This window comes from Pseudoalteromonas sp. XMcav2-N (assembly GCF_024124545.1).
GTDB lineage: Bacteria > Pseudomonadota > Gammaproteobacteria > Enterobacterales > Alteromonadaceae > Pseudoalteromonas.
This window is the reverse complement of sequence record NZ_JAMXSF010000025.1, coordinates 1-57,519: the sequence shown is the minus strand read 5'-3', so window position 1 is coordinate 57,519 and position 57,519 is coordinate 1. Positions and strand designations below refer to the sequence as shown.

The window sequence follows — 57,519 nt, the reverse complement described above, 5'->3', positions numbered from 1 at the left end:
CGCTTCACATTTAAAGTCAACTAGAAAATTTAATTTTTTCTTAATTAAGCTTTCCGTTTGGCTTTTCCTTCACTTGGCTCGTTGCTTTTCAGCGTTGTGCACCGTGTCGGTGGATGCGCATTATAGGGAAATCGAAAAACGATGCAACCCCTTTTTTCATTTTTTTGGATCTTTTTGATCATTTATCTTTAAACCCTCAATACTGACGGTAAATCCATCGAGAAGGTGCAATCTTTTCAACAGGTTCTATATTTAATTATTGCGATATTTGATTAAGTCGTTAATATAGCAACCTTTCTTGTTAAATTAATGTGTATTCAACGTTTTTTGGTAGATCCTTATGAATATTCTCGATCGTAAGACACTGTTTACTGTACTTCTCCTGGCAATATTGAGTTATGCGCTTGGCCATTTTGTACTACTAAACAGTCAAATTGATCCCGCCTTATTGTTGGCGCTAGGTATCATCATCGGAGGCATAGCATCAGCTTTCGCTTCCTCAACAGGAAATACGGGCAGTGACGTCAGTGGAACAGTAGAAACAACCACACTGTATGTCGGTAATTTACCTTACAGAGCAAATGAACAGGTCGTCAGAGATTTGTTTGAAGAAAAAGGGCAAGTTTTTTCGGTTCGTTTGCTTAAAGATAAGAATACAGGTAAACGCCGCGGGTTCGGATTTGTTGAAATGCCACAGCCCGATGCACTAAGGGCCATCAACGAGCTCAATGAATCTGAGTTTCAGCAACGCACGTTAAAAGTCAGAGAAGCGAAACAAAAACAAGAATCGCTGACTACTAATGATCAAGACTGATCTTTAATTTTATAACAGCTCGTTGTACACACTAACAGGGGGTAGTACCAGTCAGGTTACTACCCCTTTTTTATTGCCACATTTTTTGCTTCTCCTGAATTTGAGCATGCTGAAATGCGCCCTCCAACCAACTGCTTCAATTATTCCTGATCAAGATTGATCAGTTTGATTTCAGGCCGCCCAACCAGGCGTGCTTGTTGTGCTGTTGCATACCAGTTCATTGTGCCGTGCTTTATTCTTAAACACTCAGCCTGAACTTCACCTTCCTCAACGGCACTATCTTTTGCAAGTAATGTATACACCCGCCTCGCAATCGCTGTACCTGAATCAATCAGAGTTATCGACTCCGGAATAGATTCACTCAGGGGTTTCTCAATGATGGGGAAGTGCGTGCAGCCTAGTACCAGATGATCTAACTCAGGTGAGAAGTTAAGCTGGTTGATCTCAGCGACAAGCTGTTTACGATCAATGTCACCGGACCAGTAAAACTGCTCAGCCAGTTCAACCAACTTAGTCGACTGATAAAGGTCAACCCGGCATTCATTGGCAAATTGCTGGATCAACTGCTGCGTATAGATATTCCGAGAGGTTGCTGGAGTCGCCAGTAAACCAATGTGCTTTGCGCGACTGGCTGATGCCGCGGGCTTAATCGCAGGGACTACTCCGACAATCGGAATAGAGGTTAATTGGCGAGTTGCTCCCAACGCATAGGTTGAGGCGGTATTGCATGCAATCACGATAATATCGACAGGGCGCTGCTCACGGTCAATCCACTTAATGAGCGCAGCCAAACGCTGCTGGATCGTCTGCTGGGACCGCAAGCCGTAAGGCAGCAACAGATTGTCCATCACATAACTGTAGTCGGCATGAGGCAAAGCGTTACGAATGTGCGTAAGTACACTGGTTCCGCCAATACCAGAATCAAAGACAAGAATATGTGACACATGCGCTCCTTAATTACAGTTCGCGCGCAGTGTGCCACGGTCAGGGTTTAAAATAAATACTAACGTCAAATCCTAAACTGGGAGAAATTAATCTCCCTTTTATACTTGCTGATCTTGCTTATCAGCCTGACGAGATTCAAGTGCACTAAAGAACCCTTGAGCATAATCAAGAAACTCGTTCAGACGCGCCTGACCTTCGTTTATCCAGGCCATGATATCCGGCAACTGAGCTTCTATGCCCAGTCCTTTCGCTTCATCATGGATCCCTTCAAGACGTTGATCCAGCGGCTGCAGTGCTTTTTCCAAATCTTTCATAGGATTACTCTGTTGATACTGGGCAATCGCAGCGGAAGTTTTGGTCTGACGCAGATCCATAGTGAAATTGACGATTTGCTCACTGTTAATTCCCAGTTCTTGCACTTTGGCAAACGCATCATCATAGTCACCGGCGAAAAAGGTATCGCTCACATCTCGGATGTCTTTCATCATGTCATTAATCGCAGCCTGCTCATCTTCGTTGAGGTCACCATTCACACTGATGGAAAAATTAAGCTCATGACTGCTTTGCTCACCATACGCAAACCCTTCACCATCGCCATTACGCGCATAGCTTGCCGCTTTTGACTGACTCATCGCATCACTGAAAGAAATCACCACTTCGTCGCCTTCAGCTGTGGTGAAGGCATACTCAGCTTGATTAGATAAACTGGCAAACTGTGCAGCACTCACTGATACTTGCTGCGGTTTAGGATCAAACAGCTCTTTTTCAAACTCATCCAACCCTTTAAAAATCCCTTCGCGGGACTTTTCTATCCCTTCCTCAATTTCATCATTAAACAGACCTGTGCCTTTTAAATCTTCAGACGCTTCATCAATTCCCATCTGCACGCCCTTGCGTGCTTGATCAAGCATACTTTTGAGTGTGTCGTCGTCTTCTCCGGCGGCCTTGGCTTTTTTAACTGCCCCCTGGACAAACCCCAGCACATTTTTGACAATTTCTTCAAAATCAAACAGGGGCTTGTCTTTTTCTTCTTTTTTCTCAATGCCCAGTGCTTGTGCGAGTTTATCATCGAGGATCTTTGCCGCTGCCTGAGATTTGTTTCCGTGGTAACTATCCGTATTAATTGACATATTAGGGATAAGCGATTTGGCTTTACCCGCGTTATGCTGCATCGCCGGATTCAACAGCTGATTCAACTGTCCGATTTTCATGTCTGCTCTCCGCTTTACTTGATAGTTGGTTATCGGCCAAAACGCCTTAAGCTTAAGTCTATTGTACAATAAAAGAGCAAAATATTTTGCTCTTTGCTGGACAAATCGAAAGTGCATCCTAAAATAGCGCCTCTTTGCATTAACTATGGTGGTTTTAATATGGCGGTGATCACGATTGACACTTCGACCTACGAGCAACAGTTGACAGAAAAACAACAGCGGATCAGTGCGCAATTTGCCCGCTTCGATGCGCCACAACTGGAAGTGTACGACTCCCCAAAAAGCCACTATCGCCAGCGTTGCGAATTCCGCGTCTGGCATGATGGAGACGATCTGTTCCACATCATGTTCGATCAACAGACCAAAGAAAAGATCCGAGTCGATCAGTTCGATCCGGGCGCCCCTTTGGTCAATGACATGATGCAGGTAATGATGGATAAGCTGCGCCACAACGACACCCTGCGCCGCAAGTTATTCCAGATCGATTATCTGACAACACTCAGTGGCGAAGTGCTGATCAGTCTGCTTTATCACAAAGCTCTGGACGATGCCTGGCAAGAGGCTATGCAGGCTTTACGTCATGAGCTACAACAAAGCTATAAAGTCGACTTTATCGGTCGTGCCAGAAAGCAAAAAGTGGTGTTTGGCGATGACTTTGTGACAGAGCAGCTTGCAGTCAATGGCAAACAGTACACCTATCAGCAGGTTGAAAATAGCTTTACTCAGCCTAACGCGGCAGTGAATGAAAAAATGTTGGCCTGGGCACAAGACCTCTGTGCGCCGCTGCAAAACGATCTGCTCGAACTTTACTGTGGCAATGGCAACTTCTCTATCGCACTGGCTGGTCAGTTTAACCGAGTATTAGCCACGGAGATCTCTAAATCATCTGTCCATTCGGCGCAATACAATATTGCAGCCAATAAGGTGGATAATCTTGATATCATTCGTATGTCGAGCGAGGAATTTACGGCGGCCATGAAGGGTGAAAAACAGTTCTCCCGCCTCAAAGGCATAGACCTGCAAAGTTACAATTGCCAGACCATTTTAGTCGATCCACCTCGCGCAGGCATGGATGAGCTCACCTGTAACTTGGTCAGCCAATACGACAACATCATTTATATTTCCTGTAACCCGGATACGCTGGAACGCGATCTGGAATTACTATGCGATACGCACCAGATCTCACGCATCGCCATTTTCGATCAGTTCCCCTATACCCACCATGTGGAGTCGGGCGTCTTTCTGACCAGAAAATAAAGTGAATTTTAGGCATAAAAAAACCCGCGTTCATCGCGGGTTTTTTCATCTTAAAGATTAGGATTTTTTCGCCAGATAGTTGATCAGAGCGGCAATATCGTCCGGTGAAGTCACGCCAGATTCACGCGACAAGATCAGCTTGTACTTGCCGTTGACAATAAAAGTCGGTACACCTGTCAGCGCGCCTCTGTCTTGCATCTGCTCTTGTGAACGCTTCATTTTCTTCGCTTTAGTGCGTACAGAGAAGCTCTTGTACAGTTTGTCAAATTTCTCTGCAGACACGCCCTGAGCTACAAACAAGTCTTTAATGTCAGCAACCTCGTTGAACTTACCACGCTTGCCGTGCAAATGGGCAAACATCGCCGCAACGATCTTATCTTTTTGCGGTAATACAGACGCTGTCGCCAATGCATTACTCATCATCTGCTGGATATCAGGGTCACGTACACCGACAAAGTCAACGTGGCTTTTTTTGAATTTCACGTCGCCGTCGAGTTTTGGTTTGAACTCACCAATTAAGGATTCAAAGTTGTTACAGGCCGGACAATAAAACGAGAAGTACTCGGTTACTTCAGGCTTTTTGGTGCCCCGCTCTGCGACAACCTCATAATGCTTACCTTCCTGGAAATTGGCAGCGCTTGCCATCAAAGGTAATAATAGCGCCAATGCTGCGGCGCAAATTGATTTAAACATGGTCTGCTCCCATTATTTTTCTAGTAAGTGTTTAACCAGCTCATCCAGCTCAGCCTGACTGCTCAACTCTCTCAGGTTAATTTTGTATTTGTCATTCACAACGAAAGTCGGCACTCCTGTCAGTGCGCCAGCTTTGCTGAAAGTATTCTGCTTTTCAACCATGGCTTTTTCCGCGCTAATAACTGGCATACTGGCCATCGCTGCATCAAACTGCTCGCCACTAATACCATTGGCTTCCAGCAGCTTTTTGATATCTTTTAGGTCTTTTAGCTGTACCTGCTGCACGTGAATGGTGTTGAAGATCTGATCGCTCACCTGTTGCGCTTTACCATGGTGTTTGGCAATGATGTAGGCATAGCTCAGGTAACTTTGCACTTCAGGTGATAGTCCACCCAGGAAATTAACATGGCTTTTTTCGAATACAGCACCCGCTGGCAGGCTTTTTTCTAGTGCTTTAGCTACCGGTTCAAACTGAAAGCAATGCGGGCAGTAAAAGGAAAAGAATTCAGTGACCTTGGCCGACTCACTCTTTGTCGTTGTTAATGTCTGGTAGTGTTTGCCATCCGTGAAATCGGCAGCCATTGCCAACACAGGCATACACAACGCAATTAGCGCAACCTTAATCGATTTTAACATTACTATTCTCTCTAAATTTTTATGGATAAAGACTGATCGCCGCTTCATCCAGTGCGGCAAGTTGTTCTTTTAACGCCAGGATCTGCTGTTCCCAGTATTTGTCTGTTGCAAACCACGAAAAGTTCCTTGGAAACGCCGGATCATGCCAACGTTTGGCCAGCCATCCCATGTAGTGCACCATACGCATTGCTCTTAGCGGCTCAATTAACGCCAGTTCGCTCGTATCGAACGAGGCAAATTCTTCGTAGCCGGATAACAGGGTATCAAGCTGCATAACCTGATTTTGCCTGTCACCACTTAGCATCATCCAGAGATCCTGAACGGCGGGCCCCTGACGACAATCGTCGAGGTCCACAATCATTAACTGTTCCTGAGACCATAGAATATTGCCAGCATGACAATCACCATGCAAACGGATCTGCTGGAATGGTGTGAATTTTTCTTCTGCTTTGTTAATTACCTGATCAAGCACGGTGGTAAACGCCAGCCGCAATGTATCAGGCAAACACTCAGACGCCAAAATGTCCTTGCATGGTTGATGCAGGTAACCGGCAACATTAATCGCGGGGCGGTGCACAAACTCACTCTGCTGTGCAACGCTGTGTAAACGACCAATGTAGCGCCCTAACATTTCCAGGTGATCCAGGTTATCCATTTCGAACTGGCGACCACCGACACTTGGAAATAAACAAAATCGATAGCCCTGATGCTCAAACAAACTGTGTCCGTCAACACGCAGCGGAGCGACAACGGGCACTTCGGCTTCTTGCAGGGCCAGTGTGAAATCGTGCTCTTCCTGGATCTGTTCTGACTGCCAACGCTCGGGCCGATAAAACTTGGCAACATAACGACGGTTATCATCAGCACGAAACTGATAAACCCGATTCTCATAGCTGTTAAGTGGTAGCAATCCGGACTCGGGATAGATACCTACACTTTCAACAGCGTCGAGGATCAGATCGGGCGTTAAGTTCTGAAAACTGAAATCAGTCATAATTTTTACCTTTCACAGCCTTTCACCTCAATAGCGGTGGGCCAAGTAACAAAAAAGCGGGCTAACCCGCTTTTTATGAAGTAAATGAGTTACCCCATTGTACCCTATCTACGCTAGCGACCCTTAAAAAAGTTCGTTGGCTGTGCGATGTACTCTTCGGGTTCGTCTTTCACTGTAATGACAAATTCAAATTCCGTCACCGGCAACGTCAAATCGTACGGGTCGATCACAACAGATAAAGGCTGGTCGACGGTTGAGCCTGCCGCGATTTGAATTTCCTGTTTACCAATGATCGTGAAGTCAGACAAACCGCGAATGCTGATCAGGAAAGTCTGAGGCACCTGTGCCTTGTTGATCATTTTCAGCGTGTAGGTATTTTCCACCAGGCCCTCTACATTGACGCGGTAAAGTTGATTTCTGTCTCTGATGATATCCAAATCGAGTGTCTTACGCATCGCTACGTTAGCAACCAAAGCGCCACTTAATACAATCAATATCAGTAAGTAACCGATCAATTTCCCGCGTACGGCTTTGGTTTTGTCGCTGCCACTTTCCAGGTTACGCTCAGTTGTATACGAGATAAGGCCTTTTGGATAGTTCATTTTATCCATCACGCCATCACACGCATCAATACAGGCACCACAGTTTATACACTCGTATTGCAGTCCATTGCGAATATCGATACCGGTCGGGCACACTTGCACACATAACTTACAGTCGATACAGTCCCCCAGCCCCAGCGCTTTGGGATCTTCCTTACGACCACGCGGACCGCGACTCTCACCACGCTCGGTGTCATAACTCACTGTAAACGTGTCTTTATCAAACATAGCGGACTGAAAGCGTGAATAAGGACAGATATGCAGACACATAATCTCACGCATCCAGCCAGCATTGCCATAAGTACACAAAGTGAAAACCACCACGCTCAATGCCGCATATCCGGAGGCCGAGAACATCAGCAGATCGGGGAGTAACTCACGGATAGGCGTAAAATACCCCACAAACGAAATGGCCGTATACAAGGAAAACAGCATCCAACTTAAATGCTTAGCTGATTTACGCCAGAATTTATCAAAGTCCATAGGCCGCTGATCAAGCTTTTTACGCTGATTGGCAGTGCCCTCTAATTTTTCTTCAAACCAGATAAAAATAAAGGTCCAGACCGTTTGCGGACAGGTATAACCGCACCACACCCTGCCATAGAAAGTAGTCACCAAAAACAAGGCGAAGGCCGCAATCATCAGAATAAAAGCCAGAATGGTTAAATCCTGAGGCCACAACGTCAGACCAAAAATGTTGAACTTTTGCTCAAAAATATCGAACAGCACCGCCTGCTCGCCATTGAAGTTGATCCAGGGTAACAGCATGAAGGCCAGCATGCCTATAAAACCAATCTGCTTCCTGAGTTTCTGATGCAACCCGGTGACAGCCCTGACATAAATGCGGTTGCGTGGGTTAAACCTGTCTGGTTGTAAATCGTCGGGTTTATGAATTTTGACGTCGACGGGGATATTCTTGACCTTAATTTGTTTGTCCATCACAGCTCCTTACGCGCCTGGGACAGGTACTTGCTACAGTGACCTCTATTTTATATGTGTAGTATATCAATCTGGATTAGATCTTGCTCATTTTAAAGGGAAAAGCCGACATAAAACAGCATTGCAACTAAACTAAGTAATAAAAAATTCCTAGCACTAAACTTGCTTTTATTTCCCTCATTTTATTACACTGGCGACATCTTTTAGCTGTTTAGATCAAAGTAGTTGCAGTTATGAAAAAGTACCTGATTTTAGTTGTGGTGATCCTGGCCCTGTTCACCATAGACCACCCGAGCATCAAAGAGCCACGCGAGCAAATGATCCAGTATGGTGTAGACCTGCTTGGAGATACCAGCAAAGCCCAGTACAGTATGGCAGCGAAACTGGCCCGCCAGCAGATCAATAAAGAGCTGACTTTGACAGAGTCTGAGCAGTCTTACATCATGTCTGCATTATCAACCAATGAGAAAATGAAGGTGTTTCACCTGAAGTTTTGTGAAGGCAATGAGCTGAATATGTATTTCTATGGTCCGAAGCTTCTGACAGTGTGTGAGATTGCAGCGAGTTCATTGAAACAGGCGGGTTTGTAATGGATTTTTCTCAACTCAACAAAGCCAGGGCTAAGTCTTTTAATGACCAAAAGGCCCTGTTGAAAAAATTAAGCAAAGGTCAGACTGTATTATGCTCACACTGCAATCAGCCTGTGTCACTCGACCTGACCGGTGCTGAGGGGACTAAAGGCAGTGCCCATTGCGCGAAAGGCTGCACCCACATCGCTCTTGATTTGATGTAACTGAGTTACTCGTTATACAGGCCGCTGGCCAGAGCGACTTGCTCTATCAGTGCGGCATACCCTTGCGCAAAGTCGTTAGCAAGGCTAAGTTGCTCAGCACAAAAGGCAGCCATATCATGCCCCCCTTGCTGACAAAATTGTGCAACTTGCTGCTCTTCCAGGCTGAAAAAAGCCAGCTGTTCAGTGGCCATTTGCAACGCCTGAATCAACTCTTGTGATATACCTGAGGCACTCATCAGGCGTTCATAATACAGCTGGCTGGCCAGTAAAAATCCCTGACTCCACTGCTGCTTTTCAGCCCACAGAGACTGTGCCTGCACAGGCAGAGAAAACTGGCCAGAAAAAACCTGCTCGCTAATATGGTGATGTAATGCTAAAAAAGCGAACACAGTATGCTCTTCTAACGCCTCATCATTCAAACTCACCTCACTCAGCCATTGTTCTGGCTCTATTCCATCTGGACCACAAATCAGCGCAAACAGATAGCCTTCAACGCCACGCAGACTCATAGCTCCAGGGCGTTGCTCAAGATACTCGCTGAGCGCAGCCTGATGCTGCGCCTCATAACTAAAGGTCATCATTGTTTATAAACTTACCGGGTAACGCCCTTCACTATCCGGGCGTCCTAAGAACTTAACTGCGTCGTGGACTTCTTTAGGTAACGAAGCCTCTGGTTTGATATTGCCCGCAACGCGGAACTGCATGTTGGCAGCCAGGGTTGCATCAGCACGCAGCCCAAGGCGATTTTCCGGATCCACCGTCACGGCGATATCGCCAGACTTACAGGTCAATGTACCACTCATATCACCGATACTAAACCAACCCGTGAGGCCTTTGATATCAATATTCGGGCTACTGATCTCACCATTAAGCGCTTCACAATAAGGCTGTCCGGTATGGTATTCATCAATACTCAAAATCACACGGCCTTTGGCATCCACGGGCAAAGGCAGTGTAACCTGCTGCATAGCCTGCTCAACACTAAAGCGCAGTATCGCATCGTCCAGCTTAGCCGACTTATCCAACAGTGACATCGAAAAATTACTGTTGCCTGAGATTTCATCCAGTGTTCTGGGTGAACCAAAGCGCACTTTACCCTGCACCTGGCCGGTCAGTAGTCCCCAACCATTAAGCTGCCAGGTAACGTCATTGAGCTGAACGTTTTCATAGCGCACTTCGCTGATCCGCCCTTCCCATACAGAGCCAGACACGGCGCCAACAGACAAAGCGCGTGGCAGCGATCCCTGTGACAATTGTAAAACGATACTGGCAGGCATAGTGATAGCGGCAAACACGCTAAACGCCAGCAAAAAAACCAGTACCAGACTGATGATCTTTTTCATACTTATTTCTCTAATACCAGACGACTAACTCGAACATATCCGGGAGCATCTTCTTTGCCCAAATCCAGGTTAGCCACTTTAACACCATGCTGATTGGTCAGCTCGTCCAGCCAGGCAATCAACTGGTTAAACTCTACATTGTCGATATTCACACGTAGTGAGTTATCGCTGGGTTGCATTTTACTGATGGCAATTTTATATCTACCGCGAGTACGGTTGACCAGCTGAGTCAAGTTCACATTGCCCGCAGAGGCGCGACTTGAACTCTGACTTTTCAATTGCGTCACACTTTTGCTTACCCAGGAAACCAACGCCTGTTGTTTATCAACTTCTTTTTCTGCTTTTTCTACCGCATTGTTCAACGGGCGAATTATGCCCATTACCAATACAAATACGCTGAACACAACCCCGGCAACAATCAGTAACTTTTGTTCCTGCTCTTTGAGGGACTGCCAATAATTGATCACTTGCTGTTTCATGCTGCACCTCGAATGCGGATCTCGCCGATCACGTAATCGCCATCATTATTAAGGGCGCCCTGCTGAACTGTCATACCACGCTGTTCGAGGATACTTTTCACCTGACCAAATACCTGGAAGCCATTTGCTTTAGCACGGATCCTTAATTCATTACGACGTTGATCATACCGTAAGGTCTCAGGCTCAAAGTCTTTCACCTCGTCAAAAACCGTCACAAAGTGGTTTGTCAGCTCCAGAAATCCTCCCTGCTGCTCACCAGATAAACTGTTCAGCTCGTTCTGGATTTGTTTCTTTAACAGGTGTGGGCGTACGACTTTATTCGGAAATGCCTGCTTGTAACTCGCAACGGCCTGAGCACTGAGTTCATCGGCCTGACTCTGTAGCAAGAGAAGCTGGGTCGATTTGACTGCAATGAAACACACTAATGCGACTGAAGCCGCAATCAAGCCACTGCGCCAGTCACGCCACCATTGTGGCTGCTTCTTCTTAGCTGCAAATTTGCCCTGACGTAGATTAAACGCTTCAAGTTCCAACTGCTTGGCGAACAGCGCAAGGGGTAAGTCATACTCACCTTCCATTGCTTCTAATGTTTTTTCAGATTCCAGCGCCTCACCCGGGCTAAAATGCTGTATGCGCTCAGCAGGCAATAAGCTCAGATAACCCGTCAGCCAGTCAGGTTCAACACCGCTCACCTGCCATTCAGCTGTGCGGAACAACCACTGTGTACCCAGCTCAATGGCACTGACTGCATTTTCCTCTGGTGCTGGTAGCAATAACGCATCAGGTATCAAACGCTGCACACTGATATCAAAGTCATCAAATAACGTCATCCAGGCTGCCAGCCATGCTTTGTCACACAGGGCAACATCTATGGTGTGCTGCTCATCACGCTGACCCGCTTTGCCAACCGCAATAAAGGCCTTATCGATGTCACAGGCAATTTGCTCTTCTAACATAAAGGGCAGAGCCTGCTCCAGCTTCCTGTTCCATTTTGCAGGTAAATCAATCGTTTTTAACTGCACGCTAGAGGCAGGAAGCAACACAGCAACCGAGCGGCTTTGTGCTTTTTCGCTTAGCTCACCGAGCAGTCCGGCATGCTCCAGCTCACCGCTGGCAATGATCTGCGCATCTTGCGCCGACCAGACCAACCAATGAACTGGCTCTTGTTGTGAGTGACCCACACGGATCATCAATTTTTCTGACACTAAACGCCTCCAAATTTACGCGCTAGGATGCTCGCCCGACCCTCTTTTATTTCGATTATTGAGGTCAGGCGAAACAAACGCTCATCGAACTGAGCCTTTGCTCGTAACTTAAAATAATTGCTTGAAATAGTAAAAATTTTCTCGTTCTTTTGCTTATCTGAAGCACCTTGATTCGCAGCTTCAGTGTAAAACTCCTGAATCGAGTCAAAGCCTTTTTCCGGTCGGGCAGAAATAATCGCCTCCGCGCCAGACTGACTTAACCCTTCCATTAACGCACTCAGTAACAACGCTTGCTCAGGCTGTATCGTATTGACGTTTATAGCCAGCTCAGTGTTACCGGGAATCACACAGACATAGGGCAATAGCTTTTCCATCACTAACGGATTGAACCCTTTGATGACCCTCAGCTCACTGACCGACGCAAACAAATTATTCGCCGTCAGATATGGTGTTCTGAGAGACATATATTCATCTTCTTCAGCACCAGAGCGGAACGTGATGCTGTCATCGTCCAGCCAGTCATACACGCTGTCTGCCATCGCCTCTTCACTCTCTTCACTTGGCAGATCTTCGATGTTCTTCAACAGTTCAAGCAACGCTTTGTGTGCTGGGTTCGTCTCGTTCCGGGAACCCGTATTCTTCGTTTTGGCGCGTAATGCATTAAGGTTTAAGCATGCCTGTAAGTCAGTGATCTGACCGCTCAATGTGCCATGGTCGACCGGGTAAGGGACCTCTTCCAGTGCCCAGGGCTGGCCAAGGTGCACTTTATCTGGCTCATCTTTTCGACTGTCCAGTAAGACCTTCTTCACCAGCTCTTCTGCGCCGTAGCTATACCACTTTGCCTGTTGGTGGGTTTGCAGATTGGTCGCTTTTTGCACCTGGACCATCAGGTTCATGGTCATTTCCGTCGCAATCGTCGCGGCCAGGGCCACGATGAATAGAACAATGACTAACGCTGCACCACGTTGAGATCTCACGCTAGCCCCTCCTTTGTCCATCATCATCATTCTGATCGCCGCTATTATTATTCCCGTTGCGATTATCATCATCGCTGCTGGCTTGTTTAACCTTTCCGTCGCCCGGAGTTAAGAAAATACGCCGGATAGGCTCGGCATCTTTTTGTTGCACTGTGACGGCGACCGCTAAAGGCAGAGCTTTAATATCCCAGTTATTTTGCCATTTTTGCTTGTCGTCAAGGAATTCAAACTTGAGCTCCTCAACATTTTCAAGGATCACCTGACTTCGGGGCTCTGTACCGTCCAGCTGATCAACATAAATTCGATAAATACGTTCAAGGTTGTCGTCTACAACCCGGTACCCGACAGCCTGCAACTCAGAGCGTGGAAGTAGACTGATCGGATTCGTCCAACCGTCCCGAACAAAGGCAATGCCATCGTACTGGCTGTTTAAATTATAACGACCATGAAGAATGTAAGTTGGGCTGAAGTCTCCGGCCTCGTTACGTACCTCTCGCTTGGTCATCTGGTTGAAATCCTGGTCCATTAAACGAAACATCGTCTGTAATGACTCCAGTTCGGCCACGGTTTCCTCGGATGCCTCTTTTGCTCTGAGTGTGGTATCGAGTATCTGGTGTGTTGCCGTCACAACCATGGCGAGAATAGCCAGTGCCAGTAATACTTCTATCAGGGTAAATCCACCTTGCCGGGCAGTGTTCTGAAACTGCATTACCGCTTCCCTTTTTTGTAGATAAAGGTGGTCAGGTCATACACCGAGTGTTCACGTTTTTCATCGGAAAAGACTTCAATGGTGACCTTTACAAAAGTCGGATCTGCTGTTGCAAGAGTAGACTGAGACCAATACCAGGTTACTCCGCCCATTTCCTCGTCGCCCTTAAGGCCATTTCTGACAGCCCCTTCTTTGGCGCCAGCACGCATCATAACGAGGCGGTTTTCCGCAACCCAGGATGCATAAGCCTGCTGCTCCAGCGTACCAATGTGATTGATATGCTCACCCGTTGCCTGCATCGCGGCGATACCGGCCACAGCACAAATACTGAGTGCCACCATCACCTCAAGTAGCGTAAACCCAACTTGTTTTGTTTTTACGATCAGGCCGCTCATGAGTCTTCCGGCTCCTTGCGTAAATTCACCGGCGCCATGAACTCGCCCTCAATAAAGTACACGGGCTCGCTTTGTTCATCTAGCTCCAGGCTGAGTTGAAATGCACTGACTTCGCCTGATGAGAGCAGCAATACCTGAGGGATCTTTAATTTCTTAAGTTCCAACAAGCTTTCTTCGTCACCGGAGCCCATCAGCTCACGCCAGTTAGCCTGCTCCAGCATATTGTCTTGTGCCCAGGCGAGATCTTCAGTGGTGAGTTCTATTTTATACTCATCCGGATAGTCTATGGCCTGATACAGTTCTTCCACGTCGAATGTGGTCCACTTTTCACCGTCAAACACCAGGAACTCAAGCTTTTTCTTGTCCAGGTGAAAGCCCAATTCAATTTGGTTGAGAATGGCGAATTCGGAAGCCATGTTAATCACACTGTGCAGTCGCAGCGCTTCGCGCTCCAGTTCTTCTTCCATATCATCTGACAAGGTGTAAGTGACCAGATTGACTGAAAAGCCAATGATCACCAGCACCATCAGGATTTCGATAAGGCTGAATCCGGCCTGACGACCGGGTTTAGGTGAGTGTGCTTGTTGCACACTCCGCTGAGCGTCTACTGCTGTGCGCATAAGAATTAACGGTCTTCTTCGCTGTCCCAGTTCCCTAGGTCGTCATCAGTACCTACTTCGCCGTCTGGTCCCATGGAGAAGATATCGATCTTGCCCATCTCACCCGGGCTGACCAGCTGATAAGGGTTGCCCCATGGATCTTCTGGCAATTTTGAGATGAAGCCGCCGTCAGGGAAACGTTTAGGCACAGGGTCGATGGTGGTTTGTGTTACCAGCGCTTCCAAACCTTGCTCTGTGGTTGGGTACTTTTTGTTTTTCAGCTTATACATTTTCATTGCGTCTTCAAGCTGACGAATGTCCAGCATCGCTTTTTCTTTTGCTGCATCTTCTTGCTGACCCATGATGTTAGGTGCCACGATTGACATGATCATCCCGATGATCACCAGAACCACCATGACTTCTAATAATGAGAAACCGGATTGTTTATTCACGTTATTTACCTCAATGCTGTTAGCGCATGGCAAAAAGCCAAGGCGCTGATGTTGTATATGCAATTAATTTGACTACAGACCAATTGCTTTGTTCATCGCCATGATTGGCTGTAGGATAGCCATTACGATAAACAGCACGATAACAGCCATGCTTGCAATCATGGCGGGTTCGAGCAGTTTTAACGAAACGCTGACCATACTTTCGAATTCCCTGTCCTGGTTGTTGGCGGCACGCTCAAGCATTTGCTCCAGTTCACCGGACTTTTCACCACTTGCAATCATATGAAGCATCATGGGCGGAAATAGCTTTGTTTGTGCCAGTGCAGCCCGCAGACTTGCACCTTCACTCACATGGGTTGCCGCATCTGTGACAGCGGCTTTGATTTTTTCATTTTCCAGTACCTGGCCAGAGATTTTCATACCTTCTAACAACGGCACTGAACTTGAAGACAAAATACTTAAAGTGCGGGCAAAACGCGCCGTATTAATACCCCGGCTGATTTTGCCAATACCAGGAAGCTGCAAAAGCTTAGCGTCATACCAAAAACGGACTTTGGGCCTCTTCAGGGCTTGTTTACTCAAAAACACACTACCAAATATCACCACCAGTGAAATCATCCAGTACGCCTGAACGAAATTACTGGCAGCCATTACCCACTCTGTGGTCCAGGGCAGTACCTGCTTGGACTTCTCGAAAGTTTTAAGGATTTTCGGTACCACGGTACCCAGGAGAACCGAGACTATGGCAATAGCGAAAATCACCAGGATGGTTGGATATACCATCGCCTGAGTGATCTGGCTGCGCATGTGCTGTCGCTGTTCGGTGTAATCCGCCAGGCGATTCAGTACCTGGTCTAAATGACCTGACTTTTCGCCCGCAGCGACCATAGCACGATAAAGATTATCAAAGACATGTGGAAACTCAGACATTCCATCGGCCAGCGTGTAGCCTTCCACCACCTTGGAACGCACAGCCATCAGCATACGCTTCAGGCGCGGCTTTTCACATTGTTCTGCAACTGCCATTACCGCTGCTTCTACCGGGAGAGAGGACTGTATCAGGGTTGCTAACTGGCGTGTGATAAGGGCGATATCGGATACCGAAGGCTTGTAACCCCGGGTCAGGGTGAAGCCGCCCGAACTGGCCGACTTTTCCTTTTCCGCAGCCGGAGCTACCTCCAGCGGCATCATGGCTTTTTCGCGCAACATCTGGCGAACCTGTTTGGCGGTGTCCGCCTCCAGAATGCCTTTTTTCTCTTTTCCTTTGCCGTCTAAAGCACGATACTCAAACGCTGCCATTAGCCTTCCTCACGGGTGACCCGCATCACCTCTTCCAGCGTCGTCTGGCCTTTTAGCACCCGCGCACATCCATCCTGACGAATACTCGGACTGAAAGTACGAATGTACTTTTCTACCGACTGCTCGCCTTTACCGTTGTGGATCAGCTCACGAATGTGCTCATCTACTATCAGTAGTTCATGAATACCGGTTCGACCCTTGTAGCCATTAAAGTTACATTCTTCACATCCTACGGCGCGATAAATAGTGGTTTGCGACCCTTTTTCAACACCTAACAGCTCACACTCACGATCGTCCGCCAGATGGGCTTCTTTACAGTTCGGGCATAAGGTTCGTACCAGTCGTTGTGACAAAACACCCAACAATGATGACGACAGCAGGAAAGGCTCAACCCCCATATCTTCCATCCGGGTAATCGCACCCGAAGCCGTGTTCGTGTGCAGCGTTGACATAACCAAGTGACCGGTCAGAGACGCCTGAACACCGATTTGTGCAGTTTCCAGATCTCGGATCTCACCCACCATCACCACATCGGGATCCTGACGCAGGATAGCGCGCAAACCACGGGCGAAGGTCATATCTACTTTCGGGTTAACCTGAGTCTGGCCAATCCCCGGTATTTCATATTCAATGGGATCTTCTACGGTCAGTATATTGCGATCGCGGGAGTTAATCTGCGTCATACCTGCGTACAAAGTGGTACTTTTACCGGAACCCGTCGGGCCGGTAACCAGAATTATACCGTGTGGCTTGGCTATGATCTCGGCAAACAACTCACGGTTGCGTTCTGTCATACCCAAGTCTTCGAGGTTCAGACGTGCATTGTTCTTATCCAGCAGACGCAATACAACGCGTTCGCCAAAGCTTGATGGCATGGTCGATACCCGCACATCAACCGCTCGACCAGCAATGCGCAGACTGATCCGGCCATCTTGCGGCACCCGTTTTTCGGCGATGTCGAGCTTCGCCATTACTTTGATACGCGATACCAGCAATGAAGACAGCTTACGATTCGGCTTGAGCACTTCTTTTAGCACGCCATCCACCCTAAAGCGGATCACCAGTTCCTGCTCGAAGGTTTCGATGTGAATATCCGACGCGCCTTCTTTGATAGCTTCACTGAGCATGGCATTGATCAATTTAATGATCGGAGCATCATCATCAGCTGCCAGCAGATCTTCCGTTTGCGGCATTTCTTCAGCCAATGAGAACAAGTCAACTTCGTTTCCGATGTCTTCCATCATTTGCTGTGTTTCAGAGCTGTCACGCTGATAAGACGCTTCCAGCAGCAGTTCAAACTTATCGTCGTCCAGCTGCTCCAGAGTAAAGCCCGCCTGAGCAATGCGACGCACTTCGAGCAGCGCATCCAGCGAGGGCTGACCTTTGTAGTAAACTTTCAATCCGTCTGGCTGTTGACTCAGCAACAGACTCTGACGTCTGGCATAGGCAAAGGGCAGGCGCACATGTGACGCTGCTTCTGGTTCCATTGCCTCGTCCAGCGCAAGCGCCGTCTCGTCATGGCCGTCGATCAGTTCCTGTACCGCCTCAGTCATTGTTCTTCTCGTTTTGCTCGTTCAGAAACTCTTCATACGTTGGCGGTAGCACCATCGCATCGTCCCACTGCGGCAGAATTGGCGCATCCTGCAGCGGCATCAGATCAATACCATCTTCACGCTGCTTAGTCTGTTCACCACGGATAAACTTGTACTTAGCATGGCTCAGCTCGTTCATGCTGCGGCTGTCACGAACAATCGTCGGACGAATAAATACCAACAGGTTACGCTTACGCTTGGTGGTATTGGTTGACTTAAACAGATGGCCCAGTACCGGAATATCGCCCAGTAACGGAACTTTAGAAACACTTTCTTGTACGTCTTCGTCAATCAGACCACCCAGGATGACCATACCGCCGTCATCAGCAATGACAGTCGTATTGATAGCACGTTTATTCACTGAGATATCAACCGCGGTTGCACCACTGACGCTGGAAACTTCCTGCTCAATGGTTAGCTGTACAGCTGTACCATCATTAATTTGTGGGGTGACTTTTAGTTTCACACCCACTTCCTGACGATCCACCGTCTGGAATGGATTCGAGTTATTCTCACTGGCAGTTGAGCCAGTAATGATAGGCACTTCCTGGCCGACAATCATGGATGCTTCTTCATTGTCCATGGTTGTAATAGAAGGTGTAGCAAGGATATTCGAGTTGGTATCGGTTGATACGGCCTGGATGATCGCGCCCCAGTCGTTTTTCACAACGCCCATTGCCAGACCATTGATGCCGCCCAACAACGATCCTAGCGGCCCTAAATCACCTTCTTGTGTCTCGTCATAGGAAGTCGTATTACCCGACTCCGTACCAATCACGTTTTTAGTGACAGTCTTATCACGAGCCTGCTCGGCAGCCACAGCCAACGCCCCAACCGGAACGGTGGTACCATTATTAAACTGCAACATGCCGCCTTTTTCGGTGATCCATTGCAAGCCAAAGTTGATACCATCCCCTTCCTGTACTTCCACCACGATGGCTTCAACCAGAACCTGAGCTCGACGCACATCAAGCTTTTCGATGACGTTGGCCAGTGATCGCATGGTATCCGGCTGTGCCGTGATCACCAGTGAGTTAGAATCTTCATGGGCTTCGATGCTAGTCTCATTTTGATTGTTGCGAGTACGGGTTTTACTACCGCCCTGCGCTTCTTCCTGCAGGGTTTTACTCACTCCTTGCAGCACTTTAACCAGCTCTTCAGCCTTCGCATAATCGAGATAGAAAACCTGGGTATTGCCCTGGTTTTCCAGCTCTTCATCCAGACGTTTAATTAGTTCGATCGCGCGGGTACGGGCTTGTACCTCACCACTGACCACCACACTGTTAGTACGGTTGTCTGAAACGATCTTAGGGATCAAAAACTGTGGTACCTGGTTTTTACCACCGTCTTTATAAATTTTTTCGACGACCTGCACCACGTCATCAGCCGTTGCATGCTTCAAGCGTACAATGTCAACACGCTGGTCACCCGCCTGGTCCACCGACTTGATAATGCTGACCAATCGATTTACCGAGGCAGCATGGCCTGTCAACATCATGACGTTGGCAGAGTTAAAGTTGGTGACGTGACCACCATCTTTTTGGTCACTGAACTGGCGAATAAGCGGACCAAGTTCCTGTACGCTGACGTTTTTAACCTCAACAACCCGGGTGATCATCACATCGCCGTTATCAATGTCACCGTCACCCACTAAAGGTACATTGGCTTTTTTACCATCTGAGCTGCGCACAACTTTGAGCACCCCAGTTTCCATCTCTACGACCGCATAGCCGTATACTTCCAGTACATTGAGGAAAAACTGATAGTACAGCGCTTCGTCCATCAGCTCGTAGCTGCGGACATTAATATTGCCCCGAACGTTGGGGTCGATGATGATGGTCTTATTGAGGTTCTTACTGATGATATTAATGAATTCGTTAATATCAGTGCCTTTAAAGTTGGCCGCATACTCAACCGCAGAAACAGACAAGGACAATCCAGCCGCAAATAACAGAGCTGCATACTTAGCTAACCCTTTTTTGATTTTTGTGAGGTGTAGCTTTCTACCCATGATTTTTATAACTCCAAAATTATAGTCTTTACAGGCTAAATTGCACATCGACAGTCTGGCCGTCACGTTCAATCGTGATATTGGCATCAGTACTATTTCTCAGCTCATTCATCGCTGACATAGCCTGTTTCATATCCGTGAGTTGGAAGCCATTAATAGCAATGGCGAGATCGTTATTTTTAAGCCCCATCTTCTTAAACAGTTCAGGGTCTTTGCCCGGACGTAAACGATAGCCAACCAGCTGGCCATTACGTCGCTCAGGCGAAATACGAATGTAGTCGAACAATTTGCCCGGCTCGGCCAGCAACTCATCACGGCGCTGTTTTAGCTCTTCACGGGCTTTGTCACTGATCTGTTTTGGCTGGTTGCGGTTAGCAGTACGACGAGATTGTACCGGCGTGGCAACCTGACGACTAAACTCAATACCGTCCAGCATCAGGGTTTCAAACCGACCACTGACGTCCAGGATGACTCGATCAGGCAGTACCTGAGCCAGTTTGGCACGCGTCCCCTTAACGGGATCCTGCACCACATAGGTTTCCTGGCGACCCTGAGATTCTATAATAGCAAGACCTGCTGCATCATTCTGGCTGACCGCAACGATGCCCGTCAGCCGCACATTTAGTTGCGTTTCAGGCGCATCAGAAATCACTGGTTTGGGCGCTTCAACAACGGTTTTTTCGTTTGCCTTGCCAAATATGTTGTGGCCAAGAATGGTTTGGCTGCTTACCGCAGCAGAGGTTTGCGCGTACATCTGCGATTGAGTGGGCAAAGGCTGAGTCTGAGGAACTGGCCAGAGCAGCCAAAATAACTTAGCACAAAGAAATGCGATATACACAACAGCCAAATACACCACCAGGCGGCTAAGCTTCGCATGGGGTAAGTCATGTATTAATTTTTGCAACTGTTGTAGCTGTAATTCCATATGTCATATTCTTATTCTGTTGAGCGCCTCAGTGTACCGCCTCGAATTCGATTCAACAAGCACGCGTATATGAAACTTTAAAGTAAATAGGTACAACTTAGGATACCTACCTGAACACAGTATTAACAGTGCTTGTGGCTGAGATGTAACCACATCAGAGCGTGTCCAGATGCTTTTTTTGCCTCATCAAATGTGTTAAATTTCACCGATTAAATTAGCTTTGGGCATTAGTTAACGAATTGTGACAAAAGTCAATCAAGAAAACAACCTAAGCGAAGTGAAAGTACGCCTGGACAAATGGCTCTGGGCGGCACGCTTTTATAAAACCCGCACCATAGCCCGAGAGATGATCCAGGGTGGCAAGGTACACTACAACGGCCAGCGCTGTAAACCCAGCCGAACGGTTGATGTTGGTGCGGTGATAAAATTGGCACAGGGCTTCGATGAGAAGGAGATCACCGTGCTGAAGTTAATAGAAAAGCGCCAGAGTGCGCCTATCGCTCAGACACTCTATGTGGAGTCCGAAGCCAGCCTTGAAAAACGGGCGCAAAACGCCATCGCGCGCAAAAACAACAGCTTTTTTGCACCGCGCCCCGAGCATAAACCAGATAAAAAGCAGCGTCGCGAACTGCTCAAACTGAAATCTAGCTAGGATCTGAATTGATGCAACAAGATTTACTTCATCGATATATTTTCGATCAACTCGATGTACGTGGCGAACTCGTACAAATTGAACACACCTTTAATGACATTATCAGTGGCCATGACTACCCGAAGGAAGTGCAAACCCTGTTGGGTGAACTACTACTTGCGTCCAGCCTGCTGACCGCCACGTTAAAGTTTGAAGGCGACATCACAGTACAATTGCAAGGTGATGGACCGGTCAAATACGCTGCCATCAACGGTGACCACAAGCAAAATATGCGTGGCATTGCCCGCCTGCAGGGTGAAGTCACAGGCAGCAGTGTTCAGGATCTGATGGGCAAAGGCTATATGGTGATCACCATTACTCCAGATAAGGGCGAGCGCTATCAGGGCGTTGTACCACTGAGTGGCGAGACCCTGGCTGCCTGTCTGGAAGACTATTTTGTTCAGTCTGAACAATTGAAGACTCGTTTGTGGTTCGCCACCGATGTCAGTGGCGAGCGCGCTAAAGCAGCTGGACTATTTTTACAGGTGCTGCCGGTAGACAAAGCCAAGTCGGAAGAAGATTTTGCCCATCTGGAAGCACTCAGCAACACCATTAAAGATGAGGAGTTGCTTACACTTGACGCGCAAACAGTGCTGACACGCTTATATCACGAAGATAACCCACAGTTGTTCGAGCCACAGGAAATTAATTTTGTCTGCGGTTGCAGCCGCGATAAAACCATCAGCGCTTTGGTCAATATTGGCCGAGATGCTTTGCTTGACGATGTTCAAAAGCAGGGTGAGATTAATATCAGCTGCCATTACTGCCTGAAAAATTACCGATTTGAAGAGCAAGATATTAAGGCAATTTTTAATTAGCCAGGCTACTTTTATCAAATTGGAGACAAGCCGCCATTTTGGCGGCTTTTTTGTCGCTAAAAATTGATACCGGTGTCATTTTAAGGTCACATTTCATGACACCGGTATCATTGAAATTATTCGATTTTTTTGACAAATTTATGGCGTTTTACCCCGTTTCAGGGCTCGAATATCTGAATTTCATCTGTTACTATGATTTCAGCTTTTGGTGAAACTTCTCCAGAGCTATCCCGTTCAATTCTCACATTTAGGTATAAACATGACTTCAAGCGCTACTCGTTTTGTCGATTTAACTGCAGCTGAACTTGTCGAACACGCCATCCGCCGTGGTGAAGGGACTTTGGCCGCAAATGGAGCTTTTGTAGCAAAAACTGGCCGCCGCACAGGGCGTTCACCTAACGACCGTTTTATCGTTAAAGAGCCAAGCACAGAAAATGACATCCAATGGGGTAACGTTAACCGCCCATTCGATGCAGACAAATTCAACGCGCTGTGGGCCCGTGTAGAAGCACACGTGAACAGCAACGACCACTTCGTCTCTCACCTTGAAGTGGGTTCAGATCCTGAACACTATTTACCCGTTGTTGTAACAACAGAAACATCCTGGCACCATATTTTTGCCAAGAACATGTTTATCGAGCCTGAAAAATACAATGCAGCTGATTTACCCCAATGGCAGGTGATGAATGTACCTTCTTTCGTTTGCGACCCTGAGCGCGACGGAACAAACAGCGACGGTACAGTGATCATCAACTTTGCAGAGCGCAAAGTGCTTATCGCAGGTATGCATTACGCCGGTGAAATGAAAAAGTCTATGTTCTCTGTACAAAACTTCCTGTTACCAGCGAAGGGCGTACTACCTATGCACTGTAGTGCAAACGTAGGCGAAGCAGGCGACACCACATTATTCTTTGGTTTGTCTGGCACAGGTAAAACGACTTTGTCGGCAGATCCTAAACGCTTCCTGATCGGTGATGATGAACATGGCTGGGCACCTGGCAGTGTTTTCAACATCGAAGGCGGTTGTTACGCAAAATGTATCGACCTGTCTCAGAAGAACGAGCCGGTTATCTGGAACGCAATCAAGTTTGGTACCATCCTTGAAAACGTAGTACTGGATGAACAACGTGTTCCTGATTTTAATGACACTAGCCTGACACAAAATACCCGTGCAGCTTACCCGCTTGAGCACGTTGAAAAGCGTAAAGTAGAAAACCGTGCCGGTGAGCCTCGTGCAGTAGTGTTCCTGACTTGTGACGTGAGCGGCGTACTACCTCCAGTGTCTATTCTGTCTGAAGAAGCAGCAGCTTACCACTTCCTGAGCGGCTATACAGCCAAAGTGGGCTCAACAGAAATTGGTTCTACGTCAGACATAGAGTCAACCTTCTCAACGTGTTTCGGCGCACCTTTCTTCCCGCGTCCGGCAGGCGTTTATGCTGAGCTTCTGATGAAACGTGTACGTGAGTTCAACTCAAAAGTTTACCTGGTTAACACTGGCTGGACTGGCGGTCCTTATGGCATTGGTAAGCGTTTCGATATTCCGACCACACGTGCTGTGATTGATGCTATCGTTAACGACACACTGGAAGGCGTAGAAACACAACACATTGACGCGCTAAACCTGGACGTACCGGTTGCTGTACCAGGTGTAGACAGCAAACTGCTTAACCCAATCAACACCTGGGAAGACAAAGCAAAATATGCTGAGTATGCGTCTAAGCTGGCTGCAGACTTCGAAGCCAACTTCGCAAAATACGATGTCTCTGAAGCCATCAAATCAGCTGGCCCGCGTGGCTAAGCTGACTTAGATTCAGATTCCTTTATCAAAAGCGCCCCTCGTTGGGCGTTTTTTTATGCCTGAATTTAGGGCAGAACTGAAATCGAGCACAGCCCGACTAGAACGTATTTTTAAGCTGTTTCCAGGCTGTGGCGAGGAGTTGCCTTAAGGTCACCGGGATCACGGCAAGTAACGCCACCCCCTTATCAAAGTTGGGGTTCACAGTGCAGTAATGGGCTATTTCTGCTTTGTTACTGGCTTTAAACTGAGCCACTTCTGCAGCTGAGTAACGTGTTTTTCGCCCCACCACTTTAAGACACAGCATCCCATTCACATCACTCTCAAGCCCAGTTGGATTTAACGCCTGATACAATTGAGACTCCGTCGATGAGCCTGTCGCGGTTGGATAAACCGTGGCAATGTTCTTTGCCATAGCCCGGAACATGGCAGGGCTAAGCATGGTATCTGCATATAACAAAGTGCGCCAGGGCCGGCGCAAATAAACCTTGGTTACCTCAAGAATAGAAAAAGAAAAAGTATTGTTCTTACCCCGAAACTGCGGTAAAAACCCGGCCGATGCGCCAATCACGCAAAACGCTTGATGGCCGTCATCGAAGGTCAGCAAACAGTACCCTGCCAGCTCACCGGCTTCACTGTAATAGAGTCTCAGCCGCCGATGAATTGGCCCGTCTTGCTCAAAGTAGTAAGCAAAATAGGCCTCTGGCTCTATCCCCTCAAAGCACTGCCCAATGATACTAAGCAGCTGAGCTCTGGTTACTGCACTCAAACAGCCAGGCAGATAAGATAAGTCGCGTTTATTCACCGGGCTTTGACTGCTCAGGTGCAGAATTGATGGCACCGAATTTTTTCGCGACCGGTAGCATGACTTCCGCACTCAGGCCGCCTTCTTTGCGATTGCGCAGGCGCACTTTTCCGCCGTGGGTGGACACTATCCGCTTGATGATGGCAAGGCCCAAACCACTTCCTTCACTCCCCCGTGCCTGATCACCTTGCTTAAACGGCTCAAAGAGCGATTCTAACTCCTCTTCCGGGATCCCGGGGCCCCGATCCTTCACTTTGATAAACACCGCTTTATGACGAGCACTGAATTCTGTCATCACCTCTATCTTGTCCTCAGAATAACGGATGGCGTTCTCAATCATATTAGTGACCACGCGCTTCAGTGCAACATGGTTCATCATGACGGCGGGGATATTTGCCGTCGTTGTCAGGACGATTTCTCTTTGATGCTGTTGTTCGGCATGCACAACTTCTTCAACAACCGCATTGACATCATCCAACACCATTTCTCCGCTGTTATGATGTCTCAGGTACTCAATAAACTGATCGATGATGGCATTCATGTCTTCAATATCGTCGATAATTCCTTCTTTTAAATAGGCTTCCTCATCCGACATCATTTCTGTCGCTAAACGGATACGCGTCAATGGCGTTCTTAAATCATGCGATACACCCGCCATCAACAAACGTCGGTCATTCTCAAGTTCTGCGATCCCTTTGGACATTTTATTAAATGCACGAGTTACTTCGATAACCTCCGTGGAGCCATGTTCAACCAGGCGGGTAGAGAAATCACCGACTCCAACCCGACTGGCCGCAATCTGTAAGGCCTTAAGCGGCCTATTCAGGTGCCGAGCAAACAACCAGCCTCCGAGTACGCTTAAAAAGCCGATACTAGAGAGATAGAATACGAGAAATTCCATTTTGGTTTCAGAAAAACCAGTGAGGGGCACCCGAACCCAATAACCCGGTGCCTGAGGTGCTTCTACCCAGTATACAACGGGGTCGCCCTGGCTGATCCGCACCCGGGCAGATCCATTGAGCTGTTCAGACATACTGCGCGATAACAGAGTATATTCCCTGGCCTCTCCAAGCCCGTTGCGGTACGCCTCGCGCTGAGCCATAACCTCGATACCTGTGATCTCAAAAAATTTTTCCGATAAAGTGGAGTCGACCTCAACGCCTTCTTCCCAATCAATGAACACTGTTTTAACCTGCTTGGCAAGCATCAGGTTAACCTGTTCAAAGGTCGGCTTAAACACGTACAGGGTCACTGTAATGTAGGAAACAATCTGGTTGATCAGCAGCAGCGCACCGACAAAAAATACCGTCTGTCCAAATGCGCTACGAGGCAGGATACTCATTTACTTCTCGCCGTCCGGGACAAAAACATAACCCAGGCCCCAGACTGTCTGAATATAACGGGGGTTAGAGGCATCTTCCTCAATCATTCTGCGCAAGCGCGAAACCTGAACATCAATGCTGCGCTCCAGTGCGCTATAATCTCTGCCACGGGCCAGATTCATCAGCTTGTCACGACTCAGCGGCTCTCTGGGATGGCTCACCAGCGCTTTTAACACAGCAAATTCGCCGCTGGTCAGGGCGATGGTTGCATCACCTTTTTGCATTTCCCGGGTTGCCAGGTTGAGTTTGAAGGCACCGAATTCGACTTCATTTTCTTCGACCGCTGGCGCACCAGGCACTTCTTTAGCGCGGCGACGTAACACCGCCTTGATCCGTGCTAATAACTCACGCGGATTAAATGGCTTGGGCAAATAATCATCTGCGCCCAACTCCAGGCCAATGATACGATCAACTTCATCTCCCTTTGCCGTCAACATGACAATGGGTATTTCATTTTCTTTTTGCCTGAGGCGACGACAGATAGACAAGCCGTCCTCCCCTGGCAACATGAGATCCAACACCATCAGATGAAAGTTTTCACGTTCAAGCAATCTGTCCATTTGTTCAGAATTAGCAGCACTGCGAACAATAAAGCCCTGCTCAACCAGATATCGCTCCAGCAGGCTGCGTAAACGCATATCATCGTCAACGACTAACACTTTAGTGGTTTCATTCCCCATTGGCATTCTTCTTATTTTTTCTCTAGTTGACCCTAAATATAATTGAAAATAAAACGCTTAGACACCATAAACACAGAATAAGATTGTTACCGAACGTTACAGGTGTGCCCCCGGTTTGGCCATGCAGATCCCGAGTTTCGTGGAATTGGTATGCACCCAGATCCGGAGTACACTAGACACATGTCGACGTTTCACCCTAGTATGCACAAGATGAAAACCAACCTAATTACACCTGAAGGCTATCGAAGGCTTCAGCAGGAACACGATCACTTATGGTTTGAAAAGCGCCCGGAAGTGACCAAGATCGTTAACTGGGCAGCAAGTTTAGGCGATCGCTCAGAAAACGCCGACTATACTTTTAACAAACGCTTACTACGCCAAATAGACCGCCGCGTCCGCTATTTACGTAAACGCTTGCCAGACTTGAAAATTGTAGAGTACTCGCCGCAGCAGCAAGGTAAGGTCTATTTTGGTGCCTGGGTCGAAATAGAGAATGACGATGGCGAAGTTAAGCGTTTTCGTATTGTAGGGCCGGATGAAATCTACGAGCGGAATGATTACATCTCTATCGATTCTCCCATGGCAAGAGCACTACTCGGGAAGTCAGTTGATGAAGAATACAGTGTAAAAACCCCGCAAGGGGAGATGCTTTGGTACGTCAATAAGATCGATTACACTGCCTGACCACATCCGTTCCAGATATGATATGATGACCGCAAATGCTGGCCAAGAAATAGAGCTAGCCAATTGAACTATATAAGGATTTTGCATGAGCAATATCTCAGCCCGTTTAGCTGCTGAGCTAAACGCATCACAACAGCAAGTGGATGCTGCTACCGCGCTACTGGATGAAGGTGCGACCGTTCCGTTTATAGCCCGTTACCGTAAAGAGGTAACCGGTGGACTGGATGACACTCAGCTGCGCTTACTCGAACAGCGCCTGGGCTATTTACGAGAATTAGAGGAACGCCGAGCCTTCATTATCAAGACCATAGATGAGCAGGGCAAACTCACTGAGCAACTTGCATCAGAACTAAATCAGGTACAAAGCAAGACTGAACTGGAAGATTTATACTTACCCTACAAGCCCAAGCGCCGTACCAAGGGTCAGATAGCCATTGAAGCTGGGCTTGAGCCACTGGCCGCTCTACTGCTCAGCGATCCGGATCAGGCACCCGAACGAGCAGCTGAAGCCTATATCAATGTCGAGAAGGGCATTGAGGATAGTAAAGCGGCGCTGGATGGTGCCAAGTTCATCCTGATGGAACGCTTTGCAGAAGATGCAAAATTACTCAGCAAGTTCAGAAACCAGTTAAAGCAACATGGCTACTTACAGAGCCGTGTTGTTCCAGGCCAAGAAGACGCAGGCAGTAAATATCGTGACTACTTTGAACACGACGAAAAACTGGCAGGGGTCCCGTCTCACCGTGCGCTCGCCATGCTCAGAGCTCGTAACGAAGGCATTCTGCAGTTGTCTATCAACCCGGAACCACAAGCAGAAGATCCCCAACAATATTGTGCCCAGATGATAGCGGATCACTACGGTCTGGACGTGTCGGGCCGCGCTGCAAGTAGCTGGTTAATGACCGTTGTGCAGTGGGCCTGGAAAATCAAACTGGCCACGCATCTTGAAAATGAAATGCTGGGTGCTACCCGTGAATTTGCTGAGCAAGGCGCCATTGATGTCTTTGCCAAAAACCTCAAAGATCTACTGATGGCGGCTCCCGCGGGACCGCGTGTGACAATGGGGATCGACCCAGGTCTCAGAACCGGGTGTAAGGTTGCCATTGTCGACAAGACGGGCAAGTTACTGGCAACCACTACAATTTTCCCACACGCGCCACAAAATCATTGGGATAAATCTCTGCGTACACTGGAACAACAGTGTCGTCAGCACAAAGTGGAGCTGATTGCCATTGGCAATGGCACGGCCTCTCGCGAGACAGACAAACTAGCCACCGAGCTGCTGAAAGCCGCCAGTGAGCTGAAGCTCACTAAAGTCATGGTCAGTGAAGCAGGCGCGTCGGTCTACTCCGCTTCGGAGTTTGCTGCCAATGAATTTCCGGATCTGGATGTCTCGTTACGTGGTGCCGTGTCGATCGCTCGCCGCTTACAGGACCCACTTGCTGAACTGGTTAAAATTGAGCCTAAGTCGATTGGTGTAGGCCAGTATCAACATGATGTATCACAAAGTCAGCTGGGCCAGACACTAACGACCGTTGTAGAAGACTGCGTAAACTCGGTTGGTGTCGATGTCAACACAGCCTCAGTGCCTCTATTAACGCGTGTTTCTGGGTTAAATAAAACATTGGCCACCAACATCGTTAAATTTCGGGATACCAATGGCTCATTTAGCAACCGTAAACAGCTGAAACAGGTAGAGCGTCTGGGGCCAAAAGCATTTGAACAGGCAGCGGGGTTCTTGCGCATTGCCAATGGTGATGATCCTCTGGATGCCTCAGCGGTTCACCCCGAAGCTTACCCTGTGGTGAAAAAAATATGCGGTAGTAAATCACTGGATGTCACCGCACTGATAGGTAACAGTGATGTACTGGGCAAACTGGATCCTGCCGACTATGTCGATGACAAATTTGGTGTGCCAACCATCACTGATATTCTGGGCGAGCTGGACAAGCCAGGTCGTGATCCTCGTCCCGAGTTTAAAACGGCTCAGTTCAAAGCCGGGGTAGAGACCATTTCCGACCTAAAGGTTGGCATGACCCTTGAGGGCGTCGTCTCTAATGTTGCTAACTTCGGTGCCTTTGTCGATGTTGGCGTACATCAGGATGGACTCGTTCATATTTCAGCACTGACGGACAAGTTTATCTCAGATCCACGAGAAGTGGTTAAGGCGGGTGACATTGTAAAAGTTAAAGTCATTGAAGTAGACGTAGCCCGTAAACGGATCAGCTTTACCATGCGACTAAACGATGAGATCCCGGCAAGCGCAGGACAAAAACAGAGTAAGCCTGCCGCGCAAAAGCCCGGAGGCAAGTCTCAACGACCAGCACAGCGCAAAGACACTCGACGTGACAATCGTCGCGACAACGGCAACGCAGCGATGGGCAATGCCTTTGCTGAAGCCTTTGCCAAGCTGAAAAAGTAATTGCTGACACACACAACGACACAGGCCCGCATAAGCGGGCCTGTGTCGTTTAACTTATTGGGCTTATTTGCTATTTAAATTACCACCGATAGCTGAGACGCTTCTTTGGGCTTGGCAACATGGCCGTAAAAGCCTTCTATTCTCAATGCCCGTGACGCTATTTCAGGATCCCTGTCGATAGGCAGCGCGACAGCAAATGGGTCTACCTCTTCTTCCAAGCGCGCAGACTCAGGTTGCTGCTCGCTTACCTCATCTTCATTCAGGCGACGAGTTTGATACCCCACAACCCGGTTGCCGTTTTCATCCGTTTCTTCACCACTGATAGATTGTTTAGCAAGATCAGCCTGGGCTTGTGCAATTTTAGCCGTTGCATCTGCCGCGATAGCTCTGTCTGCACCCGAAGGCTCTGCCGGTGCTAACGCTGCAGCACGAACAGTTTGCATTTTGTCTATGGTTTCACGCGGATCCCCAGTCGGCGCTACGTCGATCATCACCTCGCCGCCGACAGCATAATTGTTGCCGTCCGGACCGCGTTGATATTCATAGCTGGGCGACCCGGCATATTGACCACCCACTCTGGCATGCGCTTCTTCGTGCAAGCGCACTTCCCGATCCCGCTCTTTCAGTTCTTGTATCTGAGCTTGCTCTGCTTCCAGTTCAGCCTGTTCACGATCGCTTAGTTCTTGCTGATCCTGTTGATTGCCCTGATCACCTTGCTCCCCTTCCTGACGCTCTTCAATCGTTTTACCATCTTTAAGCTGACCTGTACTATCGTACAGGCCGGAATCATCGGCAGAAAAAGTTTTTTGTTTTTCCCCGTCAGACAGCGGCTTGTTTTCAGTAAACGCAGGGGAGACCGGCGCAGGTTTAGGAATAACCTCGCGGAGCTGATTGTCACGTTGCGCCGTCTCAGTGTAGACGTTCGCCGTGTTTAGGTTCATCGCCGGGGGTGGCGTTACTATATTCATTACACTTTAATATCAATCAAAGTACCCAATACTTCGTCGGCTGTACGAATAGTCTGTGCGTTCGCTTTGGCGTTAAATTCTGCTACCTTTAGGTCAACCACGGCTTCGTCTAACCTGGGAGGTTGTCCCACAGGTGCGGTGACGCCTTCATTACCGGATGCGCCCTGAAGTTGTCGTTGCTGTGCAACCTGCTGCTCGCTCTGCTGAGCCAGTGTTGCCTTATTAATGTCGGCTGCGGCTTGCTCGGCACTTTGGCGGGCAAACTCAAAACCCTGAACACCTGCATTGAGGATATCATTGACTGCCATATCTCGCCCTAAAGTTAGAAAATCTCAACCTAATTATTGCTCAATTTATAGACAAAATAAAGTAAAGGCGGCAAAAAATTGCCGCTTTTTCCATTGTAGAAAACTAAAGAATTGATTTTAAATGAGTAACAAACTCGTCTTTGTGGGAAATAAACGGCGCATGTGATGCTTTGGAAAAGGTAAACGCCTTAAACTGCGGATTGAGTGCAGCCATTCGCTCAATCGCATCGCTCGGTACCAGTGCATCGAGGCGACCAAAAAGCCCGAATACAGGCTGGCTGAGTGCACCAAACTCAGTGCGGTAATCACAGCTTTGTAATGCATCCAGCCCAAGGCTGAGCGCGTTGGAGTTCGGGGCTGGTAGCTGACCTAACAGCTGACGCAATTGTTTAATATCATCCCGGGCATGTTCGCTTCCCATTGCCTGAATCGCGAGAAATCGCTCTATGGTTTTGGCGCTGTCATCGGCCAGTGCTTGTTTAAACCCTGCCAGCACTTTCGGTTTAATCCCTGGCCAGTCTGGCTGCTCCACAAAGCAGGGATTAGATGCCACCAGCACAAGTTTGGCGACTTTTTCCGGATATCGATGCGCCAGATTAAGGGCCACTAGCCCACCCAAAGACCAGCCAACCAGCACAGAGTTATTGTTCAACTGAGCTGCAATGTCATCCGCAACCTCATCCAAGGTGGAGATATGCTCAGGAAACGCCGCGCCGCCAAAGCCAGGCAAATTCACCGCACGGACAGGCAAAGCTTGTGCCTGCTGAAGCTGTTCAGCGCTCAGCTGCCATACTTGTTTATTCATTCCCCAGCCGTGCAATAGGACAATTTCGCTTTGCATTAACTCACTTCCTCAACCAAACTTGTCGCTATGATAGCGATTCAAGGATGGAAAGCAATGTCATTATCCCGTGCAATCACACAAGCTCTGTTCCCCTGCCAGTGCGCTTGTTGCCGCTGCCCAACAGACACCACAGGCCTGTGTGTGTCATGTCTCGAGGCCCTGCCTCTTTTCTCTCCCGCAGAGGGAAACCTGCTATTACGCCCTGATATACAAGCTCAGTTCAGTTTGCCCTACTGTGATGGACTGATCGCCTGTGGTTGGTATCGTGGTGCACTAAAACGTTGGTTATGTGAGTTAAAACTGCATCAGAGGAACCATGCAGCCAGCGTGCTGCGTCAGGTTATCACACATCAGTGGCAGTGCTACTGTGAGGAGCAACTGATTGATGCGGATGCAGCCATTATTATCCCTTTGCCCAGGCACCGCCTTATCAATCGCGGCTTTAATCAGGTAATGCAGACCTGGGGCCGTGTACTTGAACCCCAGTTATCGATTCTGCCTGTTTTATCAAAGCGCATGACCCGAGCCCAGCAATCGTTAAATCGCAGGGCTCGATTGCAAAACCAGCGCCAGGCTTTTACCTTATCGGGAACTCTGATTGGCAGACGTATTTTGTTGGTTGACGATGTGCTCACCACAGGAGCAACCCTAAATGCAGCCGCCCAGCTCTGTCAACGCGCAGGCGCTGAACAGATCTGGGCATGTGCTACGTGCCTGACACCAGCCTAATGAACCGCGTGTGCGAAAAAGAGTGCATTATTAAACAGTCGGCTGCTACCGTACCAGAAACCGCGAAAAACAGGGTTGTCCGTCATCGCTATTACCACTCCATTTCCATAGGTGTCAGCGACCAGAGCGGCCGATTTTGCGATTTGTGAGACATTGCGATCGTCGGCATAACCCGCAAGTAGCGGATGTTGTTGATACATTGCGACATCAAGGAACGGGGCTTCATTGGGCTCAATCACCCAGCTGCTATTTTTGAATACAGGTAAGGTGCTGTTCTCAAAACCGAATGCCAGCGGATGAGAAAGATCTAAGTGAGTCTCAAAAATGGCGCCTGCAATACGCTGTTGTGCAGCCAGCTGTTCTTTGTCTTCAAAACGCAGCCCCTTCGTATTGAATGCCTCGCGCATTTCTTTACTGCCGATGACCTTGGCATTGAGCAACTGGTGTTCTATCAGCCACTGCGCACCGCGCTTATGACCCCAGATCACACCGCCTTTATGGACCCAGCTGATAATGGCAGCTTGCGCTTTTTTACTCAGCCCTGAATAGCGGCCATCGGCCAGTACAATGTGGCTATAACGACTCAGATCAACCCGTTCAAGACGATGCAGCTCAATAATGCTTGGCGCAATCCCTATATGTCTGTCGAGGTGGTACCAGACTTCGCCCACTTCATACTGGCTGGTACCCTGACCACCCACCAATAATACTTCAGGCTTGCGCAGCGGCATCATACGACGAGAACCTAAGTCGATACCCTGAGGCGTCAGACCTGAGTTGATGGTTGTAAGTGGAATAGCGAGCTCCCTCGCCTGCTTTGTCAGCAAGTGCTGCCAGTCATCCTGGTTTTGCAGCCCCGCAGGGATCACAATCGTGCCGGCATCAAAATGTTGTTCTCCGTTTGCCAATCTGGCAGTGAATGACTGCAATGCAACACGCGCTTCCAACCCTTGTGTCAATAACTGGTTGAGTAACTTAGGTGCCAGATAATGCTGCCATGAAAAAGCATAAGCGTACGCTTTACCAGGCAACGGCTCTGGCTCGCTCAAGGCGGCCGGCTGCCACTGAGTGTCACTGACAGTCAGGCCCCAACTACTGGTGACCTGCGCAAAGTCCAGATCGTAGGCATGTGGCAAAGTCCACCCCGATACATCGTAAAATGTATTGTCTTTAAAATGCGTTTGCTCACTGAATATGGCCAGGATGAGACGAACCTGAGGCTGCGCCAATGGGATGTAAAGATCCCCAGCCTTAAACTGATGTGCTTTAATTTTCAACGGCTTTTCCAGTCGATGCGTCTTCACCTGATGCTGGCTCAGTAGCGCAACAAACTGCTCTAACCGATATGGATCTTTACCAGCCGACACCACATACCCCTGAAAGTCTTGTTGTTTTGCTTCTTTGAGCGCACTTGAATAAAAGTGCTGCTGGTAATCAAGTAGTGCCTGACGGTTAGCAACCGCTCCCTGAATTGTTGAAAATGAGGTAATAAGCTGGTTCTTGATCGTCTGTGGAAAGGTCAGCAAGCCATTAAGGGTCTCCTGTGCATGACCACGACTGCTGGCTTGCTCAAACAGAATACCCACCGATCCATTGATATCCGGGTAGGTTGACCCTTTGCCATAGTAAAAATCGTCAAAACTCTCCTGAGTAAAATACAGTTGACCGGTCTGGTCCAGTGCATCTGCATGAAACTGACCAATGGCCGCAGTTAAACTTTGGTTGCGCTCGGGTGTCAGTGGATGCGTGCGCGATGGGATCCCAGGCTGGAAAAAGTAGCTTGAGTTAGGACCCATTTCGTGGAAATCAGCTAAAACATTAGGCTTCCACTCATGAAATGCTGCGATCCGTGCCTGTGATTCTGGATGTTGCAGTAACAGCCAGTCCCGATTTAAATCAAACCAATAGTGATTGGTTCTGCCAGAGGGCCAGCCTTCAACATGCTCTCTGTGTTGCGGGTCGCTTGATAATACCTGACCGCGATGACTGTTAGCCCAGTTAGCAAACCGCGCTAACCCGTCCGGGTTCAGTGACGGGTCTAGCAATATCACGGTATCGCGCAACAAAGCATCTATTTTCTCCCCCTGAGCAGCCGCCAGATAGTAAGCCACCAGCATGGCCGTGTTACTGCCCGACGGTTCATTGCCGTGAACACTATAACCGAGCCAGACAATGGCCGGCGCCTCTTTACGGGGCAGTGATTGTTCAAGCGCGCTCAGGTGTGCATTTTTTACCGCCTCTATGTCTTTAAGCCGATTTTCATTAGCAATAGTCAGCAATACCAATGGCCGATGTTCATGGCTGTGACCTATGGTCTTTATTGACACCCGCGGGCTAGCCTCTGCCAACTTGCTTAAGTAGTGTACCAATTGCTCCGGACGCACATGCCACTCTCCAACTTCATATCCCAGCACCTCATGTGGTTTTGGAATGAGTGGGTCAAATTGTTGTGTGTCATCAAAATAATAACTCAGTGGCTTAGCGCTGAGTTGCAAACTCAACACATACAGCACGATTAACAGGCGATACATAGTTACTCCATCTACTCCGGCAATTTTTAACCAGCCAGTACGCTAGCAATGAGGCTCGAGTTGCTGCAAATTTTTACGCCCAACACTAGCTACAACAAGATGAGGGGAGTATCATAGGGATTAACCGAGTAATTTAGTCAAGTATAGCGTAGATTATGATCACAATTTCAGAGACAGCTCAGTCACACTTTGCCAAGCTATTGGCCGATCAAGCCGATGGTACAAACATCCGCGTATTCGTCGTAAACCCAGGTACAGCCCAGGCTGAATGTGGCGTTTCATATTGTCCAGCCGATGCCGTTGAAGACAGCGATATCCGCTTACCATTCAATGGATTTGATGCCGTTGTCGACGCAGAAAGTGCACCCTTCCTTGAAGAAGCAGAGATCGACTTTGTCACTGATAAAATGGGCAGCCAACTGACCCTTAAAGCGCCTAACGCGAAAGCGAAAAAGCTCAGCAACAATGCGTCACTGGAAGAACGTGTCGAGCATATGCTGGTGACTGAAGTAAACCCTCAATTGGCCAATCACGGTGGCCAGGTCAGCCTGGTTGAAATCACGGCCGAGGGCATTGCCGTATTACAATTTGGCGGCGGCTGTAACGGCTGCTCTATGATCGATGTCACACTCAAAGAAGGCATCGAAAAAGAAATGATCGCTAAGTTCGAGGAAATCACCGGCGTCCGTGACATCACCGAACACTCACGGGGCGATCACTCCTACTACTAAATCCGTATGCGGCATTTAATATATCGCTTAGGGTCGCACCCTAAGCGTAGCCTGCGATTCTTCCTCTCTGGGCTTGCCTTATTTGCCCTGAGTTTGGTGTTGATTGTCTTAGGCTATTTTTATCAGCCCTGGCTGCAACTACCCGGAGTGATGATTCTGGTACCCGCACTGGGTGTTGCCGGTTATGGTTATCTGGGGATTTTCGCCAACCGTTTTTCTCAGGTGCTATCTGCACGCGAATCAGCCAAAGCAGCTGCTAAAAAAGCCTTTGAAGAGTAGCTAACAATGTCTCACTCGCTTCCCTACTCCAGCAACTGCTGTCTGGCACTCAACTGACGGTACTTCAGTATCAGGGTTATCCCCCTCAATCCCATAAAACAGCTCATGGCAAACCATAAGCCATGATTCCCCCAATGCTGGACAAGCCAGAACGGCACAAAGAATCCGATCACAGCAGACAATAACATACTGTTGCGCATTTCTTTTGCGCGGGTCAGGCCAACAAAAACACCGTCAAACAAAAAACAGCTTGTTGCAATTAAAGGAAGCACTATCAACCAGGGCAAATATATTTGCGCAGTATCGATAACAGCAGGAATATCCGTCAATAAACCAATCACAAACGGACCAAAAAGGGTAAATACCGCAGTATATAACAACGCAAAGCAAGCTGCCCAGATGCAACTGATGCGAATCCAACGCCTTAACATAGTCAGATCCCGGGCACCCTTTGCCTGCCCGACTTTCGCTTCGACAGCATAGGCTATGCCATCCATTGCGAAGCTCACCAACATCAGAAAGTTCAGCAACACCGCATTGGCAGCCAGGATGTCTTCACCCAGCCTCGCACCATAAAAGGTCATAAAGCTAAAACACAGCTGCAGCATGAGTGAGCGAATGAAAATATCACGATTCAGGTGCAGCAGGCGCTGTACTTCTTCTCGGTTAGGAACTTTGACCTGCCACAGCCAACCAGCATCGTTCAGTACCTTGCGAAGCAAACAGCAAGACAGTACCAGCGCCGAATAATCTGCAATCACTGATGCCCAGGCGGCACCTGCAACGGCAAAATCCAACACCACCACAAACAGTACATCCAGCACTATATTGACGATATTAGTAAACAACACCACATAGAAAGGGCCACGTCCGTATTGCATCCCCAACATAAACCCAAGCAAAACCAGATTTAGCATAGCCGCCGGCGCACTATAAATTCGAATGGAGAAGTAAACCTCAGCTTGCTCAAGCACCTGAGACGTTGCTCCGGACAACACCGCTATGAGCTCAAGCAACCAGGGCGTACACACTATCAGCAACAAAGCAAATACCAAAGCAAAGCTCATACTGGCCGAAAGTGACTGCAACGCCCGACCTGAGTCTTGCTGACCATGTGCCTGGGCAATCTCCCCCGTAGTACTCATACGCAGAAAACTGGCCAGCCAAAACAGCAAAGCGATACTGCCAGAACCCAGTGCTATCCCGGCAAGATAATATGCGTCACTCAAATGACCGATGACAGCAGTATCAACTAACCCTAACAGGGGCACCGAGATATTTGATAAAATCATCGGAGCAGCAATAGCAAGCAACTGAAAATGGTGGGAAGTATGCGCTCGATTAAGTGGTTTCATGTATTAGTTCTTATACTCGTTTTATTCAATACCCGAACAGGCCTGGCCGCGGTCATTCTACAATATCATCATGTCAGTGAAAAACTGCCGGCAGTGACCAGCGTCAGTGAAGCAACTTTTCGCCAGCACCTGAATTTTCTTAAGTCGGAGCAGTTCTCAGTTATTGCGTTAGATGAACTTATTCAGCAGCTACAAGCAGGGAAAACCCTGCCGCCTAAAACAGTCGCCATCACCTTTGATGATGGCTACCTGAACAATATGGAAGCCGCAGCACCTGTACTTGAACAGTTTGGCTACCCTTATACAATTTTTGTTAATCCTAAGCTTATCGATGAAAAGAAAGGCTACGTTATGAGCTGGGAGCAGCTACGAAAACTGTCAAAACGCGGCGCATTAATCGCCAACCACAGTGCACAACATGACTATTTACACCTCAAAAAGGCAGGAGAAAGTCAGGCACAATGGCGTAGCCGGATCCGTCAGGATTTGGTCTGGTCACAGGCCAGGATCAAAGAAGAAATAGGTCATGACCTTCCTTATATCGCTTATCCCTACGGCGAATTCGATCGTCCTTTACAGGAGCTGGTCGCGGAACTTGGCCTGGTCGGGATTGGGCAACATTCTGGTGCCGCAGGGCCAGACTCAGACTTTACCCGGCTGCCACGATTTCCTGCATCCGGCATTTATGCCAATCTAAACACTTTGAAAACCAAACTGTACTCGCTGGCATTTCCACTTGCAAAAGCTGACTATCAGGACTCGGTCACAGTTAATCGGACCCCATCAATCACACTGACTTTTAAAGAGATGGATTTCTACCAAAACCAGTTTGCTTGTTTTGTTTCAGGTTTAGGCAAAGCAGAGTTAACTTGGCAGGGAGAAAAGACAGTGACCATTACAACCTCCAAGCCTTTACCGAATGGCCGTTCGCGATACAATTGTACAGCACCGTCTAAACGCTTTAGCGGACAGTTCTATTGGTACTCGCAGCCGTGGGTTATTACTGATGCTTCACAGCATTAAGCAACTCCATTGTCACTTTAGACAAGGGAACCACTTTCTCAGCCGCCTGAATTTCAACGGCGGCTCGGGGCATGCCCCATACAACCGATGTGGCTTCATCCTGTGCCAGCGTTTTTGCCCCGGCCTCTCTCAGGCGCAATAAAGCTGCTGCACCGTCACTGCCCATACCGGTTAACAGACCTGCACTCACTTGCTTGGCCCACGGCAACAAAGAATCAAACAACACATCAACAGATGGCCGATGCCGATTAACTTTCTCACTCTGACAAAGTTGGCATTGTAAGCGTCCACTTTTTTGAACGATTTTCAGGTGCATATCTCCTGGCGCAATAAACACATGACCAGGCATAAGGACATCACCGTCCTCAGCTTCTTTCACATGCACATCACAACAACGGTCCATGCGCAATGCAAACGAAGTACTAAACACAGGTGGAATATGCTGTGCTATCACAATGGGAGGGCAATGTTTGGGTAAACGTACCAAAACCTCACGCAGCGCTTCGGTACCACCGGTAGATGCCCCCAATGCCAAAACGGCGCTGCTTTTAAACTGCGCATGCTGAGACACCGGCATTTGACTGGCATCTTTTTCTGCACGAAACGCGTAGAGATTGGCCTGGCGAGCAATTCTTATTTTCTGATGTAGCTTTTCTGCATAGGCATTGAGTTTCTCAGCGACATTGGAGGTTGGCTTAGCAATAAAATCGATTGCACCCAGTTCGAGCGCCTCAAGTGTCGCGGGAGAGCCCTGTTGCGTTAAGGTCGATAGCATAATCACAGGCATGGGGCGCAATCGCATAAGATTTTTAAGAAAGCTCAACCCGTTCATTTTCGGCATTTCTATATCGAGCGTTAATACATCAGGATTCAGCTGCTTAATCATGTCTCGTGCCTGATAAGGGTCCTCTGCAGCACCAACCACCTTAATATCATCGGCAGCCTCCAGAACCGCCGTTAATATCGCTCTGAGTGATGGGGAGTCGTCAACTATCAATACCTTAATCATGCCTTCCCTCTAAAACAGCTCAATATCAGTTTGTTTGCCTTGCTCTTCAATATCATGCAGATACTTGACCTCGCGTTTTTCAATGGTGTCGTTATGCATCTGACGTAGCTTTTTAACCTGAGCTTTACCGGTTTGGGGGTGGAATACCACCTTACGCGGCCATGGGCCGCCAACATCGTGGGAAATCAGAGTGAGCTGCTCTTCCTCAACATAGGCTTCCGCAAACCGGATATTGCCAATGCCTATATCAGTCATCGAGCTGATGATCTTGCCTCCCCCAAACAGTTTTATTTTCAGGTTTTCTCGCCTCGCACCATTTTTAATCACTTCGTTAATCAGATATTCCATCGCCCAGTTACCATAGCGACAGTTGAGGTCATCGGCATGAATTGAGGAGGTGCCCTTTACACCAGGTAACATAAAGTGGTTCATCCCACCAACACCTTGTTTTTCATCATAAATGCATGCAGCAATACAAGAGCCCAGGACAGTCGAAATCAGTTCGTCACTTTTAGACACATAAAACTCCCCTGGTAGCACTTTTGCCACCACAGCCCCCCTGCCAGAATCCCAGAATCGTTTTACATGCTCAAAGCCGTGCAATACTGGCTGAAACTGATTCATATCTGTGCTGCCTTTTGATACATAGTTTTCCCCAGGTTTTTAAACTCCAGATGCTCCTTGCCCATTGTCTCGGAATGGCCAATAAACAAATAGCCTTGCTCCGCCAGCAATTGGTAGAAGTTTTCAAACAATCTGTCCTTTGTTGCCTTGTCAAAATAAATCAGCACATTGCGACAAAAAATCACATCGAAGGGCCCTTTCATAGGCCAGGGCTCAAGTAAATTAAGGCGTTTAAAGTACACACTTGCCCGCAACTTATCTTTTACTCTGTACTGGCTTCCATCTGGGCTGCACATAAACCACTTTTTTAGGTGCTCATCGGTCAGGCCGGTCACAGAAGCACTGTTGTAGATACCTTCTTGCCCTTTGTGCAAGACGTTGGAGTCCAGATCAGTTGCCAGTACCTTGACATCCCAGTCAGCTGGAAACGCATTACTGATTGTCATAGCAATACTGTATGCCTCCTCTCCGGTAGAACACCCAGCTGACCATATCCTGATGCGCCTGTCTGTTTTATGCCTCTCCTTTAGCTGAGGGATCACTTGTTGATGCAAAAAATCAAAATGGTGCGACTCCCGAAAAAAAGAGGTCAGGTTAGTCGTAATGGCATTTATAAAGTGGCTAAACTCAGCATCCGTATCTTCATTTAGAAATTCAAGGTAGGCAGAAAAAGAACTTAATCCGTTCGCTCTCACCCTGCGCGCAAGGCGTGAGTACACCATATCGCGTTTATGGGGCCCAAGCACAATGCCACATGTTTCATAAACGCGTCGAGAGATACTGCTGAAGTCCTCGTCGGTCATCAAAAATTCTTTCATATCTCTGCTCACTCATACGCGGTGAAGTCTCAACTCCCGTGACATGCTATGCCATATGCTATCTCTGTATATTACCCCGGGTGACAAAGACCTGTTTCCAAGGCGGAGCTGCACCCGTTAAAGCATCGCAGCTCCGTAAAAATTGTAACGAACTCTGGGCGATTAAAACTCTTCCCACTCCTCAGAGTCGTCTGCAAAGCGGTTGGCAGCTGGCTCCAGCGGTTGTCGCGTTGTACGATTTTGAGGAGCAGATAAGCCAATCGGCGCGCGCGCCTGGCCATTGGTCGTTTGAGTTTGCTCGGGTATTGCTTGACGGGGAACAGGCGCTTCACCCACTTTGAAAAAGTTCAACATATTACGCATATCATTGGCCTGCTCAGCCATAGATTCACCAGCAGCAGACGCTTGCTCAACCAGGGCCGCGTTTTGCTGTGTCATTTCATCCATTTGCGTAACCGCTTTGTTAACCTGTTCAATCCCTGAGCTCTGCTCTACCGACGCATCAGCGATATCGGAAATCATATTCGTCACTCGTCTGACTGACGCAACTATCTCTTTGAGCGTCTCACCCGACTCGTTCACTAACAGCGTACCATCTTCAACCTTGCTAACACTGTCTCGGATCAAATCTTTGATTTCTTTTGCCGCACCCGCCGAACGTTGAGCCAAGTTACGTACTTCACCAGCGACAACAGCGAAGCCACGTCCCTGCTCACCGGCACGCGCCGCCTCAACCGCCGCGTTTAGTGCCAGCAGATTTGTCTGAAAGGCAATTTCGTCTATCACACTGATGATATCCGCAATCTTTTTGCTCGCATCATTGATAGCGGACATGCTTTCAACCGCTCGATTAACCACTTCACCACCGCGTGTTGCCTTTTCACTGGTTTCTTCGGCCAGTTCATTTGCCACTTTAGCATTGTCGGCATTCTGACGAACTGTGCTCGTCATCTGCTCCATGCTTGAAGCTGTTTCTTCAAGGGAAGAAGCCTGTTCTTCTGTGCGCTGGCTTAAGTCAGCATTACCTTGTGATATTTCCTCTGCGCCACTGGCTACTAACCCAGCAGAGGCACTGATCCGCTCTAACACATTGGTTAGCTTGTCGGCCGTACTGTTCGCGTCTTGCTTCAATTTATCAAACGCGCCCTGATACTCTGCTTCAATTCGCTGCGTCAGATCTCCCCGAGCAAGGGCATCAAGCATATTGCCAGTATCGGCTACCGCACAATCGACGCTTTCCAATAAGCCATTCAGGCCCTGTGTCAAGCGTAAATAGAAGCCCCGCTTGTCACCCTCCTCCAATCTGGCGGACAGATTACCTGCCCGTGCCGACTCAACAACGGTATTCACTTCCTGTTCAATGGCGACTTCAGCGGTTCTGTCTTCCCACTCTACGACGGTACCCGCACGTTCACCTGTGTCTGTAACGATCGGATTGGCAACCAATCCAAAAGTCCGCCCCCCCACTTTAATCTCTGTTTTGTAGGGTTTAGACAAGGTTTCCAGTAGGCGTCTCTGATGCGCAGGATTGCGATGGAATACGTCAATATTTTGTCCGATTAACTGACTACTGTCGAAATTAGGTAAATCCTTGCGCAGATCTGGCTCTGCGTTTCTCATCATCTCAAGTACAGCCTGATTCATATAAACTATCGTGTTATCTGAATCAGCTATCATGGTATTGGTTTGCACATTGTCGAGTGCCCGCCGCACCCGCAGGTTTTCATTGGCAGCCTGACGCGCTTTTTTCTCTATGCTCAGTCGCTCTGTTTTATCTTCCCACTCCACCACAGTACCAATACGAATTCCTTTTTGATCAAACACTGGCGTAGCAATCAAGCCGAAGTTAAAGCCTGCTACCACAATATCGGTGTTGTACACTTCAGATAGTTTATTCAGTAAACCGCGTTGATGTTGTGGGTTGGCATGAAATACATCAATGTTGGTTCCTATCAGGGTATCTGCATCAAAGTTAGGTAGTGCCGTGCGAAGTTGCTCTTGATTGTTTCTGAGCATCGCCAGCACAGACTCGTTGACATAAACAATATTGAGATGCTCATCTGCGAGCATCACATTGGCCTGACACACATCCAGTGCACGCGAAATACGTGCATTTTTCTCTGCTAAGTTTCTATGCTTTTCTTCCGCTGCCAGCCACTCAGTTTGGTCTTTCCATTCCACCAGCGTCGCGATTCGCTGCCCGTCATCAAATACTGGTGTTGCAATCAAGTCGAAAGTCAGCCCGGCAACCTTGATCTGGGTTTGATAGGTTTCTCGCAAATTGGCCAGAATATTGCGTTGATGACTCGGGTTTTTATGGAACGAGTCAATGTTGGTGCCAATCAGGCTTGCAACGTTAAACCCAGGCAGGTCAGCTTGTAATTGACGTTCGTTCGCACTTAACATGGCTTTGACTGAATCGTTCAAATACACAATATTCAGGTCTTTGTCCGCAACCATAATGTTGGCCTGACACCCCTTTAAAGCCAGCAACAGGCCCTGTGTATGGTCAGAGTATTGTTGCGCTTCATGATCTACATTTAGAGCTTGAAATAATTCTGGAAAATCAGTGAGGTCCATTGCATGCAAAGCACTCTGGTCATCCATGGACACATGGGGCAAAACACGATACACACAGCCAAGTTGAGCGCCTAACGCTGCTAACCCCATTCTTAGATAACCCAGTGCAATCACAACGCCGAATACAGGCAGGGCTATCGAAAGCATCTTCATTTGCTCAGAACCTGTGCCCCCGAGTTGGAGCCCAAGTATGATACTGACAATCAGGATCGCCCCTGCAATTAAGATTTTATTATTTAAACTACTTTGAATACTCTGACTACTCATCTCAGCCCCCGTTGCTCTTGACACTGCTCTTGTCGTGTAAATCGAGCACTTTCTTCAGATTTAATAACACCACCATTTTTTCCCCAACATTGACTAACCCGTGAACAAACTGCGCGTTATCAGAATCCTGAAAGTCAGGTACATCTTTCGCTTTTTCTTCGGAGATACTGTAAACATCGGACACGGCATCAACGACTATCCCCATTAACTTGGTCTGCTCTTTTAGTTTTACCGACACCACTATAACGACCGTTAACGGACCATAGTCGATATGTGTTATCCCAAAACGCTGCCGCAAATCGATGATAGGTACTATGGTGCCACGTAAGTTCATAGCCCCCTTCACGTAAGGTGGTGAATTGGGGATCACAGTGACAGGCTCCCAGCCCCGAATTTCCTGGACCGCTAAAATATCAATGCCGTATTCTTCTTGATCCATCATGAATGTCAGAAACTGTTTTTCATCACCCTCAGTATCCAGTACCAATTGTTGATTTAACTTTGTATGTTCTGTCATGCCGTGACCGCCTCATCCGCCTTCAGATCAACAAGCAATTCCGAAGAGCCCGGCCGTCTTAGGCCGCTCAGTTTGATTAGTCCACTAATATCTATGATCAATGACACCGTTCCATCACCCAAAATGGTTGCGCCTGATATACCATCAACACGTTGGTAGTTGGCCTCTAAACTTTTTATGACGACCTGCTGTTGCGCAAGCAAATCATCCACCAATATCCCAACCTTATAATTGTCGTTCTCAACAACCACCAGCAAGGTTTTATCGAGCTCCTCTCTCGCCCCTCTGTGATTGAAAATATCGTACAAACGCAGTATCGGGATATATTCGTCACGCAAACGCAGTACCTGCAACCCTTTGCCAACGTTACTCACTTTGGCAATATCAATTTGTAGCGACTCAACTATAGAGATCAGGGGGATAATATAAGTATGGTCAGCAACCTGTACGAGCTGACCGTCCAAAATTGCTAAGGTGAGAGGCAGACGAATTGTAAACGTTGAACCAACACCAGCCTCTGAACTCACCTCAACAGAGCCATTCAATGCCTGAATGTTTTTACGCACCACATCCATTCCGACACCGCGCCCGGAGATTTCACTAACGTTGTCCGCTGTGGAAAATCCAGGCATGAATATCAGCTCGTTAATTTCGTCAACTGTGAGCTCATCCATCTCCTGGATCAGCCCGTTTTGAATGGCTTTATTACGAATTTTCTCTGTATCCAGGCCTTTACCATCGTCGAGTATTTCGATAACAATATTACCGCCCTGGTGAAATGCGTTTAGTGTGACGGTTCCAACGGGGTCTTTGCCTTGCGCGATACGTTGCTCTGGGGTCTCTAGCCCGTGATCCAGAGAATTACGCACCAAATGGACCATAGGATCTGAAAGCTTTTCCATCACTGTTTTATCCAGCTCAGTTTGCTCCCCGATCAGCTTAAGCTCCACTTGCTTATTCAATTTTTGTGAGATATCTCGCACCAGCCTTGGAAAACGGCTAAAAACAAAGCTTATCGGCAGCATACGAATGCGCATCACATTTTCCTGAAGGTCACGCGTATTATGCGCCAACTGTGCCAGACCTTCCTGTAATGCGGCAATACTGGACTCCGTTATTTCCTGCTCGCCGATCTGGCTTAGCATCGCCTGTGTGATGACCAGCTCACCCACCATATTAATCAGTGAATCGACTTTATCGATACCCACTCGAATGGAAGTCGTGCTGGGATCCGCATTTTTTCGGGCATCTTTAACTGGTGGTGGCTCTTTCTTTGTTTCCTGAACAGGCTTTGTAAGGGCTGGACTATCGCCCTGCGGTTCTGGCTCAATTGGAGTGAGTGGCGTATCATTTTCAGACTCAGCGCTGGTGAGCTCTTCGAACAAACCACCGCATTGTACAATGGTGATTTCGGCGTCATCTTCAACCCATTCGAATATTTCCCGGATGGCGCGTTCCCCGCGTGTTGTCGTCAGGAAAAACCGCCAGTATAAATAACAATCTTCGGGGTTTAGTTGTTTAAATTTAGGCAGTTCATCATGTAATGCTTGCGTTTCTAACTCACCAAGTTCAGCTAATTCTGCAATCATAAACAAGGGTTCATTACCCGTTTTGAACAAATAGGGCAATGGCCTGAAGTCGATCTGAAAGGTGATAGGGAGACTCGAACTTTCTTCGGTTTCGCTGACTTCTTCAGTCTGACTGCCTGTGGCATTGTCGCCATTGAGGATGGCTTCAAAACGCAACTTTAGCTCATTCGCTTCCTCTTGTTCAGGCTCCTGCTGTGCTTGTAACGCCGTCAACATAGCACGCAAGCAGTCTACGGCCTTGAGCAGCAAGTTTACGTGCTCTGCAGTGAGCTGGCGTTCTCCATTGCGAATTTGATCAAGCAGCGTCTCAAGTACATGAGTGAAATCAGAGACAGCCGTAAAGCCAAAGGTACCGCTGCCTCCCTTTATCGAATGTGCAGCCCGAAATATGGTGTTGATGGTTTCCTGATCTTCTTTTCCTGGCTCGAGGTTTAGTAGCTCGGACTCCATCGCATCAAGCCCTTCAAAGCTTTCTTCAAAAAAAACGTCGAAAAACTGACTTAAGTCGATACTCATGGCAGCACCTCGTAAGGGTTAACGAATTACTTTTTTCAGTACAGCCAGTAATTGTTCCGGATTAAATGGTTTCACAATCCATCCTGTCGCACCTGCGGCTTTACCTTCACTTTTTTTGTCTAATCCAGACTCCGTGGTCAGCATCAGAAGTGGCGTGAATTTATAGTCCGGCAGATTACGCAGCTCTCGTATTAATGTAATACCATCCATCACAGGCATATTCACATCTGAGATCACAGCATCAAACCCTTGTTGCTTAGCCAGATTGAGTGCTTCACTGCCATCCTTAGCTTCTACCACATCAAAGCCTGCTTTTTTCAATGTAAAGCCAACCATCTGACGCATCGAAGCAGAATCATCCACAGCTAAAATCTTTTTCATAATGACCTCTTAATTCGTACTACTGATAGATAAAAGTTCGGTTAACCCTAGTTTCTCAACAGATAAAGACAATGCGGCACTTTCGCCTACCCACATGATCTGCTGCTCAATATCCAATAAATACTTTTGCAGCGCACACAACAGTTGAATTGAAGCCGTGTCCGCATGCTGTATTTCACTAATGTCTAAAGAAATGGCATGACCAGCTTCGAGCTCAAGCAACAACTGTTGATGCAACTCTTCAACCTGGTTTATCACAAGCTCTGAGGGGAGTTTAATCATGTGCCTTGCACATTCCTTGCAAATCTTATTGATATGAATAGATTAGACCGTGACCGTGAAATTGCCATATTTATAACAGAAAAGAAATAATTAATTATTAAATTCAGTGACTTTACTCAGCTCACTGGTACTTGGACACGATTACTTTAAAATCGTCCACGAGCTGTTCGGCATTGATAACGGGCACTTCTCCGGCCTTGAAATCTGGTTTAAATATTGCTTCTAACTGTGCCTTTGGATTAACCAATGCAATGGATGCACTATGGTCAACATAATACTCGGGTTCATCACTGTTATTAATGGCATAGATCAAACCAATGTCTCGAACAAATGGAAATAAGACGTTATGCGGTGCAGACGCTGCGACAAACCTAGGGTTGAAATAGTCTATATACTGTTTGCGCTTTTCCTGAGTATCACGTTGTGGATCAACAGCAACGAACCAAACATTGACGGCCTGGACAGACTCTAGCGATGCGGCAATATTCGTAAGCTTAGCCAAGGTCATAGGGCATATATCGGGGCAGTGTGTGTAGCCGAGAAACAGCAAGCTCCATTGTCCAGTTAGCTGTTCAGTCGTCACCTGTTGGCCATGTTGATCTTCCAGAACGAACGGCTTTAGTGTCCGTGGGTGCTCGTAATGTACGGCAAATTCAGATACTTTCGGTGCTGGCTGACACCCACTTAACATTGCCAGCACCACAAAAAGAAGAAAAATGGTTTTCATACCAGTGCTCTGTCTACGAATAATGAGACAAAGAGTAACAGCAAATACCAGATAGAAAAACGAAAAACCCCCATCGCCTGTTGCGCAGTATGATCAATGTACAGGCGCACAACTAAAAATGTAAAAACCCCATTGAGGATGCAAGCCGAAACCAGATACACAAGCCCTACCATACCAATCAAATATGGCAACACACATACCAGGGATAACAACACCGTATAGACGACCATACATAGCTTGGTAAACTGTATCCCATGTGTGACGGGTAGCATGGGGATCCCTGCTCTTGCATAATCCGCTTTGCGAGCGATCGCCAGTGCCCAAAAATGAGGCGGCGTCCAGGCAAAAATAATCATAACCAACAACCAGGGCTCTGCTGCCAAAGTACCTGTCTCGCTAACCCAACCGAGCAATGGCGGTAACGCGCCTGCAAGCCCACCAATCACAATGTTTTGCGGTGTCATATGCTTGAGAAATACAGTATACACAACGGCATAGCCAAGCAACGCCAGCAAAGTCAGTACCGCACACAGCCAATTGCTAAACCACAACAGACCTATGGTTCCTGTCGTTGCCAGGCAGGCAGCAAAGAGTAGCGCTTTAGATACAGAGAGTTGCTGCATGGCAAGAGGGCGATGGCGCGTCCTTGCCATTTTACTGTCTCTATTGCGGTCAACGACATGATTGATGGCTGCTGCCGACGCAGAGATCAGGCCAATTGATATTAAGCTCATTAATTGCTGGCCATAACTACGCCCTAAGTCAGGTGCAAGTGCAAGACCCACCCAGGCTGTCAGCACCAGCATCAAAACCACCTTGGCTTTGGTAATCGCCAGATAAGGCTTCATACCGGAAAAGAAATCAGGAAAAACAGAGCCGAGTTGTTGTACGCTCATCGTCATACCTTACCCCCTGGATTGATAAAACAGTAGATAACACACCCGAACCAGTGACAGTAATAAGAGTGCAGCCATCACGTTGTGGAACAACGTTAGCAACAGGGGGAACTGCCAATGCACAATTGCCCCCCCTAAAAGAACTTGGCACAGCACCAAAATAGCCGGGAGCAAAATAACAGGCTTTACACGTAAATCTGGAATACGCACATAAAGTCTCCAGCAAAGAAACAAAATAGCGACCAGCGTTACCATGGCCCAAATCCGATGAACCAGATGGATAGAAAGACGAGTTTCAAAGGGTAAGACACCAAACTCATAGCTGGCGGCAGAATGTGGTAGCTGAAACAAGCTACTCAATGAGAACAGCTCACCATTTTCGCACAATGGCAGTCCTCGGCAGTGCGGTGCAGCATAATTTGCTGCCAGCCATCCTCCCAGTGCAATTTGTATTATCAAAACTACGAGTACACTCAGTGCTATCACTCTCAGGCCTGATAAGTGCGCAATAGTGACGGCAGGCGGCTTACTGGCTTTAAGCCACAGCAGGGTCAGCAGGCTGAGTATGGTAAACCCACCCAGCAAATGGCCCATTACTATCAATGGCTGCAAGTTCATCGTTACTGTCCACATACCCAGCAGCGCCTGAAACACGATTAATACAACAAGCAAAGTAGACAAGCCTTTAATCCCTTTACTATAGCTGGGATGACGCAGTGCTAAAATGAAAATCGCGGCAACGACTAACCCTAAACCACCGGCAAAATACCTGTGTACCATTTCAATCCAGGCCTTCTTCTGATGGACTTCGCTATCGGGAAACTTTTGTTGTGCTGATTTCAGTTCATGTGCTTCATTAGGCACCGTCAAAAAACCATAACAGCCTGGCCAGTCCGGACACCCCAGACCTGCATTACTTAGCCGGGTGTAGGCACCTAAGGATACAACCAGTGCTGCGAGCAACGCTGACATCATAACCAGCTTTTTAAATCCCTGCGTCATTGACTACCTCCAGAACTACTTCGTTCATAAGACAAGAGTTTTTTTAGATCTTTCAGCAGGCCTTTGAGCAATACTCTGTTTGCGGTTTGGTCCTGCTGTGGTAAATATTCCAGGACGACCAGACCACGCTTGTCGACCAGGTAGAACGCCCCCGGTGACAATACTGGCGCTTCCGATATTACGCTGGCCACTTCGCTCTGACCTTCGCCCAGCAACAAGAGACCAACTTGCTGACGATGCTTTCCCAAAGCAACAACAAGCTGGTCCATTAATTCTGACTGACCCAGACATGCCTGATTACAATCTCTTGGTTGATTCAATGCAATAAACCAAGCTTTGTGCGCTTGTTCTGGTACATTCAGTCTGATTTCCTGACCTAAAAACCGCCCCTGATTGGTCGTCGTGTCTGGTTGCCATCCTGACCTGAGTACGAGCCAGGCAGCAAGCAAAGGTATGATACAACACGCTAAAAATAATCCTGGAACCTTACTCATCATGCTTCCTTTTAAAGGCAAAATAGGGAATGATCATCGCCGCAACGGCCAGTAACAACCACTGCAATGCATAGGCCCGGTGTTTCTCCGGCCCCATCACCACCGCCTCATAATGAGGTTGAATTGCCGTAGTAACGGGGCGAGAAACATACGCGAGCATGGGCGAAATAGAGCGCTGCGTCTGAGAAACAAAAAATGTATGATCTAGATATTGGAGCAGTTGTGGCTGCGCTGCATTTAAATCGGGCTGAGTTGCCAGAGTAAATCCCGCCCACTTACCGATTTTGAACTCAACCTCGATTGTTTGTTGTAAAGCAGGTAGCTCAACTTCTGGTAATACCGTACGACTTTGTGTCGCAGGTACAAATCCCAGATTAACGACGAGCCAATCGTCGCGATATTCAGGGCGAAACAAAGCCACCACGTCATAGCCGGGTGATCCGTTGACAATCTGGTTGTCTAGCAGCCAGTAACGTGATTCGTCAAAGTATCCACGTATCCGAAACTGTTTTCCCTCGAGCGCCGCCTTGTTTTGCAGGTCAGCAATCGCATTAAACTCACGTGGTGCCTGGTCGCTATGTCGCTTCTCAATCAGGTATGATTTTTGGGCTGCTCTTTGCCATTGCCACACAGAGAGAGCGAGACATGTACATACCACAACACCCACTGCCAAAATTGTGCAATATGCGCTAACCTTTGATCTACTTATACTTATCTGCGTCATATGCCATGCTACTCAAGTTAATTATTATTGTTTTGCTATTCAGCATCATCTATAACCTGTTTCGAGCTTTGTTCATTATGCTCAAAGGGGATCAATCTGGTGAATCTATGTCTCGTATCCTCGGTAAAAGGGTGTTTTTTTCGGCAAGCGTGTTACTGCTTATTCTCATTGCGAAAGGATTGGGCTGGCTCAACTTCAATCCAGCCCCGAACGCTATAACACATACACAAACACAAACAAGCACAGCCAAACCACGTCCACAAAATGCCAGTACCACGCACCCGCCTGGAACGCAAAGTGATTATGTGCACTAAAATGGCCTTTCATCACCCTTAACCACACCACAGCTAAAATAATGGCACCGAGCGTGACATGCATGCCGTGAAAGCCTGTGAGCATAAAGAAGGTGTTGCCGTAAATCCCTGCATCTAGTGTTAATCCCAGATCCTGATAAGCATGTATGTACTCCTCTACCTGAAGTACAAGAAACCCAAAGCCCAAAAGAATGGTTAGCCCCAAAAATACTTTCACTTTGTTTCTTTGGTCCTGCTCCATTGCACTGTGCGCAAAATGCAAGGTAACAGAAGAGATCAGGAGGATAATGGTGTTTATAAGTGGTAACCCCTGCCAACCCATTGCCTGTGTCGTATCTCCACCAGGTGTACTCAGTAGCGGCCACATCGCCTCGAAGCTGGGCCACAGTATTTCGTGCGTCATAGCATTGTTACTTGCCCCACCAAGCCAGGGAACTGCAAACATTCGGGCATAAAATAAAGCACCAAAAAATGCAGCAAAAAACATCACTTCCGAAAAAATAAACCAGGCCATACCCTGACGGAAAGAGCGGTCCATTTGCGCCGAATATAAGCCTCCTTGTGACTCATGAATAACGTGTCGAAACCACCCGGCCAGCATAAACAACAGCAGGCCGATTCCCGCATACAAGATGAACTGACCACCGGGACTTTTCATTACTGTTAACCCACCTCCTACGGCTACACCAAACAGCGCAATTGCCCCCACTATGGGCCACGGGCTTTGCTCTGGTACATAGTATTTTTCGTAACCACTAGCCATGACTTATTCCTCGTATTTGTTGATACACTGCGGCCTGTATGCTCTGAGCATAGTCTTCACTTACCGTGCCATCTATGAGATTCATTGCTGGCTCTCCATGAGCGGCCGCTTTTCTGTCTGTGATGTCATAGAGCGTATATGCGAGTGTCAGCTCTGCAATGTCATTGGGCAGTTCAGTATCTACATAAAAGCGCAACGTAAATGACATTTTCTGGCGAGCTTGCATACTCTGCTGGTCAAAGCAAAAACAAGCGAGTTTATGCAGATACTTAGCTGCCATACCGGGCGAAACCGAGGGAATTGCCTGCATAACCCGAGCATCACTACTTAGATTTTCGGCTGTGAAGTTCACCTCGGTTAACGTGCCAGGTGTTACCGTTACCTGATAAGTCGCCGCTTTCACTTTGAAAGGTGCCTGCCCTTGAGTGTGGGTCGTGAAACTGACATCAACTCTTCTTGCCAAATCTTGCTCTTCGCTTGCTTCAGCTGCTGTCAGCTCTACTTTCCCATTCAAACCGGTTATATCGCAAAACACGTCGTAAAGCGGTACCAGTGCAAATGCAAATGCAAACATACCCAAAACCAACAGCACAAGTTTTCTAAGCAACGGGGTATGCATCACTTCACCTCAGGGGGGGTGCTGAAAGTGTGGTAAGGCGCAGGCGAGGCAACCTCCCACTCTAGCCCTTCTGCGCCATCCCATACTTTAGCAGGCGCACGCTGACCACCTGCGATACATTTAAAAACCACAGCCACGAACAGTAATTGTGACAAACCAAATGCAAACCCCCCGATACTGATCAAAGCATTAAAATCTGCAAACTGCAGAGCATAGTCGGGGATCCGCCTTGGCATCCCCGCCAATCCGACAAAATGCATAGGGAAAAAGAGGATATTTACACTGATAAGAGACAACCAAAAATGCCATTTGGCCAATGTCTCGCTATACATGTAACCTGTCCACTTGGGTAACCAATAATAAGCGGCAGCCATGATAGAGAAGACTGCGCCGGTCACCAGTACATAGTGGAAATGAGCGACCACAAAATAGGTATCGTGATACTGAAAATCAGCAGGGGTAATCGCCAGCATCAGCCCGGAGAAACCGCCAAGCGTAAACAACACGATAAATGCGATAGCAAATAACATGGGAACTTCAAAACTAATTGAGCCACGCCACATTGTGGCCACCCAATTGAAGACCTTTACACCCGTAGGCACAGAAATAAGCATGGTCGCGTACATAAAGAAGAGCTCACCCGCCAGCGGCATACCTGTGGTAAACATATGATGTGCCCACACGATAAACGACAAAAGCGCAATGGAAGATGTCGCATAGACCATAGATGCATAACCAAACAGTTTCTTTCTAGAGAATGTCGGTACTATTGTAGAAATCACCCCAAAAGCAGGCAAAATCATGATATATACCTCAGGGTGGCCGAAGAACCAGAAAATATGTTGAAACATGACCGGATCACCACCACCGGCAGCATCAAAAAAGCTTGTGCCAAAATACTTATCTGTCAGCACCATAGTCACCGCGCCAGCAAGTACAGGCATTACCGCAATCAATAGGAAAGCAGTAATCAGCCAAGTCCATACAAACAGTGGTAGCTTCATCCACGTCATACCCGGAGCACGCATGTTGACTATAGTCACAATAACGTTGATTGCCCCCATGATGGAACTAACACCCATAATATGAACAGCAAAGACAAATAATGCGGTGTTATCGTTACTATAAGTCGTGGAGAGTGGCGCATAGAATGTCCATCCGAACGCAGGGCCACCGCCTTCCATAAATAACGAAGCAAGTAAAATAAGAAACGCAAATGGCAAGATCCAAAAGCTCCAGTTATTCATGCGTGGTAGCGCCATATCGGGAGCGCCGATCATCATGGGCACCATCCAGTTTGCAAGGCCCGTAAAGGCAGGCATGACAGCACCAAATACCATGATCAAACCATGCACTGTAGTCATTTGATTAAAAAAGTGTGGATCAACAAGCTGCAAGCCTGGCTGGAACAATTCAGCCCGAATGACCATAGCCATACCGCCGCCGATCAGGAACATCAACAAGGAAAACAGTAAATACAAGGAGCCTATGTCTTTGTGGTTAGTCGTAAAAAGCCAACGCTTAATTCCGGTTGCCGGACCATGGTGGTCATGCTCTTGATCAAGAGCAGCCTGCTGTGTACTAGAAGTCATTTGGCTTCCTCCTGTTTACCGTCAAGGTAGGCTTGTATTTGACTAGGTTGGATGACTTCCCCGGTGTCATTCCCCCAGCTATTTCTTTTATAAGTGATAACTCCCGCGACTTCTTTTAACGATAGTTGCTTCGCAAACGCTTGCATTGCGGTGCCAGGACGCCCTTCCATAATAATTTCAATATGTGCCTGTAAATCCCCGGTTACCATAGCGCTCCCCTTTAATGCAGGAAACACACCTTGCAGACCAAGCCCTGTAGGTTGATGACACGCCGCACAATAGGCCATGTAAACACGTTCCCCTGTAGCCATAAGCTCTTCTTTACTAAGCGTTTGGTCAAGTAAGGCAGCCTCTTGCTCAGCAGCAAGTGCTCTTTGTGCTTTTTCATTGGCAAGCCATTCCTGAAACTCTGCTTCAGGCTTGGCTTCTACAACGACAGGCATGAACCCATGATCTTTACCGCACAACTCAGCACACTGACCACGATAGGTACCGGGCTCATTCACATTAGTCCAGGCCTCGTTAATAAACCCCGGGTTAGCGTCCTTTTTAACTGCAAAATCAGGTACCCACCAAGAGTGAATTACATCATCAGAGGTCAATAAAAAACGTACTTTCTTGCCTGTCGGAATGACCAGAGGTTTATCAACCTCAAGCAAATAATTTTCTGTTTTGCTCTGCATATTATCAATCTGCGCTCTCGGCGTAGACATAAGAGAATAGAAGTCCACATCATGGCCTAGGTACTCATAGTGCCACTTCCATTGTGAGCCGGTTACTTTAATGGTTAGATCGGCCTTATCGGTATCTTCCATCGCAATTAATGTTTTTGTTGCAGGCACCGCCATTGCAACCAAGATTAAAAACGGAATAGCTGTCCAGAGGATCTCGACTTTAGTGCTTTCGTGAAATTGTGCAGGTTCAGCACCTTTAGAGCGTCGATGATGGATCAGAGCCCAAAACATGACGGAGAAAACAATCAGCCCAATCACACAGCAGATCCAGAATATGGTCATATGTAATTGATATACCTGATTGCTAATGTCAGTAACACCGGTACGCATGTTGTAGTCACTTGCGAACGTGAAGGTACTGACAAGTAAACACATCGCAATTGTGATGAGTTTGGCTATTTTCATTAGACGTCTCCCTCAATTGCTTCAAGTGTGAGAAGCAACGGTTCTTATTATCGGATGACTGTCATTTCACTTGGGTTATCCCATGAGTACTACACGACCATTTAACAACTAGTCAAAATTTAACCGTTTAGCAAGTTTTTATCTGACGCTGATTTTGATTTCTATGGTAGGGAAATATTTGAAAAATAGCTGTTTGTTAGGATTCACTCATACGCAGCAGCACTTAGGATGGCTGAGTATAAGTGTTTACAAGACGTAAAATTCGCCCGACTTGCGTTGCGCCGGGCGATAGGAAATATTTAAATATCACTGCGAATCACGCCGACGGCCAGGCCTTCGACAGAGAAGTTCTGTTGCTCCAGATCCACTTCAATAGGAGAGAAATCTTCATTTTCAGCATGTAAGTATACTTTCTTACCTAGCTTCTCAAAACGCTTAACAGTTACATCTTCCTCAACCCGAGCAACGACAACCTGTCCGTTATTCACAACCTGAGTACGGTGCACTGCCAATAAATCTCCATCCATAATTCCAATGTTCTTCATACTCATACCATTGACTCTTAATAAGTAGTCTGCGGCAGGATGAAACATAGCAGGGTCGACTGAACAATGGCTTTCAATATGTTCTTGTGCAAGTATGGGCTCGCCTGCGGCAACTCGACCTATTAAAGGCAAACCCAGTTGCTCAGGCTCGTCCTCAACTAAACGAATGCCTCGACTTGCACCAGGTACCATTTCGATTACGCCTTTTTTGGCCAATGCTTTCAAGTGCTCTTCTGCAGCATTTGCACTGCGAAACCCAAGCGAATCCGCGATCTCTGCTCGAGTCGGCGGCATGCCAGTATCCTTAATGAAAACTTTTATAAGTTCAAAAACTTGCTCTTGTCGTTTTGTAAGTGGTCGCATATAACTGGTTTTCCATACAGTGCATTTACTGTGAGTATATACAGTTATCATTTTTTCGCAACGGTTAATCGTCTCTAACCTGAAAACGAAGTTTAGCCATAAATTTAAATCTGTTTGCTATTAGATACAATCCTGTTCTTCGTTCATTGTGCGCCGTCGATGATTCATCTGTCAGCCTGAACGAGCAAAGTTTGCAACAACAACTCCTCCGTCACCCCGCACGTGATGCGGGAGCTGTTTAAACCTTTCTCTCGGTGCTGATTACGTTTGTTCCGGTGTATTTGTCATACGTACGGTGAGGTCTGTTGGTAGATCCCGCATCACGTGCGGGATGACGGTAGTGTAGATCTGTTTGAATGGAGAAATACATGACACTTCGTCAGAAATCGCTCTATACATCATGAAAGCAAGGAGTATGTTTGAGCCGGCGTATTTACTACACGTAAAGTGTGGCTTTCCTGCAGCGGCTCCAGGTTTTCCCAGCTCTACCACACTTCCAACAACAACTCCGTCGTCATCCCGCACACGATGCGGGATCCATTTAAACCTGTTTTTCAGTGCTGAGTAAGTTTGTTTCGGTGTATTCGTCATACGTACGGCGTGGTCTGTTGGAAGATCCCGCATCAAGTGCGGGGTGAATTGCGACTGAAGCAACGCTTCGCAGTTCGAGGAAGTGAGCGCAAGGACCCACATGGATATGGGGAAGTAGAATAATGCAGGAGCAATTATCGAGATGCGCGAAGGGCGATGAGAAACCGAAGCAACGCTTCGCAGTTCGAAGAGGTGAGCGCAGGGATGCGCGATGGGACCAAGCTTCATGGATGAATAGACAACACAGCTCTA

At 47.7% G+C, this 57,519-nt stretch carries 59 protein-coding genes; 14 read left to right on the top strand and 45 right to left on the bottom strand.

Features of this window, described 5'->3' with window-relative positions; genetic code table 11:
* Positions 1–340 precede the first annotated feature (340 nt).
* Positions 341–814, top strand: coding sequence for an RNA-binding protein (locus NH568_RS22620; protein WP_253110606.1), 474 nt, complete (start codon positions 341–343; stop codon positions 812–814).
* A gap of 140 nt (positions 815–954) precedes the next feature.
* Here NH568_RS22620 and murI read toward each other — a convergent pair whose 3' ends face one another.
* Both murI and NH568_RS22610 read right to left on the bottom strand, forming a co-directional pair.
* On the bottom strand, positions 955–1,758 hold the full coding sequence (gene murI, locus NH568_RS22615) for a glutamate racemase (RefSeq protein ID WP_253110602.1): 804 nt from the start codon (positions 1,756–1,758) through the stop codon (positions 955–957).
* Positions 1,759–1,857: 99 nt separating this feature from the next.
* Entirely contained in the window at positions 1,858–2,970 is a 1,113-nt protein-coding gene (locus NH568_RS22610) for a DUF5610 domain-containing protein (RefSeq protein WP_054017559.1), read from the bottom strand.
* Positions 2,971–3,129: 159 nt separating this feature from the next.
* On the opposite strand from NH568_RS22610, the gene trmA reads away from it, so the two are divergent.
* On the top strand, positions 3,130–4,227 hold the full coding sequence (gene trmA, locus NH568_RS22605; protein WP_253110598.1) for a tRNA (uridine(54)-C5)-methyltransferase TrmA: 1,098 nt from the start codon (positions 3,130–3,132) through the stop codon (positions 4,225–4,227).
* A gap of 57 nt (positions 4,228–4,284) precedes the next feature.
* On the opposite strand, the gene NH568_RS22600 is transcribed toward trmA, so the two are convergent.
* From NH568_RS22600 to ccoG, 4 genes are all read right to left on the bottom strand, one after another.
* A complete protein-coding gene (locus NH568_RS22600; RefSeq protein WP_253110595.1) occupies positions 4,285–4,920 on the bottom strand; it encodes a thiol:disulfide interchange protein DsbA/DsbL in 636 nt (211 codons plus the stop codon).
* Positions 4,921–4,932: 12 nt separating this feature from the next.
* Entirely contained in the window at positions 4,933–5,556 is a 624-nt protein-coding gene (locus tag NH568_RS22595; RefSeq protein ID WP_253110591.1) for a thiol:disulfide interchange protein DsbA/DsbL, read from the bottom strand.
* Positions 5,557–5,575: 19 nt separating this feature from the next.
* Positions 5,576–6,550: a serine/threonine protein kinase gene (locus NH568_RS22590; RefSeq protein WP_253110588.1), complete on the bottom strand. Its 975-nt coding sequence runs from the start codon at positions 6,548–6,550 to the stop codon at positions 5,576–5,578.
* A gap of 113 nt (positions 6,551–6,663) precedes the next feature.
* Positions 6,664–8,091, bottom strand: a complete 1,428-nt coding sequence (gene ccoG, locus NH568_RS22585) for a cytochrome c oxidase accessory protein CcoG (protein ID WP_253110585.1) — start codon at positions 8,089–8,091, stop codon at positions 6,664–6,666.
* Between the two features lie 233 nt (positions 8,092–8,324).
* Here ccoG and NH568_RS22580 point away from each other — a divergent pair, with 233 nt between their 5' ends.
* On the top strand, positions 8,325–8,681 hold the full coding sequence (locus tag NH568_RS22580; protein ID WP_138551734.1) for a hypothetical protein: 357 nt from the start codon (positions 8,325–8,327) through the stop codon (positions 8,679–8,681).
* Complete coding sequence (locus tag NH568_RS22575) at positions 8,681–8,884, top strand: hypothetical protein (RefSeq protein WP_253110580.1); 204 nt, start codon at positions 8,681–8,683, stop codon at positions 8,882–8,884. The genes NH568_RS22580 and NH568_RS22575 overlap by 1 nt, the downstream gene beginning before the upstream one ends.
* Before the next feature lie 5 nt (positions 8,885–8,889).
* Here the strand turns inward: NH568_RS22575 and NH568_RS22570 are convergent, their stop codons facing one another.
* From NH568_RS22570 to gspC, 13 genes are all read right to left on the bottom strand, one after another.
* Positions 8,890–9,465 (bottom strand): UPF0149 family protein, encoded by a 576-nt coding sequence (locus NH568_RS22570; protein WP_253110577.1) that lies wholly within the window; start codon positions 9,463–9,465, stop codon positions 8,890–8,892.
* A gap of 3 nt (positions 9,466–9,468) precedes the next feature.
* Positions 9,469–10,227, bottom strand: coding sequence for a type II secretion system protein N (locus tag NH568_RS22565; RefSeq protein ID WP_253110575.1), 759 nt, complete (start codon positions 10,225–10,227; stop codon positions 9,469–9,471).
* A gap of 2 nt (positions 10,228–10,229) precedes the next feature.
* On the bottom strand, positions 10,230–10,706 hold the full coding sequence (locus NH568_RS22560) for a type II secretion system protein M (protein ID WP_253110572.1): 477 nt from the start codon (positions 10,704–10,706) through the stop codon (positions 10,230–10,232).
* Positions 10,703–11,911 (bottom strand): type II secretion system protein GspL, encoded by a 1,209-nt coding sequence (gspL, locus tag NH568_RS22555; RefSeq protein WP_253110569.1) that lies wholly within the window; start codon positions 11,909–11,911, stop codon positions 10,703–10,705. The genes NH568_RS22560 and gspL overlap by 4 nt, the downstream gene beginning before the upstream one ends.
* Positions 11,911–12,909, bottom strand: a complete 999-nt coding sequence (gene gspK, locus NH568_RS22550; protein WP_253110615.1) for a type II secretion system minor pseudopilin GspK — start codon at positions 12,907–12,909, stop codon at positions 11,911–11,913. The genes gspL and gspK overlap by 1 nt, the downstream gene beginning before the upstream one ends.
* Positions 12,890–13,597 carry a type II secretion system minor pseudopilin GspJ gene (gspJ, locus tag NH568_RS22545; RefSeq protein WP_253110567.1) on the bottom strand — a complete coding sequence of 236 codons (708 nt, stop codon included), beginning with the start codon at positions 13,595–13,597 and terminating at the stop codon, positions 12,890–12,892. The genes gspK and gspJ overlap by 20 nt, the downstream gene beginning before the upstream one ends.
* Positions 13,597–13,992 (bottom strand): type II secretion system minor pseudopilin GspI, encoded by a 396-nt coding sequence (gspI, locus tag NH568_RS22540; RefSeq protein WP_253110563.1) that lies wholly within the window; start codon positions 13,990–13,992, stop codon positions 13,597–13,599. The genes gspJ and gspI overlap by 1 nt, the downstream gene beginning before the upstream one ends.
* Positions 13,989–14,612 (bottom strand): prepilin-type N-terminal cleavage/methylation domain-containing protein, encoded by a 624-nt coding sequence (locus NH568_RS22535; RefSeq protein ID WP_253110561.1) that lies wholly within the window; start codon positions 14,610–14,612, stop codon positions 13,989–13,991. Before NH568_RS22535 ends, gspI begins: the two co-directional genes overlap by 4 nt.
* 5 nt (positions 14,613–14,617) lie before the next feature.
* The gene (gene gspG / locus NH568_RS22530; protein WP_253110560.1) at positions 14,618–15,043 is read right to left on the bottom strand and encodes a type II secretion system major pseudopilin GspG; all 426 of its coding nucleotides are present in this window, start codon (positions 15,041–15,043) and stop codon (positions 14,618–14,620) included.
* 72 nt (positions 15,044–15,115) lie between these two features.
* Complete coding sequence (gspF, locus tag NH568_RS22525) at positions 15,116–16,342, bottom strand: type II secretion system inner membrane protein GspF (RefSeq protein ID WP_138543047.1); 1,227 nt, start codon at positions 16,340–16,342, stop codon at positions 15,116–15,118.
* The gene (gene gspE / locus NH568_RS22520) at positions 16,342–17,829 is read right to left on the bottom strand and encodes a type II secretion system ATPase GspE (RefSeq protein WP_128064772.1); all 1,488 of its coding nucleotides are present in this window, start codon (positions 17,827–17,829) and stop codon (positions 16,342–16,344) included. The genes gspF and gspE overlap by 1 nt, the downstream gene beginning before the upstream one ends.
* A gap of 58 nt (positions 17,830–17,887) precedes the next feature.
* The gene (gene gspD, locus NH568_RS22515; RefSeq protein ID WP_253110558.1) at positions 17,888–19,945 is read right to left on the bottom strand and encodes a type II secretion system secretin GspD; all 2,058 of its coding nucleotides are present in this window, start codon (positions 19,943–19,945) and stop codon (positions 17,888–17,890) included.
* 28 nt (positions 19,946–19,973) lie between these two features.
* Positions 19,974–20,870: a type II secretion system protein GspC gene (gspC, locus tag NH568_RS22510; RefSeq protein ID WP_253110556.1), complete on the bottom strand. Its 897-nt coding sequence runs from the start codon at positions 20,868–20,870 to the stop codon at positions 19,974–19,976.
* Between the two features lie 241 nt (positions 20,871–21,111).
* Between gspC and hslR the strand changes: the two genes are divergently transcribed.
* The 3 genes from hslR to NH568_RS22495 all read left to right on the top strand — a co-directional run bounded on the left by hslR (position 21,112) and on the right by NH568_RS22495 (position 24,177).
* A complete protein-coding gene (hslR, locus tag NH568_RS22505) occupies positions 21,112–21,522 on the top strand; it encodes a ribosome-associated heat shock protein Hsp15 (protein ID WP_253110553.1) in 411 nt (136 codons plus the stop codon).
* 11 nt (positions 21,523–21,533) lie between these two features.
* A complete protein-coding gene (hslO, locus tag NH568_RS22500) occupies positions 21,534–22,379 on the top strand; it encodes an Hsp33 family molecular chaperone HslO (RefSeq protein WP_253110551.1) in 846 nt (281 codons plus the stop codon).
* 259 nt (positions 22,380–22,638) lie between these two features.
* Complete coding sequence (locus NH568_RS22495; RefSeq protein ID WP_253110547.1) at positions 22,639–24,177, top strand: phosphoenolpyruvate carboxykinase; 1,539 nt, start codon at positions 22,639–22,641, stop codon at positions 24,175–24,177.
* Positions 24,178–24,274: 97 nt separating this feature from the next.
* Here NH568_RS22495 and NH568_RS22490 read toward each other — a convergent pair whose 3' ends face one another.
* From NH568_RS22490 to ompR, 3 genes are read right to left on the bottom strand one after another with little or no spacing between them, the layout of a single operon-like run.
* Positions 24,275–24,979 (bottom strand): hypothetical protein, encoded by a 705-nt coding sequence (locus NH568_RS22490; protein ID WP_253110535.1) that lies wholly within the window; start codon positions 24,977–24,979, stop codon positions 24,275–24,277.
* Positions 24,972–26,321, bottom strand: a complete 1,350-nt coding sequence (gene envZ / locus NH568_RS22485) for a two-component system sensor histidine kinase EnvZ (RefSeq protein ID WP_253110532.1) — start codon at positions 26,319–26,321, stop codon at positions 24,972–24,974. The genes NH568_RS22490 and envZ overlap by 8 nt, the downstream gene beginning before the upstream one ends.
* The gene (gene ompR / locus NH568_RS22480; RefSeq protein ID WP_253110528.1) at positions 26,322–27,041 is read right to left on the bottom strand and encodes a two-component system response regulator OmpR; all 720 of its coding nucleotides are present in this window, start codon (positions 27,039–27,041) and stop codon (positions 26,322–26,324) included.
* A 210-nt stretch (positions 27,042–27,251) separates the two neighbouring features.
* Between ompR and greB the strand changes: the two genes are divergently transcribed.
* Positions 27,252–27,725 carry a transcription elongation factor GreB gene (gene greB / locus NH568_RS22475; protein WP_253110516.1) on the top strand — a complete coding sequence of 158 codons (474 nt, stop codon included), beginning with the start codon at positions 27,252–27,254 and terminating at the stop codon, positions 27,723–27,725.
* An 85-nt stretch (positions 27,726–27,810) separates the two neighbouring features.
* Positions 27,811–30,147 carry a Tex family protein gene (locus tag NH568_RS22470; RefSeq protein ID WP_253110513.1) on the top strand — a complete coding sequence of 779 codons (2,337 nt, stop codon included), beginning with the start codon at positions 27,811–27,813 and terminating at the stop codon, positions 30,145–30,147.
* A 74-nt stretch (positions 30,148–30,221) separates the two neighbouring features.
* On the opposite strand, the gene NH568_RS22465 is transcribed toward NH568_RS22470, so the two are convergent.
* The 3 genes from NH568_RS22465 to bioH form a co-directional block, all read right to left on the bottom strand.
* Positions 30,222–31,115, bottom strand: a complete 894-nt coding sequence (locus tag NH568_RS22465) for a putative metalloprotease CJM1_0395 family protein (protein WP_253110510.1) — start codon at positions 31,113–31,115, stop codon at positions 30,222–30,224.
* Positions 31,115–31,423 (bottom strand): hypothetical protein, encoded by a 309-nt coding sequence (locus NH568_RS22460; RefSeq protein ID WP_253110507.1) that lies wholly within the window; start codon positions 31,421–31,423, stop codon positions 31,115–31,117. Before NH568_RS22460 ends, NH568_RS22465 begins: the two co-directional genes overlap by 1 nt.
* A 103-nt stretch (positions 31,424–31,526) precedes the next feature.
* The gene (bioH, locus tag NH568_RS22455) at positions 31,527–32,264 is read right to left on the bottom strand and encodes a pimeloyl-ACP methyl ester esterase BioH (RefSeq protein WP_253110503.1); all 738 of its coding nucleotides are present in this window, start codon (positions 32,262–32,264) and stop codon (positions 31,527–31,529) included.
* Between the two features lie 57 nt (positions 32,265–32,321).
* On the opposite strand from bioH, the gene NH568_RS22450 reads away from it, so the two are divergent.
* The gene (locus tag NH568_RS22450; RefSeq protein WP_253110499.1) at positions 32,322–32,996 is read left to right on the top strand and encodes a phosphoribosyltransferase family protein; all 675 of its coding nucleotides are present in this window, start codon (positions 32,322–32,324) and stop codon (positions 32,994–32,996) included.
* Here NH568_RS22450 and NH568_RS22445 read toward each other — a convergent pair.
* Positions 32,993–35,527: a M14 metallopeptidase family protein gene (locus NH568_RS22445; RefSeq protein WP_253110496.1), complete on the bottom strand. Its 2,535-nt coding sequence runs from the start codon at positions 35,525–35,527 to the stop codon at positions 32,993–32,995. The two genes, NH568_RS22450 and NH568_RS22445, sit on opposite strands and share 4 nt — an antisense overlap.
* A gap of 155 nt (positions 35,528–35,682) precedes the next feature.
* Here NH568_RS22445 and nfuA point away from each other — a divergent pair, with 155 nt between their 5' ends.
* Entirely contained in the window at positions 35,683–36,258 is a 576-nt protein-coding gene (gene nfuA / locus NH568_RS22440) for a Fe-S biogenesis protein NfuA (protein WP_046007063.1), read from the top strand.
* Between the two features lie 6 nt (positions 36,259–36,264).
* Positions 36,265–36,537 (top strand): hypothetical protein, encoded by a 273-nt coding sequence (locus NH568_RS22435; protein ID WP_253110494.1) that lies wholly within the window; start codon positions 36,265–36,267, stop codon positions 36,535–36,537.
* Between the two features lie 23 nt (positions 36,538–36,560).
* Here the strand turns inward: NH568_RS22435 and dinF are convergent, their stop codons facing one another.
* Complete coding sequence (gene dinF / locus NH568_RS22430) at positions 36,561–37,892, bottom strand: MATE family efflux transporter DinF (protein ID WP_290444424.1); 1,332 nt, start codon at positions 37,890–37,892, stop codon at positions 36,561–36,563.
* Here dinF and NH568_RS22425 point away from each other — a divergent pair.
* Entirely contained in the window at positions 37,869–38,915 is a 1,047-nt protein-coding gene (locus NH568_RS22425; protein WP_253110491.1) for a polysaccharide deacetylase family protein, read from the top strand. The genes dinF and NH568_RS22425 overlap by 24 nt on opposite strands.
* On the opposite strand, the gene NH568_RS22420 is transcribed toward NH568_RS22425, so the two are convergent.
* The 13 genes from NH568_RS22420 to NH568_RS22360 form a co-directional block, all read right to left on the bottom strand.
* The gene (locus tag NH568_RS22420) at positions 38,893–39,924 is read right to left on the bottom strand and encodes a chemotaxis response regulator protein-glutamate methylesterase (RefSeq protein ID WP_253110488.1); all 1,032 of its coding nucleotides are present in this window, start codon (positions 39,922–39,924) and stop codon (positions 38,893–38,895) included. The two genes, NH568_RS22425 and NH568_RS22420, sit on opposite strands and share 23 nt — an antisense overlap.
* A 9-nt stretch (positions 39,925–39,933) precedes the next feature.
* On the bottom strand, positions 39,934–40,548 hold the full coding sequence (gene cheD / locus NH568_RS22415) for a chemoreceptor glutamine deamidase CheD (RefSeq protein ID WP_253110485.1): 615 nt from the start codon (positions 40,546–40,548) through the stop codon (positions 39,934–39,936).
* Entirely contained in the window at positions 40,545–41,366 is an 822-nt protein-coding gene (locus NH568_RS22410) for a protein-glutamate O-methyltransferase CheR (RefSeq protein WP_138543029.1), read from the bottom strand. Before NH568_RS22410 ends, cheD begins: the two co-directional genes overlap by 4 nt.
* A gap of 162 nt (positions 41,367–41,528) precedes the next feature.
* Complete coding sequence (locus NH568_RS22405) at positions 41,529–44,213, bottom strand: methyl-accepting chemotaxis protein (protein ID WP_253110482.1); 2,685 nt, start codon at positions 44,211–44,213, stop codon at positions 41,529–41,531.
* 1 nt (position 44,214) lies between these two features.
* Positions 44,215–44,730, bottom strand: a complete 516-nt coding sequence (locus NH568_RS22400; protein ID WP_253110480.1) for a chemotaxis protein CheW — start codon at positions 44,728–44,730, stop codon at positions 44,215–44,217.
* A complete protein-coding gene (locus NH568_RS22395; protein WP_253110477.1) occupies positions 44,727–46,835 on the bottom strand; it encodes a chemotaxis protein CheA in 2,109 nt (702 codons plus the stop codon). Before NH568_RS22395 ends, NH568_RS22400 begins: the two co-directional genes overlap by 4 nt.
* 18 nt (positions 46,836–46,853) lie before the next feature.
* Positions 46,854–47,216 carry a response regulator gene (locus NH568_RS22390; RefSeq protein ID WP_046007072.1) on the bottom strand — a complete coding sequence of 121 codons (363 nt, stop codon included), beginning with the start codon at positions 47,214–47,216 and terminating at the stop codon, positions 46,854–46,856.
* A 9-nt stretch (positions 47,217–47,225) separates the two neighbouring features.
* Complete coding sequence (locus NH568_RS22385; RefSeq protein ID WP_054017518.1) at positions 47,226–47,498, bottom strand: STAS domain-containing protein; 273 nt, start codon at positions 47,496–47,498, stop codon at positions 47,226–47,228.
* A gap of 121 nt (positions 47,499–47,619) precedes the next feature.
* Positions 47,620–48,225: an SCO family protein gene (locus tag NH568_RS22380; protein ID WP_253110474.1), complete on the bottom strand. Its 606-nt coding sequence runs from the start codon at positions 48,223–48,225 to the stop codon at positions 47,620–47,622.
* Positions 48,222–49,127 carry a heme o synthase gene (cyoE, locus tag NH568_RS22375; protein ID WP_253110472.1) on the bottom strand — a complete coding sequence of 302 codons (906 nt, stop codon included), beginning with the start codon at positions 49,125–49,127 and terminating at the stop codon, positions 48,222–48,224. Before cyoE ends, NH568_RS22380 begins: the two co-directional genes overlap by 4 nt.
* A gap of 3 nt (positions 49,128–49,130) precedes the next feature.
* A complete protein-coding gene (locus NH568_RS22370) occupies positions 49,131–50,123 on the bottom strand; it encodes a COX15/CtaA family protein (protein ID WP_253110469.1) in 993 nt (330 codons plus the stop codon).
* The gene (locus tag NH568_RS22365; RefSeq protein ID WP_253110467.1) at positions 50,120–50,617 is read right to left on the bottom strand and encodes a transmembrane cytochrome oxidase associated protein; all 498 of its coding nucleotides are present in this window, start codon (positions 50,615–50,617) and stop codon (positions 50,120–50,122) included. The genes NH568_RS22370 and NH568_RS22365 overlap by 4 nt, the downstream gene beginning before the upstream one ends.
* The gene (locus NH568_RS22360; RefSeq protein ID WP_290444423.1) at positions 50,610–51,341 is read right to left on the bottom strand and encodes an SURF1 family protein; all 732 of its coding nucleotides are present in this window, start codon (positions 51,339–51,341) and stop codon (positions 50,610–50,612) included. The genes NH568_RS22365 and NH568_RS22360 overlap by 8 nt, the downstream gene beginning before the upstream one ends.
* Before the next feature lie 5 nt (positions 51,342–51,346).
* Between NH568_RS22360 and NH568_RS22355 the strand changes: the two genes are divergently transcribed.
* Complete coding sequence (locus NH568_RS22355) at positions 51,347–51,655, top strand: DUF2909 domain-containing protein (protein ID WP_349288033.1); 309 nt, start codon at positions 51,347–51,349, stop codon at positions 51,653–51,655.
* On the opposite strand, the gene NH568_RS22350 is transcribed toward NH568_RS22355, so the two are convergent.
* The 5 genes from NH568_RS22350 to lexA form a co-directional block, all read right to left on the bottom strand.
* On the bottom strand, positions 51,555–52,418 hold the full coding sequence (locus NH568_RS22350; protein ID WP_253110463.1) for a cytochrome c oxidase subunit 3: 864 nt from the start codon (positions 52,416–52,418) through the stop codon (positions 51,555–51,557). The genes NH568_RS22355 and NH568_RS22350 overlap by 101 nt on opposite strands.
* Entirely contained in the window at positions 52,411–53,040 is a 630-nt protein-coding gene (locus NH568_RS22345; RefSeq protein ID WP_253110461.1) for a cytochrome c oxidase assembly protein, read from the bottom strand. Before NH568_RS22345 ends, NH568_RS22350 begins: the two co-directional genes overlap by 8 nt.
* The gene (ctaD, locus tag NH568_RS22340; protein ID WP_253110458.1) at positions 53,037–54,629 is read right to left on the bottom strand and encodes a cytochrome c oxidase subunit I; all 1,593 of its coding nucleotides are present in this window, start codon (positions 54,627–54,629) and stop codon (positions 53,037–53,039) included. The genes NH568_RS22345 and ctaD overlap by 4 nt, the downstream gene beginning before the upstream one ends.
* On the bottom strand, positions 54,626–55,738 hold the full coding sequence (gene coxB / locus NH568_RS22335) for a cytochrome c oxidase subunit II (RefSeq protein ID WP_253110609.1): 1,113 nt from the start codon (positions 55,736–55,738) through the stop codon (positions 54,626–54,628). The genes ctaD and coxB overlap by 4 nt, the downstream gene beginning before the upstream one ends.
* A 329-nt stretch (positions 55,739–56,067) precedes the next feature.
* On the bottom strand, positions 56,068–56,676 hold the full coding sequence (gene lexA, locus NH568_RS22330; protein ID WP_054017508.1) for a transcriptional repressor LexA: 609 nt from the start codon (positions 56,674–56,676) through the stop codon (positions 56,068–56,070).
* Positions 56,677–57,519: the final 843 nt, after the last annotated feature.

Coding starts and splice junctions, on each gene's coding strand:
- NH568_RS22620 (WP_253110606.1), top strand. CDS start 341: ATGAATATTCTCGATCGTAAGACACTGTTTACTGTACTTCTCCTGGCA.
- NH568_RS22610 (WP_054017559.1), bottom strand. CDS start 2,970: ATGAAAATCGGACAGTTGAATCAGCTGTTGAATCCGGCGATGCAGCAT.
- trmA (WP_253110598.1), top strand. CDS start 3,130: ATGGCGGTGATCACGATTGACACTTCGACCTACGAGCAACAGTTGACA.
- NH568_RS22600 (WP_253110595.1), bottom strand. CDS start 4,920: ATGTTTAAATCAATTTGCGCCGCAGCATTGGCGCTATTATTACCTTTG.
- NH568_RS22595 (WP_253110591.1), bottom strand. CDS start 5,556: ATGTTAAAATCGATTAAGGTTGCGCTAATTGCGTTGTGTATGCCTGTG.
- NH568_RS22590 (WP_253110588.1), bottom strand. CDS start 6,550: ATGACTGATTTCAGTTTTCAGAACTTAACGCCCGATCTGATCCTCGAC.
- ccoG (WP_253110585.1), bottom strand. CDS start 8,091: ATGGACAAACAAATTAAGGTCAAGAATATCCCCGTCGACGTCAAAATT.
- NH568_RS22580 (WP_138551734.1), top strand. CDS start 8,325: ATGAAAAAGTACCTGATTTTAGTTGTGGTGATCCTGGCCCTGTTCACC.
- NH568_RS22575 (WP_253110580.1), top strand. CDS start 8,681: ATGGATTTTTCTCAACTCAACAAAGCCAGGGCTAAGTCTTTTAATGAC.
- NH568_RS22570 (WP_253110577.1), bottom strand. CDS start 9,465: ATGATGACCTTTAGTTATGAGGCGCAGCATCAGGCTGCGCTCAGCGAG.
- NH568_RS22565 (WP_253110575.1), bottom strand. CDS start 10,227: ATGAAAAAGATCATCAGTCTGGTACTGGTTTTTTTGCTGGCGTTTAGC.
- NH568_RS22560 (WP_253110572.1), bottom strand. CDS start 10,706: ATGAAACAGCAAGTGATCAATTATTGGCAGTCCCTCAAAGAGCAGGAA.
- gspK (WP_253110615.1), bottom strand. CDS start 12,909: ATGGACAAAGGAGGGGCTAGCGTGAGATCTCAACGTGGTGCAGCGTTA.
- gspJ (WP_253110567.1), bottom strand. CDS start 13,597: ATGCAGTTTCAGAACACTGCCCGGCAAGGTGGATTTACCCTGATAGAA.
- gspI (WP_253110563.1), bottom strand. CDS start 13,992: ATGAGCGGCCTGATCGTAAAAACAAAACAAGTTGGGTTTACGCTACTT.
- NH568_RS22535 (WP_253110561.1), bottom strand. CDS start 14,612: ATGCGCACAGCAGTAGACGCTCAGCGGAGTGTGCAACAAGCACACTCA.
- gspF (WP_138543047.1), bottom strand. CDS start 16,342: ATGGCAGCGTTTGAGTATCGTGCTTTAGACGGCAAAGGAAAAGAGAAA.
- gspE (WP_128064772.1), bottom strand. CDS start 17,829: ATGGAACCAGAAGCAGCGTCACATGTGCGCCTGCCCTTTGCCTATGCC.
- gspD (WP_253110558.1), bottom strand. CDS start 19,945: ATGGGTAGAAAGCTACACCTCACAAAAATCAAAAAAGGGTTAGCTAAG.
- gspC (WP_253110556.1), bottom strand. CDS start 20,870: ATGGAATTACAGCTACAACAGTTGCAAAAATTAATACATGACTTACCC.
- hslO (WP_253110551.1), top strand. CDS start 21,534: ATGCAACAAGATTTACTTCATCGATATATTTTCGATCAACTCGATGTA.
- NH568_RS22495 (WP_253110547.1), top strand. CDS start 22,639: ATGACTTCAAGCGCTACTCGTTTTGTCGATTTAACTGCAGCTGAACTT.
- envZ (WP_253110532.1), bottom strand. CDS start 26,321: ATGAGTATCCTGCCTCGTAGCGCATTTGGACAGACGGTATTTTTTGTC.
- ompR (WP_253110528.1), bottom strand. CDS start 27,041: ATGGGGAATGAAACCACTAAAGTGTTAGTCGTTGACGATGATATGCGT.
- greB (WP_253110516.1), top strand. CDS start 27,252: ATGAAAACCAACCTAATTACACCTGAAGGCTATCGAAGGCTTCAGCAG.
- NH568_RS22470 (WP_253110513.1), top strand. CDS start 27,811: ATGAGCAATATCTCAGCCCGTTTAGCTGCTGAGCTAAACGCATCACAA.
- NH568_RS22465 (WP_253110510.1), bottom strand. CDS start 31,115: ATGAATATAGTAACGCCACCCCCGGCGATGAACCTAAACACGGCGAAC.
- NH568_RS22460 (WP_253110507.1), bottom strand. CDS start 31,423: ATGGCAGTCAATGATATCCTCAATGCAGGTGTTCAGGGTTTTGAGTTT.
- bioH (WP_253110503.1), bottom strand. CDS start 32,264: ATGCAAAGCGAAATTGTCCTATTGCACGGCTGGGGAATGAATAAACAA.
- NH568_RS22450 (WP_253110499.1), top strand. CDS start 32,322: ATGTCATTATCCCGTGCAATCACACAAGCTCTGTTCCCCTGCCAGTGC.
- NH568_RS22445 (WP_253110496.1), bottom strand. CDS start 35,527: ATGTATCGCCTGTTAATCGTGCTGTATGTGTTGAGTTTGCAACTCAGC.
- nfuA (WP_046007063.1), top strand. CDS start 35,683: ATGATCACAATTTCAGAGACAGCTCAGTCACACTTTGCCAAGCTATTG.
- NH568_RS22435 (WP_253110494.1), top strand. CDS start 36,265: ATGCGGCATTTAATATATCGCTTAGGGTCGCACCCTAAGCGTAGCCTG.
- NH568_RS22425 (WP_253110491.1), top strand. CDS start 37,869: ATGCGCTCGATTAAGTGGTTTCATGTATTAGTTCTTATACTCGTTTTA.
- dinF (WP_290444424.1), bottom strand. CDS start 37,892: ATGAAACCACTTAATCGAGCGCATACTTCCCACCATTTTCAGTTGCTT.
- NH568_RS22420 (WP_253110488.1), bottom strand. CDS start 39,924: ATGATTAAGGTATTGATAGTTGACGACTCCCCATCACTCAGAGCGATA.
- cheD (WP_253110485.1), bottom strand. CDS start 40,548: ATGAATCAGTTTCAGCCAGTATTGCACGGCTTTGAGCATGTAAAACGA.
- NH568_RS22410 (WP_138543029.1), bottom strand. CDS start 41,366: ATGAAAGAATTTTTGATGACCGACGAGGACTTCAGCAGTATCTCTCGA.
- NH568_RS22405 (WP_253110482.1), bottom strand. CDS start 44,213: ATGAGTAGTCAGAGTATTCAAAGTAGTTTAAATAATAAAATCTTAATT.
- NH568_RS22400 (WP_253110480.1), bottom strand. CDS start 44,730: ATGACAGAACATACAAAGTTAAATCAACAATTGGTACTGGATACTGAG.
- NH568_RS22395 (WP_253110477.1), bottom strand. CDS start 46,835: ATGAGTATCGACTTAAGTCAGTTTTTCGACGTTTTTTTTGAAGAAAGC.
- NH568_RS22390 (WP_046007072.1), bottom strand. CDS start 47,216: ATGAAAAAGATTTTAGCTGTGGATGATTCTGCTTCGATGCGTCAGATG.
- NH568_RS22385 (WP_054017518.1), bottom strand. CDS start 47,498: ATGATTAAACTCCCCTCAGAGCTTGTGATAAACCAGGTTGAAGAGTTG.
- NH568_RS22380 (WP_253110474.1), bottom strand. CDS start 48,225: ATGAAAACCATTTTTCTTCTTTTTGTGGTGCTGGCAATGTTAAGTGGG.
- cyoE (WP_253110472.1), bottom strand. CDS start 49,127: ATGACGATGAGCGTACAACAACTCGGCTCTGTTTTTCCTGATTTCTTT.
- NH568_RS22370 (WP_253110469.1), bottom strand. CDS start 50,123: ATGACGCAGGGATTTAAAAAGCTGGTTATGATGTCAGCGTTGCTCGCA.
- NH568_RS22365 (WP_253110467.1), bottom strand. CDS start 50,617: ATGAGTAAGGTTCCAGGATTATTTTTAGCGTGTTGTATCATACCTTTG.
- NH568_RS22360 (WP_290444423.1), bottom strand. CDS start 51,341: ATGACGCAGATAAGTATAAGTAGATCAAAGGTTAGCGCATATTGCACA.
- NH568_RS22355 (WP_349288033.1), top strand. CDS start 51,347: ATGCTACTCAAGTTAATTATTATTGTTTTGCTATTCAGCATCATCTAT.
- NH568_RS22350 (WP_253110463.1), bottom strand. CDS start 52,418: ATGGCTAGTGGTTACGAAAAATACTATGTACCAGAGCAAAGCCCGTGG.
- ctaD (WP_253110458.1), bottom strand. CDS start 54,629: ATGACTTCTAGTACACAGCAGGCTGCTCTTGATCAAGAGCATGACCAC.
- coxB (WP_253110609.1), bottom strand. CDS start 55,738: ATGTGTTTACTTGTCAGTACCTTCACGTTCGCAAGTGACTACAACATG.
- lexA (WP_054017508.1), bottom strand. CDS start 56,676: ATGCGACCACTTACAAAACGACAAGAGCAAGTTTTTGAACTTATAAAA.